This window comes from Methylobacterium aquaticum (genome assembly GCF_016804325.1).
Taxonomy (GTDB): Bacteria; Pseudomonadota; Alphaproteobacteria; order Rhizobiales; family Beijerinckiaceae; genus Methylobacterium; species Methylobacterium aquaticum_C.
This window is the reverse complement of the sequence record NZ_CP043627.1, coordinates 3,092,376-3,150,046: the sequence shown is the minus strand read 5'-3', so window position 1 is coordinate 3,150,046 and position 57,671 is coordinate 3,092,376. Positions and strand designations below refer to the sequence as shown.

The 57,671-nt window shown below is 70.3% G+C and carries 43 protein-coding genes, 2 tRNA genes, 1 other RNA gene and 2 pseudogenes (2 of these 48 cut by a window edge); 23 read left to right on the top strand and 25 right to left on the bottom strand.

Going from position 1 to position 57,671, the window contains the following annotated elements; genetic code table 11:
* Together flgG and flgF are read right to left on the bottom strand one after the other, a co-directional pair.
* Positions 1-515: the 5' portion of a flagellar basal-body rod protein FlgG gene (gene flgG, locus F1D61_RS14300; RefSeq protein ID WP_203158579.1), read on the bottom strand. The gene continues 277 nt to the left of window position 1, outside the view; 515 of the gene's 792 nt are visible here — the first part of the coding sequence; it begins with the start codon at positions 513-515; its stop codon lies off the left edge, out of view.
* 16 nt (positions 516-531) lie between these two features.
* The gene (gene flgF / locus F1D61_RS14295) at positions 532-1,278 is read right to left on the bottom strand and encodes a flagellar basal-body rod protein FlgF (RefSeq protein ID WP_203158578.1); all 747 of its coding nucleotides are present in this window, start codon (positions 1,276-1,278) and stop codon (positions 532-534) included.
* A 266-nt stretch (positions 1,279-1,544) separates the two neighbouring features.
* Between flgF and fliL the strand changes: the two genes are divergently transcribed.
* The 4 genes from fliL to F1D61_RS14275 are packed head-to-tail and all read left to right on the top strand — an operon-like array spanning position 1,545 to position 4,972.
* The gene (gene fliL, locus F1D61_RS14290; RefSeq protein WP_203158577.1) at positions 1,545-2,063 is read left to right on the top strand and encodes a flagellar basal body-associated protein FliL; all 519 of its coding nucleotides are present in this window, start codon (positions 1,545-1,547) and stop codon (positions 2,061-2,063) included.
* A 44-nt stretch (positions 2,064-2,107) separates the two neighbouring features.
* Positions 2,108-3,322 carry a flagellar motor switch protein FliM gene (fliM, locus tag F1D61_RS14285; protein WP_203158576.1) on the top strand — a complete coding sequence of 405 codons (1,215 nt, stop codon included), beginning with the start codon at positions 2,108-2,110 and terminating at the stop codon, positions 3,320-3,322.
* A 40-nt stretch (positions 3,323-3,362) separates the two neighbouring features.
* Positions 3,363-3,959: a DUF6468 domain-containing protein gene (locus tag F1D61_RS14280; protein WP_246775882.1), complete on the top strand. Its 597-nt coding sequence runs from the start codon at positions 3,363-3,365 to the stop codon at positions 3,957-3,959.
* Positions 3,956-4,972: a MotE family protein gene (locus F1D61_RS14275; protein WP_348649449.1), complete on the top strand. Its 1,017-nt coding sequence runs from the start codon at positions 3,956-3,958 to the stop codon at positions 4,970-4,972. The genes F1D61_RS14280 and F1D61_RS14275 overlap by 4 nt, the downstream gene beginning before the upstream one ends.
* A gap of 3,831 nt (positions 4,973-8,803) precedes the next feature.
* Here the strand turns inward: F1D61_RS14275 and F1D61_RS14265 are convergent.
* Both F1D61_RS14265 and F1D61_RS14255 read right to left on the bottom strand, forming a co-directional pair.
* Entirely contained in the window at positions 8,804-9,922 is a 1,119-nt protein-coding gene (locus F1D61_RS14265; RefSeq protein WP_203158575.1) for an aminotransferase class V-fold PLP-dependent enzyme, read from the bottom strand.
* A gap of 512 nt (positions 9,923-10,434) precedes the next feature.
* A tRNA-Leu gene (locus tag F1D61_RS14255) sits at positions 10,435-10,519 on the bottom strand.
* A 378-nt stretch (positions 10,520-10,897) separates the two neighbouring features.
* Between F1D61_RS14255 and F1D61_RS14250 the strand changes: the two genes are divergently transcribed.
* The 4 genes from F1D61_RS14250 (at position 10,898) to F1D61_RS14235 (ending at position 15,562) form a co-directional block, all read left to right on the top strand.
* Complete coding sequence (locus F1D61_RS14250) at positions 10,898-12,229, top strand: MFS family transporter (RefSeq protein WP_203158573.1); 1,332 nt, start codon at positions 10,898-10,900, stop codon at positions 12,227-12,229.
* A 123-nt stretch (positions 12,230-12,352) separates the two neighbouring features.
* Positions 12,353-13,168 carry a hypothetical protein gene (locus F1D61_RS14245; RefSeq protein WP_203158572.1) on the top strand — a complete coding sequence of 272 codons (816 nt, stop codon included), beginning with the start codon at positions 12,353-12,355 and terminating at the stop codon, positions 13,166-13,168.
* On the top strand, positions 13,165-14,217 hold the full coding sequence (locus F1D61_RS14240; protein WP_203158571.1) for a sensor histidine kinase: 1,053 nt from the start codon (positions 13,165-13,167) through the stop codon (positions 14,215-14,217). Before F1D61_RS14245 ends, F1D61_RS14240 begins: the two co-directional genes overlap by 4 nt.
* A gap of 4 nt (positions 14,218-14,221) precedes the next feature.
* Positions 14,222-15,562 carry a sigma-54-dependent transcriptional regulator gene (locus F1D61_RS14235; RefSeq protein ID WP_203158570.1) on the top strand — a complete coding sequence of 447 codons (1,341 nt, stop codon included), beginning with the start codon at positions 14,222-14,224 and terminating at the stop codon, positions 15,560-15,562.
* A 351-nt stretch (positions 15,563-15,913) separates the two neighbouring features.
* On the opposite strand, the gene F1D61_RS14230 is transcribed toward F1D61_RS14235, so the two are convergent.
* The 6 genes and pseudogenes from F1D61_RS14230 to F1D61_RS14205 all read right to left on the bottom strand — a co-directional run bounded on the left by F1D61_RS14230 (position 15,914) and on the right by F1D61_RS14205 (position 22,629).
* Positions 15,914-15,998 (bottom strand) — tRNA-Leu (locus F1D61_RS14230).
* 95 nt (positions 15,999-16,093) lie between these two features.
* Positions 16,094-17,509, bottom strand: coding sequence for a 3-isopropylmalate dehydratase large subunit (gene leuC, locus F1D61_RS14225; protein ID WP_203158569.1), 1,416 nt, complete (start codon positions 17,507-17,509; stop codon positions 16,094-16,096).
* 430 nt (positions 17,510-17,939) lie between these two features.
* Complete coding sequence (locus F1D61_RS14220; RefSeq protein WP_203158568.1) at positions 17,940-18,836, bottom strand: carbohydrate ABC transporter permease; 897 nt, start codon at positions 18,834-18,836, stop codon at positions 17,940-17,942.
* 18 nt (positions 18,837-18,854) lie between these two features.
* The gene (locus F1D61_RS14215; RefSeq protein ID WP_203158567.1) at positions 18,855-19,799 is read right to left on the bottom strand and encodes a carbohydrate ABC transporter permease; all 945 of its coding nucleotides are present in this window, start codon (positions 19,797-19,799) and stop codon (positions 18,855-18,857) included.
* Positions 19,800-20,137: 338 nt separating this feature from the next.
* Positions 20,138-21,447 (bottom strand): annotated as a pseudogene (locus F1D61_RS14210) (ABC transporter substrate-binding protein).
* 90 nt (positions 21,448-21,537) lie between these two features.
* On the bottom strand, positions 21,538-22,629 hold the full coding sequence (locus F1D61_RS14205; RefSeq protein ID WP_203158566.1) for an ABC transporter ATP-binding protein: 1,092 nt from the start codon (positions 22,627-22,629) through the stop codon (positions 21,538-21,540).
* A gap of 276 nt (positions 22,630-22,905) precedes the next feature.
* Here F1D61_RS14205 and F1D61_RS14200 point away from each other — a divergent pair, with 276 nt between their 5' ends.
* The 4 genes from F1D61_RS14200 (at position 22,906) to F1D61_RS14185 (ending at position 29,013) form a co-directional block, all read left to right on the top strand.
* Positions 22,906-23,868 carry a 2-hydroxyacid dehydrogenase gene (locus F1D61_RS14200; protein ID WP_203158565.1) on the top strand — a complete coding sequence of 321 codons (963 nt, stop codon included), beginning with the start codon at positions 22,906-22,908 and terminating at the stop codon, positions 23,866-23,868.
* A gap of 13 nt (positions 23,869-23,881) precedes the next feature.
* A complete protein-coding gene (locus F1D61_RS14195) occupies positions 23,882-24,649 on the top strand; it encodes an AprI/Inh family metalloprotease inhibitor (protein ID WP_203158564.1) in 768 nt (255 codons plus the stop codon).
* A 977-nt stretch (positions 24,650-25,626) separates the two neighbouring features.
* Positions 25,627-27,117, top strand: a complete 1,491-nt coding sequence (locus F1D61_RS14190; protein WP_203158563.1) for a carboxypeptidase M32 — start codon at positions 25,627-25,629, stop codon at positions 27,115-27,117.
* A 216-nt stretch (positions 27,118-27,333) separates the two neighbouring features.
* Entirely contained in the window at positions 27,334-29,013 is a 1,680-nt protein-coding gene (locus tag F1D61_RS14185) for a methyl-accepting chemotaxis protein (protein ID WP_203158562.1), read from the top strand.
* Positions 29,014-29,775: 762 nt separating this feature from the next.
* Here the strand turns inward: F1D61_RS14185 and F1D61_RS34205 are convergent.
* Together F1D61_RS34205 and F1D61_RS14170 are read right to left on the bottom strand one after the other, a co-directional pair.
* Complete coding sequence (locus tag F1D61_RS34205) at positions 29,776-32,124, bottom strand: nucleotide disphospho-sugar-binding domain-containing protein (protein ID WP_246775881.1); 2,349 nt, start codon at positions 32,122-32,124, stop codon at positions 29,776-29,778.
* Between the two features lie 580 nt (positions 32,125-32,704).
* Positions 32,705-33,496: a class II glutamine amidotransferase gene (locus tag F1D61_RS14170; protein ID WP_203158561.1), complete on the bottom strand. Its 792-nt coding sequence runs from the start codon at positions 33,494-33,496 to the stop codon at positions 32,705-32,707.
* A gap of 486 nt (positions 33,497-33,982) precedes the next feature.
* Between F1D61_RS14170 and F1D61_RS14165 the strand changes: the two genes are divergently transcribed.
* A complete protein-coding gene (locus F1D61_RS14165) occupies positions 33,983-34,360 on the top strand; it encodes a response regulator (protein WP_203158560.1) in 378 nt (125 codons plus the stop codon).
* 89 nt (positions 34,361-34,449) lie between these two features.
* Here F1D61_RS14165 and rpsU read toward each other — a convergent pair whose 3' ends face one another.
* Entirely contained in the window at positions 34,450-34,752 is a 303-nt protein-coding gene (gene rpsU, locus F1D61_RS14160) for a 30S ribosomal protein S21 (RefSeq protein ID WP_203158559.1), read from the bottom strand.
* Between the two features lie 334 nt (positions 34,753-35,086).
* Positions 35,087-36,313, bottom strand: a complete 1,227-nt coding sequence (locus F1D61_RS14155; protein WP_203158558.1) for a polyhydroxyalkanoate depolymerase — start codon at positions 36,311-36,313, stop codon at positions 35,087-35,089.
* Positions 36,314-36,612: 299 nt separating this feature from the next.
* Between F1D61_RS14155 and F1D61_RS14150 the strand changes: the two genes are divergently transcribed.
* The gene (locus F1D61_RS14150; RefSeq protein WP_203158557.1) at positions 36,613-37,266 is read left to right on the top strand and encodes a glutathione S-transferase; all 654 of its coding nucleotides are present in this window, start codon (positions 36,613-36,615) and stop codon (positions 37,264-37,266) included.
* A gap of 227 nt (positions 37,267-37,493) precedes the next feature.
* On the opposite strand, the gene chrA is transcribed toward F1D61_RS14150, so the two are convergent.
* Entirely contained in the window at positions 37,494-38,879 is a 1,386-nt protein-coding gene (gene chrA / locus F1D61_RS14145) for a chromate efflux transporter (RefSeq protein WP_203158556.1), read from the bottom strand.
* 137 nt (positions 38,880-39,016) lie between these two features.
* Between chrA and ruvB the strand changes: the two genes are divergently transcribed.
* The 7 genes from ruvB to tolB all read left to right on the top strand — a co-directional run bounded on the left by ruvB (position 39,017) and on the right by tolB (position 46,065).
* Positions 39,017-40,069: a Holliday junction branch migration DNA helicase RuvB gene (gene ruvB / locus F1D61_RS14140; protein ID WP_203158555.1), complete on the top strand. Its 1,053-nt coding sequence runs from the start codon at positions 39,017-39,019 to the stop codon at positions 40,067-40,069.
* A complete protein-coding gene (locus F1D61_RS14135) occupies positions 40,062-41,006 on the top strand; it encodes a metallophosphoesterase (protein ID WP_203158554.1) in 945 nt (314 codons plus the stop codon). The genes ruvB and F1D61_RS14135 overlap by 8 nt, the downstream gene beginning before the upstream one ends.
* A 265-nt stretch (positions 41,007-41,271) precedes the next feature.
* Positions 41,272-41,688 (top strand): tol-pal system-associated acyl-CoA thioesterase, encoded by a 417-nt coding sequence (gene ybgC, locus F1D61_RS14130; RefSeq protein WP_203158553.1) that lies wholly within the window; start codon positions 41,272-41,274, stop codon positions 41,686-41,688.
* Between the two features lie 186 nt (positions 41,689-41,874).
* Positions 41,875-42,591: a protein TolQ gene (tolQ, locus tag F1D61_RS14125; protein WP_203158552.1), complete on the top strand. Its 717-nt coding sequence runs from the start codon at positions 41,875-41,877 to the stop codon at positions 42,589-42,591.
* A gap of 30 nt (positions 42,592-42,621) precedes the next feature.
* Positions 42,622-43,065, top strand: a complete 444-nt coding sequence (locus tag F1D61_RS14120; RefSeq protein WP_064503996.1) for an ExbD/TolR family protein — start codon at positions 42,622-42,624, stop codon at positions 43,063-43,065.
* Positions 43,066-43,084: 19 nt separating this feature from the next.
* Complete coding sequence (gene tolA, locus F1D61_RS14115) at positions 43,085-44,677, top strand: cell envelope integrity protein TolA (RefSeq protein ID WP_203158551.1); 1,593 nt, start codon at positions 43,085-43,087, stop codon at positions 44,675-44,677.
* Between the two features lie 32 nt (positions 44,678-44,709).
* Positions 44,710-46,065 (top strand): Tol-Pal system beta propeller repeat protein TolB, encoded by a 1,356-nt coding sequence (gene tolB / locus F1D61_RS14110; protein ID WP_432443266.1) that lies wholly within the window; start codon positions 44,710-44,712, stop codon positions 46,063-46,065.
* A 430-nt stretch (positions 46,066-46,495) separates the two neighbouring features.
* On the opposite strand, the gene F1D61_RS14105 is transcribed toward tolB, so the two are convergent.
* The 7 genes and pseudogenes from F1D61_RS14105 to F1D61_RS14075 all read right to left on the bottom strand — a co-directional run bounded on the left by F1D61_RS14105 (position 46,496) and on the right by F1D61_RS14075 (position 53,019).
* The gene (locus tag F1D61_RS14105) at positions 46,496-48,007 is read right to left on the bottom strand and encodes a DegQ family serine endoprotease (RefSeq protein WP_203158549.1); all 1,512 of its coding nucleotides are present in this window, start codon (positions 48,005-48,007) and stop codon (positions 46,496-46,498) included.
* A gap of 174 nt (positions 48,008-48,181) precedes the next feature.
* Entirely contained in the window at positions 48,182-48,376 is a 195-nt protein-coding gene (locus tag F1D61_RS14100; RefSeq protein ID WP_203158548.1) for a DUF2065 domain-containing protein, read from the bottom strand.
* A 188-nt stretch (positions 48,377-48,564) separates the two neighbouring features.
* Complete coding sequence (gene hflC / locus F1D61_RS14095; protein ID WP_203158547.1) at positions 48,565-49,485, bottom strand: protease modulator HflC; 921 nt, start codon at positions 49,483-49,485, stop codon at positions 48,565-48,567.
* Positions 49,482-50,699: an FtsH protease activity modulator HflK gene (gene hflK, locus F1D61_RS14090; RefSeq protein WP_203158546.1), complete on the bottom strand. Its 1,218-nt coding sequence runs from the start codon at positions 50,697-50,699 to the stop codon at positions 49,482-49,484. The genes hflC and hflK overlap by 4 nt, the downstream gene beginning before the upstream one ends.
* 217 nt (positions 50,700-50,916) lie before the next feature.
* Positions 50,917-51,435, bottom strand: a pseudogene (locus F1D61_RS14085) (dihydrofolate reductase); the annotation flags it as partial.
* Positions 51,404-52,198 (bottom strand): thymidylate synthase, encoded by a 795-nt coding sequence (locus F1D61_RS14080; RefSeq protein ID WP_203158545.1) that lies wholly within the window; start codon positions 52,196-52,198, stop codon positions 51,404-51,406. The pseudogene F1D61_RS14085 and the gene F1D61_RS14080, both read right to left, overlap by 32 nt.
* Positions 52,199-52,356: 158 nt before the next feature.
* Entirely contained in the window at positions 52,357-53,019 is a 663-nt protein-coding gene (locus F1D61_RS14075; protein ID WP_203158544.1) for a CPBP family intramembrane glutamic endopeptidase, read from the bottom strand.
* Between the two features lie 111 nt (positions 53,020-53,130).
* Between F1D61_RS14075 and ssrA the strand changes: the two genes are divergently transcribed.
* Positions 53,131-53,496, top strand: a transfer-messenger RNA (tmRNA) gene (gene ssrA, locus F1D61_RS14070).
* 43 nt (positions 53,497-53,539) lie between these two features.
* Positions 53,540-54,187 (top strand): SspB family protein, encoded by a 648-nt coding sequence (locus F1D61_RS14065; protein WP_203158543.1) that lies wholly within the window; start codon positions 53,540-53,542, stop codon positions 54,185-54,187.
* Positions 54,188-54,652: 465 nt separating this feature from the next.
* Here the strand turns inward: F1D61_RS14065 and F1D61_RS14060 are convergent, their stop codons facing one another.
* From F1D61_RS14060 to clpS, 3 genes are all read right to left on the bottom strand, one after another.
* Complete coding sequence (locus F1D61_RS14060) at positions 54,653-54,925, bottom strand: hypothetical protein (protein ID WP_203158542.1); 273 nt, start codon at positions 54,923-54,925, stop codon at positions 54,653-54,655.
* A 195-nt stretch (positions 54,926-55,120) separates the two neighbouring features.
* A complete protein-coding gene (clpA, locus tag F1D61_RS14055; RefSeq protein ID WP_203158541.1) occupies positions 55,121-57,598 on the bottom strand; it encodes an ATP-dependent Clp protease ATP-binding subunit ClpA in 2,478 nt (825 codons plus the stop codon).
* Between the two features lie 37 nt (positions 57,599-57,635).
* A protein-coding gene (gene clpS / locus F1D61_RS14050; RefSeq protein WP_048433572.1) for an ATP-dependent Clp protease adapter ClpS crosses the window boundary here: on the bottom strand, positions 57,636-57,671 show its final stretch. Its footprint extends 342 nt past the window's final position; 36 of the gene's 378 nt are visible here — the last part of the coding sequence; the start codon falls outside the window, past its right edge; its stop codon occupies positions 57,636-57,638.

Below are 57,671 nucleotides of genomic sequence, written 5' to 3'. Positions count from 1 at the left end.
TGGCCGAGATTCTGCGGCGCGGTCTGGCCGGGGATCGTCGCCTGCACGATGCCCGAGGCGCTGATCGTGACGCTGGTGGCGTTGTTCGGCACCGAGATGTTCGGGTTCATCAGGTAACCCTCGCGGGTGACGATCTGCCCCTGCGCATCGAGGTCGAACGAGCCGTCGCGGGTATACGAGGTCCGCCCGTCCGGCATCGTGACCTGGAAGAAGCCCTCGCCGCGCACGGCGATGTCGTAGGTCTTCTCGGTCGAGGTCAGGGTGCCCTGCGACATCACCCGGGCGGTCGAGGTGGTCTTGACGCCGGAGCCGATGGCGAGGCCCGCCGGCAGCTGGTTGTTCTGGTCCGAGGTCGCGGTGCCGGCCCGGCGCAGGTTCTGGTAGAGCAGATCCTGGAAATGCGCCTGCTGGCGCTTGTAGCCGGTGGTGCGCAGGTTCGCGATGTTGTTCGAGATGACCTGGACGTTGAGTTCCTGGGCCGCCATGCCGGTGGCGGCGGCGTAGAGCGCGCGCATCGTCTAAGGCTCCCGTTCAAACGTTGCCGACGTCGGCGAGGCGCTGGATCGCCTGGCCGCGCAAGGAATCGAGCCGCGACACCGTGTCGGAGACGAGCTGGTAGGTGCGGTTCACCTCCAGCATCCGGCTCATCGCCAGTACCGGGCGGACGTTCGAGCGCTCGAGCGCGCCGGGCTCGATCCGCCCCTGCGGACCGGCCGGCTGCGCCGGCGTGTTCGACGAATAGAGGTTGCCGCCGGCATTCGTCAGGCCTTGCGGGTTGGCGAAGGTGACGAGCCGCAGGCGGCCGCGGGTGCCCTGGTTGGTCGAGACGGTGCCGTCCGGCCCGAGGGCCAGCCCGGTCTCCTGCTGGCCGATCTGGATCGGGCCGCCGTCGCCGAGGACCGGATAGCCGTCGCTCGTCACGATCTGCCCTTGCGGGTTCATCTCGAAGGCGCCGTTGCGGGTGTAGCGCTCGCCCTGCGGCGTCTGCACCGCGAAGAACGCCTCGCCCCGGATCGCCGCGTTGAGCGGGTTGCCGGTCGGCTCGATCGGCCCCTGCTGCATGTCGAGGGGGGCCGCCGCATCGATGACGTAGGAGACCTTGCGGTCGGGGCGCTGGAAGGTCTCCGCGCTCGCCTTCGGCATCAGGTATTCCTGGAAGCGCGGCGTGCGCGCCTTGAAGCCCGTCGTGGTGACGTTGGCCATGTTGTTGGCGATGACCTCGAGCTCGCGCCCCAAGGCCATCTGGGACGAGAGCCCGATCAACTGAGCATTCTGCACCGGCTACTCCCCGTCGATGCGTGGTGGCGGGCCACCCCGCTCCCCAGCGGCGGACCCGTCTTCCTGTTCGCAGGGGCCGTGCCAGGAACGCCGACGCCGAATTCCGGTGTTATGGCAAATGCTTGGTTAATCGCTGGCGTCGGCCGGGGCGGTCGTTTCGTGCCGACCCGGCAAGTTCGACCGGGCAGAATTTGCCGCCTTAACGCGCCGTTAACCGTCTTCGCACACTCTCCGGTTACGGATCTTCAGGGTGTGGACGGCGGGCGATGGCCAAGAAGCCGAAGAAGGCCCCGGCGCCGGATGGCGACGGGGACGGCGAGGAGGGGGCGGCCCCGGCCGCAGGCGGCGGCAAGAAGAAGCTCATCATCATCGTCGCGGCGGCCCTGCTGCTGGCGGGCGGTGGCGGCGGCGGGTTCCTGTTCATGCGCAGCCGCGCGGCCCATGCCGAGAAGGCGGCCTCCGAGCAGAAGATGCCGGTGGCGTTCATGGACGTCCGCGAGATGACCATGAACCTGATGCCCGAGCCGGGGCAGACCCAGCCGCGCTTCCTGAAGCTGAAGGTGGCTTTGGAGGTGCGGGATTCGAAGGTGGCCTCCGAGATCCAGCCCTTGATGCCGCGGGTCGAGGACACGTTCCAGGTCTTCGTGCGCGACCTGCGCGTCGGCGACTTCGAGGCCGCCGGCGGCACCTACCGCCTGCGCGAGGAGCTGCTGCGCCGGGTCAACGTGGCGGTCTACCCCGCCAAGGTCGACGCGGTGCTCTTCAAGGACTTCGTCATCCAATAACAAAGATGTCGCAATAACCCCCTCGAGCGGGATGTGGTGCTTCCGTGGCCGGACCTGACGATACCATCGACGACGACGACTGGGCCGCGGCCCTGATCGAGCAGGGCGGGGGCGGCGACGCCTCCCTGGCGGAGGAATGGGGCGCGGCGCTGGCCGAGCAGGGGACCACCACCCAGTCGAACGACATGGCGGCCGAATGGGCCAACATGATCGACGAGGGCGAGTCGGAGAACCTGCCCGAGCTCGCCGGCAACGACCGCATCCTGAACCAGGAGGAGATCGACCAGGTCCTCGGCTTCTCGCTGCGGGAGCTGTCGGCCTCGGGCGCAGGCGGCATCCGGGCCATCGTCGATTCGGGCGTCGTCTCGTACGAGCGCCTGCCGATGCTCGAGATCGTCTTCGACCGGATGATCCGGTTGTTGTCGACGAGCTTGCGCAACTTCTTCCAGGACAACGTCGAGGTCACCCTCGACAACATCACCTCGGTGCGCTTCGGCGACTACCTCAACGCGATCCCGCTGCCGACCCTGCTCGGCGTCTTCCGGGCCGACGCCTGGGAGAATTCGGGTCTCGTCACGGTCGAATCGAACCTCGCCTACTCGACCCTCGACCTGCTCCTCGGCGGCAAGCGAGGCGGCTCCAGCATCCGCCTCGACGGGCGGCCGTTCACGCCGATCGAGATGCAGCTCGTGCGCCGGATGGTCGAGATCATCCTGACCGACCTCGAGGCCTCGTTCCAGCCGCTCTCGCCGGTGCGCTTCCTGATCGACCGGATCGAGACCAACCCGCGCTTCGCCACCATCACCCGGCCGGCCAACGCCGCGATCCTGATCGACCTCAAGCTCGACATGGAAGGCCGCGGCGGCCTGCTCCAGATCCTGTTCCCGTATGCGGCGATCGAGCCGATCCGCGACCTGCTGCTCCAGAGCTTCATGGGCGAGAAGCTCGGCCGCGACCACATCTGGGAAGGGCACCTCGCCACCGAGATCTTCCAGGCCGACGTCGCGGTCGAGGCGGTCCTGCACGAGATGTCGCTGCCGCTGAAGCGGGTGCTGTCGCTGGAGGTCGGCGACACCATCATGTTCGACGCCAAGCCCTCCGACCTCATCACCCTGCGCTGCGGCGATTGGGCGATGACGCAAGGGCGGATCGGCCGCCTCGACGACAGCATCGCCGTGCAGGTCACCCGTCCCCTGCGCCGGTCCCGCACCACCTTCGCGGCCTTCGAGGCCTCGATGCAGAACCGCAAGGACGGCTAGCGCGCATGTCCCTGTCCCTCTTCCGAAACGAGGCCGCATCGTGAGCGTGATCATCAGCATCCTCGCCGACCTGCTGGTGGCGGTCCTCCTCGTCGCCTGCATCGCGACCTCGGTCAGCCTCGGCCGCCGCATCACCCGCCTCAAGGGCGACGAATCGGCGATGCGCCAAACCATCGGCGACCTGATGGTGGCGACCGAATCCGCCGAGCGGGCGATCAGCGGCCTGCGCACCACCCTGTCCGAGTGCGACCGCACCCTGGGCGAGCGCCTGCGCCTGGCCGACCGCACCAATGCCGACCTCGCCGCCCAGCTCCAGGCCGGCGACGAGGTCCTGTCGCGCATCGCCCGCATCGTCTCCCAGGCCCGGGCGGCGGTGCCGGGGGAGGCGGTTCAGGCCCCCTTCGCGCAAGCCTTCGCGCCGAGCGAGGCCGCGCCGTCTCCCGCCGCGCCGGCCTATGCTGCGGCCGCGACGGCCGCCCCGTTCGCCCCGGCTGCGGCCCCCGTCGCCCCGGCACACGCTCCCGCCGCGCCCGAGCCGCGGCCGGTCTCCACCGGCGAGCGCCTCGGCGCCGCCGCCGCCGCCGCCCGCGCGCTGAGCGAGCGCGCCCTGAGCCGCCTGCAGGCCCAGGCGGCATGACCCTCGCGCTGCTCCTGCGCCGCTTCGCCGGTCTGCCGCCGAGTGCGGCTCCGGCCGGCACCGCGACACCCGCCGCCGCGCCCGGAGCGGCGGCCCCCGACGCCGCGGCGGCCAAGGCCGCAGCAGCGAAGGCCGCGACGGCGAAGCCCGCGGGAGCCGGCGCCTCCCAACCGGCCGCCGCCAAACCCGCCGCGACCAAGCCCGCCGGCACGCTGCCGGCCACGGTCCCGCAGGCCCCCGTCTCGGTCGCGGTCCTGGTGCAGCGCGTGCTGGCCAACCCCGTCTGGCGCGGGCCGATGATCCGCCTGCGCCTCGTCGATGCCGTGGCGGTGGCGGCCGCGGGGCTCCTGCTGCTGAAGGTCCTCGCCGTTCTCGAAGCCGGGCCGTCCACCGGCACCCGCTTCGCGGAGTTCCTGGTCCATGCCCGCTCGGGCTACGAGCCCCTCGACCCGACCGTCACCGGCTCGGTCTCGCCGAAGGAGGCCGCGGCTCCTGCCGCCGCGCCTGCCCAGCCGGAGCCGCGCCCGGTCGCCGAGCCGGTCTCCTCGGAGCGGGCGATCCTGGAGAAGCTCGGGGCCCGGCGCGACGCGCTGCAGCAGCGCTCGCGCGACCTCGAGACCCGCGAGCAGCTGATCGAGAATGCCGAGCGCAAGCTCGAGACCCGGATCAACGACCTCAAGTCCCTGGAGCAGAAGGGCGACGACGCCGCGGCCAAGCGCGCCGAGGCGGAAGCCGCAGGCCTCAAGTCCCTGGTGACGATGTACGAGACGATGAAGCCCAAGGAGGCCGCCCGGGTCTTCGACCGGCTGAAGCTCGACGTGCTGGTCCCGGTGGTGGTGGGCATGAACCCGCGCAAGATGGCCGAGGTGCTGGCGGTGATGCAGCCCGAGGCGGCCGAGCGCCTGACCGTGGCGCTGGCCCAGCGCGCCCGCGGCGCCGGCGGCCCGAAGACCGCCACCGCCGCCCCGGGCCTGCCGCCCGGCGAATTGCCGGCGATCGACGCGGGGCGTTGAGTTCGTCGGGGGTGCGGGGCCGTCCGGGGAAAAGAAATGACGCGGGTTTTCCCCTCTCCCCGCGGGCGGAGTCAACGGATTCACACGACGCCTTTGAAGCCCAACCCGTTGTAAAACCGCGCGCTTTCCCCTCCCCCTTGTGGGGAGGGGTTAGGGGTGGGGGTGGTGCCGCGTAGAGCGCGAGGCCTCTCCGGCACCACCCCCACCTCCGGCTCCTCCCCACAAGGGGGAGGAGAGAAGAGCTCCCGCGCCTCTTCCTTCCCCCGGACACCCCAGTCCCCCGCCGATTAAGCCCTCATTAGCCCTGTGCCGGCATGGTGCCGTCTCGGGGTGAGGCGGGCGGATGCGATGGGTTCGACGGGCAGGAGCCGCCGCGCTGCGGCGCTGATCGCGCTGGCGGCGTTGGCCGTCGGCGCCGGCACGGCCGATGCGGCGCAGCTCGTGGCGATCCAGGGCAGCGAGCAGAAGAATTTCGGCCGCATCGCGCTCACCTTCGACCACGGCGTGAAGGTGACCGCGAAGGTCACCGGCGGGGTGCTGGTGGTGGGCTTTCGCGAGCCGGTGACCGGTTCGCGCGACCGCCTGGCTGCCGAGATGCCGGCCTATGTCGCGCAGGTCCGCCGCGATCCCGACGGGTCCGGCCTGCGGGTGGCGCTGCAATCCTCCTACAAGGTCAACGTACTGGAGGCCGGCGAGCGGGTCTTCATCGACCTCCTGCCCGAGGGCTGGACCGGCATGCCGCCGGGCTTGCCGCCGGAGGTACTGGCCGACCTCAACCGTCGGGCCGAGGAACTCAGCGAGCGCCTGCGCCGCGAGGCCGCCCGCGGCGCCCGGCGCACCACGCCTTTGCGCCTCGAAGTGGCGCATCTGCCGACCCTGACCCGGCTCTCGGTCCGCCTGCCGGCCGATGTCGAGGTCGGCCTGGAGCGGGCCGGCTCGGATATCCGCCTGCGCATCCCGGGCGCCTACACGATCGAATCGACCGAGGCCCGCGCGGGCCTTCGGCCAGCCGCGACGGGCCTCGCCACGGAGGCCGGCGCGGAGGCCGCCCGGCTGAGCCTGACGCTCGCCGAGGGCTATGCCGCGGAAGGCTATCGCGAGGACGATTCCTACATTCTCGACCTCGTCAAGCCGGCCAAGAAGCCCGACGACAAGAAGCCGGACGACCGGAAGCCGGAGCCGGTCGCCCCGGCCCGGGCCGATGCCCTGCCGCAGATCGAGGCCCGTCCGGCAGCCGAGGCCCGTCCGCCGGCCGAGCCTCGTCCCGACGCGCCGCCCCGCCCGCAGGCCGAGGCGCCGCCCCCGGCGGAGCCGCCCGCGCCCACCGGGCCGGTCCAGGCCCGGATCGCCAAGGCGGCCCAAGGCCTGCGGATCGCCTTCCCGTTCGCGAGCCGGCCGCCGGCGGCCCTGTTCGAGCGCGGCGGGATCGCCACCCTGGTCTTCGAGACCACCGCCCCCGTGACCCTGCCGGCCCTGCCGGCGGGGTCGCCGGCGAGCGTCGCCGAGGGGCCGAGACCCGAGGGTTCCTTCACGGTCCTGCGCCTGCGCCTCGACCAGGGCGTGCTCGCCCAGCTCGCGACCGGGGAGGGGCAGGGCTGGGACCTGGTGCTCGGCGACGGCAGCCTGCCGGGCGGCGATGTCCTGGCGCCGCAGCGCAGCGCCGACGCCACCGGCAAGCCGGCCGTGGCGGTGCCGCTCGCCCGCCCCGGCGGCGCCCTGTGGCTGGAGCGCGACGGCGAGCGCATCGCCGTGGTGACCGCCCGCGGCCCGCGGCTCGCCGCGCTGCCCAAGCGCGGCCGCTTCGTCGAGTTCGAGTTGCTGCCGACCCGGCAGGGCGTGGCCGTGCTGGCGGCGGCCGACGACCTCGCGGTGCGCCCCGGCCTCAACGAGGTGACGATCACCCGCCCCGGCGGGCTGTCGGTCTCGGCCACGGTGGTCGAGGCGCCGGAGGCCGGCGCGCAGGCCTCCGCCCTGATGGTGCAGCCCGATCGCTGGCGCGAGGACCGGCTCGGCGACGTGCGCACGCGCATCCGCGCCGCGCAGGCCGCGGCGGCCGCCGCCGACCGGCCGGCCCGCTCGGCGGCGCGCCTCGACCTCGTCCGGGTGCTGCTCGCCAACGATCTCGCGCCCGAGGCCGCGGGCGTGCTGGCCCTGGCAGTCCGGGAGGACCCGCCGCTGGCGGCCCAGCGGCCGGTGCGGCTCCTCTCGGCCATCGCCGCGCTCAGCATGGGCCAGAACGCCCGGGCGGGCGGCTTCCTCACCCCCGACGGCAAGCAGGCGCTCGATCCCGAGTTGCGGCTGTGGCGCGGCGTCGTCGATGCCCGCAGCCGCCGAAGCGCCGCGGCGCTCGCCGCCTTCAAGGCCGGCCTCCCGGTGATCGAGGCCTATCCCGACGACCTGCAGGTGCAGCTCTACCTCACGGCGATGGAGGCCGCGCTCGACGCCAAGGACCCGGCCTTCGTCCAGCGGGCGCTCACCGCCGTGGCGCCGCTGGCCGAGGCGCCGCCCGCCCGCGACCGGCTGACCTTCCTCAAGGCGCGCTTCGCCGAGGCGATCGGGCAGGACGGGGAGGCCCGCCGCGCCTACAAGCAGCTCGCCGAGACCGCGGCGCCCGGCGTCGCCGCCGACGCGACCCTGCGGCTGGTCGATCTCGGACGGGCCTCCGGCACGATGGCGCCGGAAGCCGCGATCGACCGCCTGGAGCGCCTGACCCTGACCTGGCACGGCGATGCGGAGGCCGAGGCCCTGGCCCGGCTCGGCCGGCTCTATGCCGGGGCCGGCCGCTGGCGCGACGCCTTCGCGACCGCCCGCAAGGCCAACCGCCTGTTTCCCGACCACCCGGCCACCCGCGGCCTGCACGACGACACGGTGGCGCTGTTCTCCGCCCTGTTCCTGTCGGACAAGGGCGCGAGCCTCGGCAAGATCGAGGCCCTGGCGCTGTTCTACGACTTCAAGGAGTTCACGCCGGTCGGCCGCCAGGGCGACGAGATCGTCCGGCGGCTGGCCGACCGGCTGGTCGCCCTCGATCTCCTCGACGCCGCCGGCGACCTCCTGCAGCATCAGGTCGACAACCGCCTGACCGGCGCGGCGCGGGCGAGCGTCGCGGCGCGCCTCGCCACCGTGCGGCTGATGGAGGGCGAGCCGCTCAAGGCCCTCAAGGTGCTGCAGAACACCCGCCTGCCGGAATTGCCGGCGCAGATCCGCGACGCGCGCATCCTGCTCGAGGCCCGGGCCCTGTCCGACCTCTCGCGCACCGATCTCGCCCTCGAACTGCTCGACGGCAATGCCAGCCCGGAGGCGGCGCACCTGCGCGGCGACATCCTGTGGGGCGCGCGGCGCTGGCGCGAGGCCGGGGAGGCGCACGAGGCCCTGCTCGGCACCCGCTGGCGCGATCCCGGCCCCCTGACCGATCCCGAGCGCAGCGACGTGATGCGCTCGGCGATCGCCTACGCGCTGGCCGAGGATCCGCTGAGCCTCGACCGGCTGCGCACGAAATACACCCAGAAGATGGCCGAGAGCCCCGATGCCCGCACCTTCGGCCTCATCGCCTCGCCGAACGCGTCGGGCAGCGCGGCCTTCCGCAGCTTGGTGCGCCAGGCGACCAGCGCCGAGACCCTGACCGATTTCCTGCGCGCCTACCGCGCCCGCTACCCCGAGAGCGCCGCCCCCGAGCGGCCGAAGCCGAGCCCGGACGCTCCCCCGAGGCCGCTCCGGCGCCCGAGGCCCGCGGTGCCGGCGGGCCGTCGCCGGGCTGACGGCACGCGGCCTCGCCCTAGGCCCCGGACGCCGTTGCTCGGCCACGACCGGGGGCCTGCATCTCCCGGCCGGGCCCTACAGGGAACGGCGCAAGGCCGCCACGCAGCGTTCGACGTCGCCCTCGTCGGTCCAGACATGCGGGCTCAGACGCAGCGCCCCGGATCGTTCGCTCGCGAAGACGCCGTCCTGCCGCAGGCGGTCCATCAGGCCGGGGGGCAGGCCGCCGGGCGCGCGGAGCCCGAGGATGTTCGGGGCGCGCCGATGCGCCGGCGCCGCGGAGAGGCCGAGCCCGACGAGACCGTCGGCGAGACGATCGGTCAGGCGGCGCAGCCGGGCCGTTACCGCCGCCCCATCGAGGGACAGGAACAGCTCCAGCCCGGTCGCCGCCATCGGCAACAGGACCGGATCGTTCAATTCGCCCCGGTCGTAGCGCCGGGCGCCGCGAGCAGGCGGACGGTTGCCGAGATTCTCCTCGATCGGCGCGCCGTCCTGCCGGTGCAAAGCGGCATACAGGAAGGCGAGCCCGTAGGGCCCGAGCGTCCACTTGTAGGTCGGGAAGGACAGGAAGTCGGGACGCCAGCGGCCGACATCCACCGGCACGGCCCCCGCCGCCTGGGTCGCATCGATCACCAGTGCGGCCCCGGCGGCGTGGACGGCCGGCGCGAGCCGGTCGAGGTCGATCAGCCCGCCATCGGTCCAGTGCGACGGGGTCAGGGTCGCGACCGCCAGGGGCGGCGCCCCGGGGCGCCCGATGGCCGCCAGAAGGGACGCGGTCCAGTCGCCGTCCGCGGGGCGGGGAACCTCCTCGATGACGAGCCCCCTCGCGCGGGCGAGCCGGTCGAAGGCGTAGCAGAGCGACGGGAACTCGTCGGCGACGCGCAGTACGCGCCCGCCCGGCGCGACCGCGAGGTTCGCCGCGGCCGTCGCTATCGCGTGGCTCACCGATCCCACGATCGCCACGTCGTCCGCAGCCGCGCCGATGAGCCGGGCCGCCGCCGACCGCGCCCGCTCGGCCTGGGCGGGAATCGCCTCGCGCGGATGCAGCCACGGCCGGCTCTTCACCAGCACACCCGCTTCCCCGGCCTCGCGGACCGCCCGGGGCAGCGGCGACCACGCCGCCGCGTCGAGGTAGATGACGTCGTCCGGGATTTCGAACAGGTGCTTCCGGCAGGGCAGGGGGACGACGGAATCCATGCCGGGGCACCTCGCAGTCGCTCACCCGGCCGTGCCGGCGGGCTGCCCGACCGGGACGGGGGGATCGGCCGGGCCCATACCATGGCGCGGCCCGGATCGGGAGGCCGGGGAACGGCCGATCCCTCCGGCAGGCGTGCGTCGGCTCAGACCTCGCCCTCGCCCGCCGGGGCGGAGCGGCGGCGCGGCTCCTCGCCGGTCGTGCTGGTGCCGGGATCCAGGGCGTCGGCTTTACGGGCGGCGTCGTGGTCGGCCGGCGTCACCCCGGCCTTGGCCGCCGCCTTGTCCTCGTCGCGGCGAGTCAGGTGCGGGCGGGCGGTGAGCAGGTCGTCGCTCGGCATGGATGTCTCCTCCGGTTGGCGGGATCCAACGCGGGGCGGCCCGGACCGGTTCGGCACCATGCGGCAGATCGCGATCCGCGGCAGCCGTGTCGACGATGAGGAGTTTGACTCGGCCCGATGACCGGATCGGGTAGTTCCCCGTTCGGGGACGGCATCAACACCTCTGAGGGGTGTTGGTGCCCAGGAGAGGACTCGAACCTCCACGGCTTGCACCACTGGTACCTGAAACCAGCGCGTCTACCAATTCCGCCACCTGGGCCCGAAGCGCTGCTGGGCAGCGCCGCGGTGACGTTCGTTTAGAGGGCGACGGCGGCGGCGTCAACGGGCTTGAGCGGTGCCGGCGCAGGAGGGGGGCGGAGCGCCCGCCTTGTCCGGCTCTCGGGGACGGGATCCGCCCGGCCGCCCGCGGCGGAAATCCGCCGATGGCGGCGCTGCGGTCGGCGCCAGGCCGCCGACGAGGCGATGCGGAAACCGGGCAAGCATCTGATATCGCTGCGTTTTAATATTCCATTCGCCTGGCATCGCGCTTGCCATCGTCCTCCCGCTGCCCTCCGCGAGAGGCCGAAAGGCCCGGGACGGAGAGACCTTCGTCACGCCCGCATCCATGCGGGATGGTTCGCATCCAGGGAGAACGTCCATGAGCACGGCTGCACCGGCGGCGATCGGAGTGAGTCCGGCGCCGTCCGAGACCTCGGACCGCCAGAAGATCAAGGCCATCGTCGCCGCCTCGTCCGGCAACCTGGTCGAGTGGTACGATTTCTACGCCTATGCCTTCACGTCGATCTACTTCGCGTCCGCGTTCTTCCCGTCGAGCAGCCCGACCGGCCAGCTGCTCGCCACCGCCGGCATCTTCGCGGTCGGCTTCTTCATGCGTCCGCTCGGCGGCTGGATCTTCGGTCGCATCGCCGACCGGCGCGGTCGCAAGTCGTCGATGGTGTTCTCGGTGCTGCTGATGTGCGCCGGCTCGCTGATGATCGGCATCCTGCCGACCTACGAGACCATCGGCGTGCTCGCGCCCGTCCTGCTCCTCGTCGCCCGCCTCGCGCAGGGCCTCTCGGTCGGCGGCGAGTACGGCACGGCCGCCACCTACATGAGCGAGATCGCCGGCAAGGGGCGCCGCGGCTTCCTGTCGTCGTTCCAGTACGTCACCCTGATCGGCGGCCAGCTCCTCGCCGTGCTGATCGTGTTCGCGCTCCAGCACATCCTCACGACCGAGGAGATGCGGGCCTGGGGCTGGCGCATCCCGTTCCTGGTCGGCGCCGCGGCGGCCGTCGTCGCGATGTTGCTGCGCGGCTCGCTCAAGGAATCGGCTTCGCACGAGACCATGACGAGCAAGGAGGCCGGCTCGCTCCGCGCCCTGATGCAGCACAAGCGGGCGCTGCTCATCACGCTCGCCTTCACCATGGGTGGCTCGCTCTACTTCTACACCATGACCACCTACATGCAGAAGTTCCTGGTCAACACGGTGAAGCTCGACCTGAAGACGGTCTCGACCGTGATGACCCTGGCGCTCGTGGTGTTCATGGTGATCCAGCCGCTCTTCGGCGCCCTGTCGGACCGGATCGGCCGGCGCAACAACATGATCCTGTTCAGCGGGCTCGCCATGCTCGGCGCAGTGCCGCTGCTCTCGACCCTGTCGCTGGTGACGAGCCCGTGGGCCGCCTTCGGGCTGATCCTGACGGGTCTTCTGATCGGGTCCTTCTACACCTCGATCAGCGGCGTGGTGAAAGCCGAGCTGTTTCCGGCCGAGGTGCGGGCGCTCGGTGTCGGCCTGCCCTACGCCATCGCCAACGCGATCTTCGGCGGCACGGCGGAATACGTCGCGCTCTCGTTCAAGACCTATGGCAACGAGAGCCTGTTCTTCTGGTACGTGGCGGCGATGGCCGCGGTGGCCTTCGCCGCCTCGCTGTGGATGCCCGATACCCGCAAATACGGCTATCTCGACGGCAACGGCCGGATGGCCGGCTGACGCGCGACGTGTTCGGGACCCGGGTCACGCCGGGTCCCGGGCGGCTTGTCGCTTGCGGACCATCCCGGTTTCGAGGCAGGGCGGGAATTGCACGATCCGCGTTCCCCCAGCGAGACGCCCGGCATGAGCCAAGCCCATCCTGCCGATCGTCCGGTCGAGACGCCGCTTCGCGCGCGCCTCGCTGGCATCGGGGCCCGGCGCTGGGGATCGGCGGTGGCGATCCTGGCGCTCACCCTCGCGGTGTTCCTCCTCGCGCTCGGGGCCGGGCACGATCAGGTGCGGCGCGCCGCGCGCCAGCGGCTCGTGATCGCCGAGGCGGTCCTGCGCGCCACCGTCGACCGCTACCGCGACCTGCCGACCGTGCTCGCCCTCGACATGCAGGTCCAGGATCTCCTCGTCGATCCCACTGCCGCCGCCATCGCCGCCGTCAACGCCAAGTTCGAGACCGTCGCCCGGGCCTCCGGCATCGCCGCGATCTACCTGATGGACGCGAAGGGGCTGACGCTCGCCGCGAGCAACTGGAACCAGCCCCTCGGCTTCGTCGGCACCTCCTACGCCTACCGGCCGTATTTCCTCGATGCGCTCGCGACCGGCGCCTCGCGCTATTTCGGCATCGGCACCACCACCCAGCAGCCGGGCCTGTTCATCGGCAAGGCGGTGGAGGCCCGAGGAGACGGGCAAGGCGGCTGGGTCGCGGGCGTGGTGGTGATCAAGGTCGACCTGGAAGGCCTCGAGGGCGAGTGGCGCCGGGCGGGCGAGCGGAATCTGGTCTCGGACGCGGCCGGCATCGTCTTCCTGGCGAGCGAACCCGGCTGGAAGTACCGCCCGTTCCAGCCCCTGGCGCCGGCAGAGACCGACCGGATCCGCGCCGCCCGGCAATACGGCGACAGCGACCTGCGGCCCCTGCTGGCGGATGGTCCCCCGTTCCCGGCGGGATGATCGCTCTGCCCTCCGCCGGCGGGGCCGGGAGCGGCCTCGTCGAGCCCGTGGCGATGCCGGATCTCGGCTGGACGCTCTGGACCGTCGCCCCGACCGGTGCCGCGTCGCGCCAGGCCGCGCTGGTGGCGGCCGCCACGGGACTTACCGGCCTGGCCCTCGCCTTCGCGCTCGCCGCGGCGAGCCAGAAGCGGCAGCGCCTGCGGGCCGAGCAGGCGATGCGGCTCTCCCTCGAGCGGCGGGTGGCGGAGCGCACCCACGACCTCAGCGAGGCCAATACGCGCCTGCGGACCGAGATCGCCGAGCGGGAGCGCGCGACGACGGCGCTCCGGGCGACGCAAGCCGAGCTGATCCACGCCGGCCGGCTCGCGGCGCTGGGCCAGATCTCGACGGCGATCAACCACGAGATCAACCAGCCGCTCGCGGCCCTGCGCACCTTCCTGGCCAGCACCGCCCTGTTCCTGGAGCGCGGCGACGAGGCGACGGTGCGCCGCAACCTCCAGCGCATGACCGAGGTCACGCAGCGCATCGCCGAGATCATTCGCCATCTCAAGGACTTCGCCCGCAAGACCGGCCCCGAGCACCGTGAGCCGGTCCGCCTCGCGAGCGCGGCGGAGGCCGCCCTCGACCTGCTGCGGGTCCGGCTGCGGGCGGAAGACGTCACGGTCGATTGCCGGATCCCGCCCGACGCGATGGTGCGGGCCGAGCCGGTGCGCCTCGAACAGGTCATCCTCAACCTGATGGTCAACGCCCTCGACGCGATGCGCGACGCCCCCGAGCGCCGGCTCGACCTCTGCGCCGCGCGCGCGACCTCCGACGAGCCGGCGCCGTCCTGGCGGCTCGACGTGGCGGATAGCGGGAGCGGGATCGCGCCGGAGCACATGGCGCAGATCTTCGATCCGTTCTTCACCACCAAACCGGCCGGGGAGGGGCTGGGGCTCGGCCTGTCCCTGTCCTCGCTCATCGTGCGCGACCTCGGGGGCAGCCTCACGGCCGGGAACGGCGCGCGCGGCGCCGTGCTGACCCTCGTGCTGCCGGCAGCGGAGAGTTAAGACGATGACGTCACGGGTGGAGCGCGTCCTGTTCGTCGACGACGAGGAGACGGTGCGCGAGGCGCTGGAGCAGTGGCTGACGCTCGCCGGCTACGTCGTCTCGACCTTCGAGGCGCCGGACGACGCCCTCGCGGCGATCGACGCCGATTTTCCCGGCATCCTCGTCACCGACCTGCGCATGCCGCGGATGGACGGGTTCACGGTGCTGGAGCGCGCCCTGGAGCGGGACCCGGACCTGCCGGTCCTGCTCGTCACCGGCCACGGCGACGTGCCGCAGGCGGTGGAGGCGATGCGGCGCGGCGCCTACGACTTCATCGAGAAGCCCTTCGCGCCCGAGCGCCTGACCGACGCGATCGGCCGCGCCTGCGAGAAGCGTCACCTCACCTTGCGCCTGCGCCGGCTCCACGCGCGCACCGACGCGCACGCCATCGAGAGCCGCCTGATCGGCACCTCCCGGGCGATGGAGACCCTGCGGCGCGAGGTGCTCGACCTCGCCGCAACCCCGGTCAACGTGGTCGTCAACGGCGAGACCGGCTCCGGCAAGGAGCTGGTGGCGCAGTGCCTGCACGCCTTCTCGACGCGGCGCGACGGCCGCTTCGTCCCGCTCAATTGCGGCGCGATCCCCGACACGATGATGGAGAGCGAGCTGTTCGGCTACGAGGCCGGCGCCTTCACGGGCGCGCTCAAGCGCCGGATCGGCAAGCTCGAATACGCCCATCGCGGCACGCTGTTCCTCGACGAGATCGAGGCGATGCCGCTCTCCGGCCAGGTCAAGCTGCTGCGGGTGCTGCAGGAGCGCCGGGTCGAGCGGCTCGGGTCCAACGACTCGGTCGCCGCCGACCTGCGCACCCTGTGCGCCAGCAAGGTCGACCTGCACGCGGAGGCCGAGGCCGGGCGCTTCCGCCCCGACCTCTATTACCGCCTCGACGTGGCGAGCCTGCGCATCCCTCCCTTACGCGAGCGGCGCGAGGACATCCCGCTGCTGTTCGAGCACTTTGCCGCGAAGGCCGCCGAGGAGCATGGACGGGCGATGCGGCCCTTGGGCGCCCGCCATATCCAGGATCTCGTCGAGCGACCCTGGCCCGGCAACGTGCGCGAGTTGCGCAACGCCGCCGAGCGCTACGCCTTCGGCCTCGACCGCCTCGGCGCCGCGCCGGAGCCGGGCGAAGCCGGCATGCCGCTCGCCGCCCGGGTCGAGGCCTATGAGCGGGGCCTGATCCAGCAGGCGCTGCAGCAGGCGCAGGGCAACATCGCCGAGGCGATGCGCCTCCTCGATCTTCCCCGACGCACCCTCAACGAGAAGATGCAACGTTATGGCCTGAGCCGTGGGGATTTCGTGGGGTAGGGGCGGGGGTGCTCGTCCCGATAGGCTGGGTGTTCGAGTTTAACGACCGCGTTCAAACCCTCGATGTCATCCCGAGGCCGCGCAGCGGAACCCGGGATCCATAACCACTCACGATGCAGGACGAAGCGGGCCGCATTCCACCTTATTCTGGACGGTCAGCGGTCATGGATCCGGGTTCTCGTCTTCGACGAGTCCCGGGATGGCGTGGAGACATGCCCGCGTGCGCGCGAGTTCGACTCACACGCGCGATCAGACGATCTTTGAAGCCTGAACGTCTTCAATTATGATTGGGCTTGCACCGGATGAGAGCGCATCATCATCACGGTCGGCATCAACACCATCGAAGGGTGTTGGTGCCCAGGAGAGGACTCGAACCTCCACGGCTTGCACCACTGGTACCTGAAACCAGCGCGTCTACCAATTCCGCCACCTGGGCCCTAGAGCGTCGCCTTGGCGGCGCCCCGGTGTCAGTCGTTTAGTCGGCGGCGGAGCCGGCGTCAACGCCGAACTCCGCCGTTTCGTGAGACGAAATCAGAACCCCGCCGGCCACTCGCGGATGTCGACGAAATGGCCCGCGATCGCCGCGGCCGCCGCCATCGCCGGGGAGACGAGGTGGGTGCGGCCCTTGTGGCCCTGGCGGCCCTCGAAGTTGCGGTTCGAGGTCGAGGCGCAGCGCTCGTGGGGCTTGAGGCGGTCGGCATTCATGCCGAGGCACATCGAGCAGCCCGGCTCGCGCCAGTCGAAGCCGGCCTCGATCAGGATCCGGGCCAGGCCCTCCTCTTCCGCCTGCTGCTTCACGAGGCCCGAACCCGGCACCACCATGCCGCTGACGTTCGGATGGATCTTCCTGCCCTCGACCATGCGGGCGACGATCCGAAGATCCTCGATCCGGCCGTTGGTGCAGGAGCCGATGAACACCTTGTCGAGGGCGATGTCGGTGATCTTCGTGCCCGGGGTCAGGCCCATATAGGACAGGGCCTTCTCCTTGGAGGAGCGCAGGTTCTCGTCCTCGATCGAGGCCGGATCCGGCACCCGGCCCTGGACCGAGATCACGTCCTCAGGCGACGTGCCCCAGGTCACGATCGGGGGGAGGTTGGCGGCATCCAACCGGATCTCGCGGTCGAAATGCGCGCCCTCGTCCGAGACGAGGTTGCGCCAATAGGCGACCGCGCGTTCGAAGGCCTCGCCCTTCGGCGCCTTCGGCCGGTCCTTGATGTAGGCGAAGGTGGTCTCGTCGGGGGCGACCATGCCGGCGCGGGCGCCGCCCTCGATCGACATGTTGCAGATCGTCATCCGCCCCTCCATCGAGAGGCCCCGGATCGCCTCGCCGGCATATTCCAGCACGTGGCCGGTGCCGCCGGCGGTGCCGATCTCGCCGATGATCGCCAGGATGATGTCCTTGGCGCCGACGCCGGCGGGCAGGCGCCCGTCGACGACGGCGCGCATGTTCTTCGCCTTCTTCTGGATCAACGTCTGGGTGGCGAGGACGTGCTCGACCTCCGAGGTGCCGATGCCGTGGGCGAGCGCCCCGAAGGCGCCGTGGGTCGAGGTGTGGGAATCGCCGCAGACGATCGTCTGGCCCGGCAGGGTGAAGCCCTGCTCCGGCCCGATGATGTGGACGATGCCCTGGCGCTTGTCGAGCGCGTCGTAATACTCGATGCCGAACTCGCGGACGTTCTCGGCCAGGGTGTCGATCTGCGTGCGGCTCTCGGGATCCTCGATGCCGAAGCTGCGGTCCGAGGTCTGGACGTTGTGGTCCACCACCGCCAGCGTCTTCTCCGGATGGCGCACCCGGCGCCCGGCGAGACGAAGCCCCTCGAAGGCCTGGGGAGAGGTGACCTCGTGGACGAGGTGCCGGTCGATGTAGAGGAGGCAGGTGCCGTCCGGCTGACGATCGACGACGTGGTCGTCCCAGATCTTGTCGTAGAGGGTGCGAGGGGCAGTCATCGGAATTGTTGCCTTGTCACGAAGACCTGACGGTGGGGGCGGGGGCATGGCGTGCGCGCGCCGCGGACCCGTCATGTAACCGTCTGAACCGCCGACGGGTAGACCCCATCGCGCCGCAAGGGGATGCAGGGCTCGCACGGCGTGCGGGGACGTCGTCGCTTCGGAGCCTGCGTGATGAGCCTCCGAAGATTCATACCCACCGGGTCATTCCGGGGCCGCCCAGCGGAGCCCGGAATCCAGAACCGCGGATGAGTTCAGGAAGAATCGAACGGCCTTCCGCTTCGTTCTGCATCACCTGCGGTTCTGGATTCCGGGCTCCGCTGCGCGGCCCCGGAATGACCCGGAGGATGTCAGGACTGTCGAGCGAGTCGATCGGGCTCTCTCGGGTGGCGAGCGTCTTCGAACACTCCCACCCGAGAACGCCGGGTTGCTACTCCTTCACCGCCCCGGTCATGGCCGAGACGTAGTGCTCGACGAAGAACGAGTACAGGATCACCAGCGGCAGCGAGCCGACGAGCGCACCCGCCATCAGCGAGCCCCAGCGGTAGATGTCGCCGTCGACGAACTCGCTCACCACCGCCACCGGCACGGTCTTGTTCTGGGTCGAGGACAGGAAGGTCAGCGCGTAGATGAACTCGTTCCAGCATAAGGTCAGCGAGAAGATGCCGGCCGAGATCAGCCCCGGCACCGCCAGGGGCAGGATGATCTTGACCAGGATCTGCCACCGGCTCGCCCCGTCGATCAGCGCGCATTCCTCCAGCTCGTAGGGGATGGTCTTGAAGTACCCCATCAAGAGCCAGGTCGAGAACGGGATCAGGATGGTGGGATAGACCAGCACCAGGGCGAAGGGCGAGTCGTAGAGCCCGTAGGCCTGGATGATGGTGGCGAGCGGGATGAACAGGATCGAGGGCGGCACGAGGTAGGCGAGGAAGATCGCCGCGCCGACCGCCACCGCGCCCTTGTAGCGGATCCGCACGATCGCGTAGGCCGCGAGCACGCTGGCGAACAGCGACAGCACGGTGGCCGCCACCGAGATCATCATCGTGTTCCAGAGCCACAGGGGATAGTTGGTCTGGAACAGCAACTTCGAGATGTGCTTGAGCGTCGGCGACACCACCCAGAACGGGTTGTAGGTGTCCATGTCGATGAGCTGCTCGTCCGGTTTGATGGCGGTCAGTGCCATCCAGTAGAACGGGAACAGCAGCACCACCAGGATGACGAAGAGCGGAAGGTAGACCGTGACGACGCGCCTCGGCAGCGTGTCGAGATAGGCCATGCCCTCGCTGTTGTCGGGGGTGGAGTCGGCGGTCGTGGTCGTGGCGGCCATGGGTGCTCGATCCTTCTTTTAGCCGGTCTGCCACTTGCGGTTCTGGAGGCCGAACCACGAGATCCCGATGGCGAAGATCAGGAACGGCACCATCGCGGTGGCGATGGCCGCGCCCTCGCCGAGATTCCCCGACAGGATGCCGCGCTGGTAGGACAGGGTCGCCATGAGGTGGGTCGTGTTCACCGGGCCACCGCGGGTCATCGCCCAGATCAGCTGGAAGTCGGTGAAGGTGAACAGCACCGAGAAGGTCATCACCACGGCGATGATCGGGGTGAGGAGCGGCAGGGTGATGTGGCGGAAGTTCTGCCACGGCGTCGCGCCGTCGATCGTCGCCGCCTCGTAGAGCGAAGGCGACACGGTTTGAAGACCGGCGAGCAGCGTGATGGCGATGAACGGCACGCCGCGCCAGATGTTGGCGAAGGTCACGCAGATCCGCGCCATGGTCGGATCGCCGAGGAAGTCGATGTTGTGGTCGAGCAGGCCGAGATGGCGCAGCGACCACGAGATGATCGAGAACTGGCTGTCGAAGATCCACCAGAACGCCAGGGCCGACAGCACCGTCGGCACGACGAACGGGATCAGCACGATCGAGCGGATCAGCGCCTTGAACGGCAGCCGCTTGTTGAGGAGCAGCGCCAGGTAGAGGCCGATGCCGAACTTCGCCACCGAGGCGAAGCCCGTATAGACGAGCGTGTTGAACACCGAGAGCCAGAAGACGCTGTCGTCCCACAGCCACTCGTAATTCTCGATCCCGACGAAGTTGCCGCCGCGGCCGATGCGGGTGTCGGTGAGCGAGAGCCAGACGCCCTTGCCGAGCGGATAGGCCAGGAACAGCAGCAGGATCGCGGCTGCCGGCAGCATGAACCAGAAGCCCAGCCAGCCGCGGCTCGCCCGCAACCGGCTCCAGGCCGAGCCGGTCGGGGGCGCCGCCGGGGCGGGGCGGGCGAGGGCTATATCGGCCACGGGGAGCCTCCTCCGGGTGTTGTTTGATTTTGTCACTGCGAGGGTGGAAGCAGGAAGCAAATGTTTCAACGACGATGGAACGTCATCGACTGCATCGACGGCAGGATGATCGCTACAGTTCCAACTCCACAGGGTCATCCCAGGGCCGCGACAGCGGAGCCCGGGATCCAGAACCGCAGGTCGTGCAGGACGAAGCTGTCGTCGTCCCGCCTCTTCCTGTTCCACCTGAGTGTCTGGATTCCGGGCTCCGCTGTCGCGGCCCCGGAATGACGATGGCGGGTGTGAGATCCGTCGAGGCCTTCGAGCGGAGGCTCACAGTGGAGAGACGGAGCGATCCGTCAGGCCGACCGGAAGATCCGCTGGGCCTGCCTCTCCGCCGTCTTGATCGCGCCCTTCAGGTCCTCGCGGCCGGTGCAGTAGGAGGCGAACATGTCGACGACGACGAAGTCGGCGAGCACGGCGGCCACCTTCTCGCTCACCGGGGCGAGGCCGCCGGCGGCGAGCGTGCGGCTCGAGGCCTCGCCGAACACCTTGTTCTTCGGGTCGGCGGTCCAGATCGGGTTGTTGGCGTAGGCCTGGAGCGGGTGGCAGAGATAGCCCTGCGAGGCTTCCAGCCAGGAATTGTAGTTCTGGGCCTCCAGCGCGAAGGCCATGAATGCCTTACAGGCGTTCGGCGCCTTGGTGTAGGTGTAGGCGAGGATCGGGAAGGCGAGCTGGAACTCGGTCGGCTTGCCGGACTTGCCGACCGGCCAGACCGCGTGGTCCATGTCCGCCGCGATGTCCTTCTTCTCGTTCTTGGCCGCGGCGTAGACCGAGATGCCGTTGCCGGTCAGATAAAGGTCGCCCGACAGGAAGGCCTTGTTGTTGGACGAATCGTTCCACGACGCCGTGCCGGGCACGAAGGTCTCGTAGAGCGCCTTGACGTATTCGAGCGCCTTGGCGGTCTCCGGCGAGTTGATGACGATCTTCTCGTTGGCGTCGACCAGGTAGGCGTCGTGCGACCACAGGGCCCAGTGGATCCACGAATTGGCGTCGCCGGTGGCGTGGCCCAGCGCGAAGCCGGCCGGCGTGTTGTTCTTCTTCATCGCCTTGCAGAGTTCCAGGAAGCCGGCATGATCCTCCGGCACCTTCTGGAACCCGGCCTTGTTCACGGCCGAGATGCGGTAGTTGATGTAGCCGCCGTTGAACGCCATCGGGATGGCGATCCACTTGCCCTTGACCTTGCCGTAGGCCTCGGCCGCGGGCAGCCAGCCGCCGTACTTCTTGCCGAGGTAGTCGGCGACGTCGGCGACCTCCATGCATTTCGACGGGAACAGGGCCGGGAAGGAGTAGAGGCCCCAGACCATGTCCGGGCCCTGGCCGGTATTGGCCGCCACCGACGCCTTGGGCTGGATGTCGTCGAAGGACTCGCTCGTCACGCTCACCGGCACGCCGGTCGCCTTGGTGAAGGCGTCGACGAGGCGCATGAAGGCCTCGTCCTCGGACGGGATGAAGCGCTTCCAGCGCAGGAGCTTGAGCGAGGCGCCGGCCTCCGGCTTCCACTGGTTCTCCTGCGCCCAGGCGCGGGCGAAGCCCTCGAGGCCCGCGGCGGACGCGAGGCCGAGGGCGGCGCCCCCTTGAGGATCTGGCGACGATCGAAGGCTGACATCGTGGCGTCTCTCCCGGGATGATTCTGGTTGGTGGTCGAGCGCGGCCGGCGGCGGGATGGCGTCCCGCCGCCGGCCGAACCATCGGGCCGTCAGCTCAGCCGGCGGCCGTTCTCGGCATCGAACAGGTGGACGAGGGCGGGATCGGCGGTGATGCTGATCCGCTCGCCCGGGCCGGCGCCGATCCGGTCGCGGAACACGCAGGCGATGTCGCGGGCGACCTCGTTGGCGATGTCCTTGGCGCCGCCGCCGGGCGGGCGCACCAGCACCATGGTCTCGGAGCCGGTCGGCTCCACCACCGCCACCTCCACCGGCACGCCGTTCTCGGCGAGACGGACGTGCTCGGGCCGCAGGCCGTAGACCGCCGGCATCCCGTCGGCGGGGCGCGAGCCGCGGGTCGGCAGCGGCAGGGTCAGGCCGCCTTCGGTGCGGAACGTGTCGCCGGCGATCTTGCCCTTCAGGAAGTTCATCGACGGCGAGCCGATGAAGCCGGCGACGAAGATGTTGTCGGGCCGGTCGTAGAGTTCGAGCGGCGCACCGACCTGCTCGACCACGCCGTCATGCATCACCACGATCTTGTCGGCCATGGTCATGGCCTCGATCTGGTCGTGGGTGACGTAGACCGTGGTGGTGCGCAGGCGCTGGTGCAGCTCCTTGATCTCGGCCCGCATCGCCACGCGCAGCTTGGCGTCGAGGTTCGACAAGGGCTCGTCGAACAGGAAGACCTGAGGGTCGCGCACGATCGCCCGGCCCATCGCCACGCGCTGGCGCTGGCCGCCCGAGAGCTGGCGCGGATAACGGTCGAGGAGTTTCTCCAAGCCGAGGATCGAGGCGGCGCGGCCGACCCGGCTGTCGATCTCCTCCTTGGCGGCCTTTCTCAGCTTGAGCGAGAAGGCCATGTTGTCCTTCACGGTCATGTGCGGGTAGAGCGCGTAGTTCTGGAACACCATGGCGATGTCGCGCTCCTTGGGCGGCACCGCGTTGACGACGCGCGAGCCGATCCGGATCTCGCCCGCCGTGATGTTCTCCAACCCCGCGATCATGCGCAGAAGGGTCGATTTCCCGCAGCCCGACGGGCCGACCAGGATCACGAATTCCCCGTCCTGAATGTCGATCGAGACGCCGTGCAGGATCGGGGTGGCCCCGAACGACTTGCGCACGTTCCTGATTTCCAGCCCGGCCATCGGCTCCTCGTAGTCGTGTTGATCAGATAGCGGTCGCGCGCGGCGCGCGGCCCGAAACGGCAGCGCTGCCACAGGCAGACGACGAACACACGACAGGCGAGCCCGGGGGAGGGCGTCTGGCGCTCATCTGGGTTGTTTCCTCGACCCGTAAGAACGGGGCGGCCTGGGTTGCCGCCTCTCGTGTTGGCGGCCATCATCGGGCGCGCGGGGCGCAAGATCAAGCGCCCTCGCCATGCGCCCATCGTCGGATGCGCGAGAAACGACCGGGAGACAGGCTTGAAGTCCACAGACGTTCTGATCATGCGGCCGATGGCGCCGCTGGTGACCGAGAGCCTGGAGAGGCATTTCACCCTCCATCGCGGCGACCTGGCCGAGGACAAGGAGCGCTTCCTCGACGAGGTGGCCTCCAAGATCCGCGGCATGGCGGTGAGCCATGTCCACGTGAACGACGCCCTGCTCGACCGGCTGCCGAAGCTCGAGATCGTCGCCAATTTCGGCGTCGGCTACGACACGATCGATGCGGCGGCCTGCGGCCGGCGCGGCGTGATCGTGACCAACACGCCCGACGTGCTGACCGACGAGGTCGCGGACCTGGCGGTGGGCCTGCTGCTCGCCACCGTCCGGCAGATCCCGCAGGTCGACCGCTACCTGCGCCAGGGCAAGTGGCTGGAGAAGCCCTATCCGCTGACCGGCACGCTCCGCGGGCGCAAGGTCGGCATCCTGGGGCTCGGCCGCATCGGCCGGGCGATCGCCCACCGCCTCGTCGCCTTCGGTCTGCCGATCGCCTATCACGGCCGGACGAAGCAGGCGGATGTTGCTTACGAATACTTCCCCTCGCTCATCGAGATGGCGAAGGCCTGCGACGTGCTGATGGTGGTCGCACCGGGCGGGCCCGAGACGAAGAACATCGTCGGCCGCGAGGTGCTGGAGGCGCTGGGACCGGAGGGCGTGCTGATCAACGTCGCCCGCGGCACTTTGGTGGACGAGGACGCGCTGGCCGCGGCTCTGGCCGACGGCACGATCCAGAGCGCCGGCCTCGACGTCTTCGCCGAGGAGCCGAAGGTGCCCGACGCCCTGATCGCCCAGGAGCATGCGGTTCTGCTGCCACATGTCGGCTCGGCGTCGCACCACACGCGCAACGCAATGGGCCAGCTCGTCGTTGATAACCTGACCTCCTGGTTCCAGGGCAACGGTCCGGTGACGCCGGTGGCCGAGACACCCTGGAAGTCCAAGACCTGAGAGAGCCACGTCCATGCGCCTGCGCCGCCTCCTTCCGGTCCTCGGTCTGCTTGCCTGGACGGGATGCGCGGCGGCGCAGGAGACGAGCCCGGCCCGCGATGCGGCTGGGCCCTGGGAACTGGCGCTCGACGGCAGCTTCCGCCGCTGCGGCGTGATGCTGGCCGCCGAGCCCGGCCCGGTCGGACAGGCCCTGCGCTTCCCGGCGGGCTGCCGGCGGGCGCTGCCCGTGGTCAACGGCCTCGGCGGCTGGCGCCAGGAGGGCGGCCTGATCCAGCTCCTCGACCGCGAGGGCCAGCCGGTGCTGGCCTTCGCGAGCCCGGACAACGACGGCATCCGCAGCGCGGAATCGCCGAGCGGCGAGCGCTACAGCCTGGCCCAAGGCGGTCTTTCTGCCGGGGCGCGGCCCGCCGCCCCGGAGACGCCGCTGATCACGACGGCGGCGCTCTCGACGCTGCCGACCGCACGGGATTCCTCTCGCGACGGCCTCGCCATCGCGCCCTCGACCGCCGCGGCGGTGACCGGGCTCTACACCCTCGACCGCTTCGTCGAGAAGGACGTCTGCCGGGTGATGCTCAAGCCTGCGAGCGCGCAGGTGCAGGAGGGCTGCCGCGATCCCGGCCTCGCCCTGTTCGACCCCACCGCCTGGCACTACGAGGCCGGCCGCCTCACCCTGGTGGCGCGGCGCGGCCACAGCGTCGAGCTGATCCCGCTAGGGGAGGGGCGCTGGCGCCGCGACCCGGAGATCGGCACGACCTTCGTGCTGCGGCGGGTGGAGCCGTGAGGGGCGGGGGCAGTCGCGCTCTATCGGGATTGAAGGCACCACAACGGCGGGGACGTGAAGCCAGCCGGCATCGTCTTTACCTATCCACGACCTCATCCTGAGGTGTGATACGAATTCCGGACAATCACTTCCGGAATTCGTATCACGAGCCCGCGCGGTGAAGCCGTAGGCTTCACACGTTTGAGCGAAGCCGATTTCCGCATCGCGAAGCGATCAATCGGAAATCGTATGAGTCGATTGAAAATCGACTGACCTCGAAGGAGGGCTCCAGGGATCGCAGAGGCTTCTGGAGCCCTCCTTCGAGGCTCACTCCGTTCGCACCTCAGGATGAGGTCGTGGATGGGAACGCTCGGCCAGGCATGTCTCATAACTCTGTCGTGTCCCGTGATCCCCACGGCTTCGAGTTCCGCGACAAGCCGGGACAGGTCCTCGACCTTCGGCACCTCGACATAGGCTTCGCCCGAATCGAACAGATCTGTCATGAGCGCGTGAGCCGCCTTGACCGGGAGATGCCGACGGACCAGGGCGCGGGCTGCCGCAACGGTATCAAGGTTCCGATCCGACAAGACCTTGAGTCTGAAAGCCTGTCTGAGCGGATCGTTCCGACCAAGCTGAAAGGGACTATAGGATCTCCTATCCTACCACCTCATCCTGAGGCGTTAGTCGATCGGAGATCGACTGACCTCGAAGGAGGCTTCCAGAAGCCTCTGCGATCCCTGGAGCCCTCCTTCGAGGTCAGCCGATTTTCAATCGGCTGACACCTCAGGATGAGGTCAGAGGATGAGACGATCCCGCCTCACTCAAATCATTTACAGAAAATCCTGCTCTGGCAGGCTCCCAGGAGGCAGGCTCACAACACGATCGCGATCGGTGGCGGTCGGCTCGCCGTGACCGCTCCGATCGCCGGCCGTGCCCTTGCCAGGCCCCACGCCCCGTCCGACAACCCGACGACGATTCCCCTCCGACCGGATTTCCCCATGCAGGCCTACCGCGCCCTCGAAGCCACCTTCGCCCGCATCAGCGCCCTCGAGGACGCCTCCGGCATCCTCGGCTGGGACGCCCAGACCCTGATGCCGGACGGGGCGGCGGAGGGGCGGGGCGACCAGATCGCGGTGCTGCGCGGCCTCGCGCACGACCTCCTCACCGATCCCGCCACCACCGACCGGCTCGCCGCGGCCGAGGCGGAAGGCGGGCTCGACGCGTGGCAACGGGCGAACCTCGCCGAGATGCGCCGCGCCTACACCCACGCCGCGGCGGTGCCGCGCGACCTCGTCGAGGCCAGTTCCCGCGCCGTATCGCGGGCGGAGATGACCTGGCGCGAGGCCCGCCGCACGTCCGATTTCGCGCTGCTGCGGCCCGATCTCGCCGAGGTCCTGCATCTCCAGCGCGAGATCGGCCGGGCGAAGGGCGAGGCCCTGGGGCTCTCCCCCTACGACGCCCTCCTCGACAGCTACGATCCGGGCCTGCGGCAGGCGGCGATCGACCCGCTGTTCTCGGTGCTGGAGACCGAGCTGCCGGGCCTGATCGCCGAAGCGCGGGCGCGCCAGGCGGCGGCGGGGCCGGCGCCGACCGCCGAAGGGCCGTTCCCGGTCGAGACCCAGCGCCAGGTCGGGCTCGCCTTGATGCGGGCGGCGGGGTTCGACTTCGACCGGGGGCGGCTCGACGTCAGCCTGCACCCGTTCTGCGGCGGCGCCACGGACGACGTGCGCATCACCACGCGCTACGACGAGACGGACTTCGCCCGCGCCCTGATGGGCGTGCTGCACGAGACCGGGCACGCCCTCTACGAGCAGGGCCGCCCCGCCGCCTGGCGCCGCCAGCCGGTGGGGGCTGCCCGCGGCATGAGCCTGCACGAGAGCCAGTCGCTCACCCTGGAGATGCAGGCCGGCCGCAGCCGCGAGTTCGTCGCGTATCTGGCACCACTGGTGCGCGAGGCCTTCGGCGGCACCGGCCCGGCCTGGGAGGCCGACGCGCTGTATCGCAACTACACCAAGGTCGCGCCGGGCTTCATCCGGGTCGATGCCGACGAATGCACCTATCCGGCCCATATCCTGCTGCGCTACCGGCTGGAGCGGGCGCTGATCCGGGCCGAGATGGAGATCGGCGACCTGCCGGGCGCCTTCAACGACGGGATGCACCGGCTCCTCGGGCTCACCGTGCCGGACGATGCCCGGGGCTGCCTCCAGGACATCCATTGGCCCGGCGGCGCCTGGGGCTACTTCCCGACCTACACCCTCGGGGCGATGATGGCGGCGCAGCTGTTCGATGCCGCCTGCACGGCCGAGCCCGACCTGCGCCCCGGCCTCGCACGCGGCGACTTCACGCCCCTCGTCGGCTGGCTGCGGACGAACGTGCATCACAAGGGCAGCGCCTTCGGGACGGAGGGCATCCTGACCGCGGCGACCGGGCGGCCGCTCTCGGCCGACATCTTCCTTGGCCATCTCCGGCGGCGCTACCTCGATGCCTGACCGGCCGCGCCGGGCCCGGCGCTGAAAACCAGTCATCGCTGCGCTTGACGAGCGCAGCGGTGACGTGGGATGAACCAATTGTATTCGATTCAAATTTTATGTTTTTCCTGACAGTGTCATATCATAGTCATAGTATTCGTTCGGTGGCTAAGTTTAATATGTCATAAGGTTTTTCCGCTGTAGGGGCGCGTCATCACAGCATCCCTCGGTGTTCCCATGCGTTTCACGTTAGGCCGGAAGCTCGGCATCGTCGTCGGCCTGCCCATTCTCGTCGCCGCCGGCATCGCCGCCTTCGCGATTTCCCTGTCGCAGAACGAGCAGCGCCGCGCGAACGCCGTGGAGGCGGCCTGGGAGGCGGCATTCCACACCCGCACCCTCGCGCAGGGGATCGAGCACGTGGTGGTGACGGTGCAGGCCCTCACGGCGGCCGAGGACGTCGCCGAGGCCAAGCAGAAGTTCGGGGCGCTGGACGCGGCGATCGCGGCGGTCGAGGCCGAGCGCCCGGCCTTCTTCGCGGCGCTCAACCCCTCTCTCGACGAGGGCGAGGCGCGGACGCTCTCGCTGACCCTGCAGGAATTCCTGGCCTACCAGCGCGACACGGCGGAGCTCGGCCGGACGCTCTCGCCCAAGGCGGCGCAGATCCAGGCCGCCGACGAGGCGACAATCCGGAGCCGGGAGCGGATGGTGAAGAAAATCCTGGCGCTGGGCGACGCGGTGCTCGCGCGGCTCGAGGGCGAGCGCGAGGCGGTGGCCCGGGCCAGGGCCCGGGAGGCGGTGGCCCTCGTCGCGGTGCCGGCCCTCGGGCTCGCCATCGCCATCGCGGGCGCGGCCTGGGTGAGCCTGACGCAGGTGCAGCGCCCGCTCGGCGCCTTGCGCCGCACGATGCTCTCCCTGAGCGCCGGGGACCTGGCGGTGACGGTGCCGTTCACCCGGCGGCGCGACGAGATGGGCGAGATGGCGGCTTCCATCGCGGTGTTCCAGGCGGCCCTGCGCGAGCAGGGCGCGGCGCAGGATGCGGAGCGGGCCCGGGCCGGGACCGAGCGACTTCGGGCCGAGCGGCTGGACGGGGCCTGCCGGGCCTTCGAGGCCCGGGCCTCGCAGGCGGCCGAGGCGCTGGACGCCTCGACCCGCGAGATGGAGCTGACCGCCGACGTGCTGTCGCGGGCGGCGCACGAGGTCGAGCACCAGTCGGCGGCAGTCACCGGCGCCGCCGGCGTCGCCGCGCAGGCCGTGGCGGAGGTGGAGGGCGCGTTCCGGCACTTTTCGGAATCGGCCGCCGGCGTCGGCGGACGGGTCGGCCGGGCGAGCGAGATGGCGAACGCGACGCTCGCCCGCAGCCGGGCCACCGCCGACACGGTGGGGCGGCTGGTGAGCGCGTCGGGCGAGATCGGCGAGGCCGCCGACCTGATCCGCACCATCGCCGAGCAGACCAACCTGCTGGCGCTGAACGCCACGATCGAGGCGGCGCGGGCCGGGGCCGCGGGCCGGGGCTTCGCGGTGGTGGCCGGCGAGGTCAAGGCGCTCGCCGGCCAGACCGCGGCGGCGACCGACCGGATCGCCGCCCAGATCGCCGCGATCCAGGGCGCGACCCGGCACACCGCCGAGGAGATCGGCGCGATCATCGACGCGGTCGGGGAGACGAGCCGGCTCGCCGACGAGATCCGCGGCGCGATGCTGGACCAGGCGACGACGAGCGACGGGATCGGCCGCAACATCGACCGCGCCGGCACCGAGGCCCGCAGGGTCGCCGAGAGCATCGACCAAGTCCGCACCGCCTCGCTGGCGAGCGCCGCGCAATCGGACCAGGTCCGGGCGGTGGCCGGGGTTCTGGCACAGAACTCGGCCCTGCTGGCGGACGCGGTCACGGCGTTCCTGGGGGAGGTGCGGGCGGCGTGAGGGCCAGACGGCGTCTAAAAGCAACACGCGAAGAAGTGGACAGCAAATCGTCGCATACGATGCAGCTAAATCAGAAACCTAGACACCCGCCTGATTGCAAAGCCACGGCACACGACAGCAAGTAAGCGCACGACTCTGAAGCAAATCGATCGGCGCCACCAACGCGCCCTCTACCCCTTGCTTTCGACACGCTCTTACTCATGGGTCGCGCACCGTGACCATATTCTAACGCCAAACTAGATGGCGCTCAGGTTCATGGCCTTACGCTAAGGCCGCCACACCTACTTTTGCCGCCACCTTGGCGGCAACTGCCTTTCCGGCTGCCATCTTTAGCAGCGCGGCGCCTCCACCGGCAGGACCCAATATCACCACCGCGCCCACAACGCATATGCACACAAGCGTGCCATTGACGACAAATTCTTCGTCGTCCTTTTCTTCGACTTTGGAGCCATCAGAGTTTGTTTGATTTTTGGTTGAGGATCTTCTCCAAAAAATCATTGTGTCTGCCCCTGCTGCCGACCCTGTAATTTGAGCATATCCCGCCCACATTTGTAAACAAAACATTTCTCGGAACCCTGATCGCTCCAATGAATTGTATCGCCCTTAAGGGATTCCAGGAAAATCGTGGCAGTTGCAATTTTTATGTCAAATTATGAACACTTCGCATATCCCGTCCGCACTGCTTCGCCCCGCGGCATCTGACTTACGGAGGGCAGGCCCGGACACCGCGTGCGGTGGCAGCTTGGCAGCATGGCGTCTACGCTACTCCTTCGCGCACTGTCGTGTACATTGCGCGACGCCACCGGCGAGCCGGTCCAGGGGGAAGCGGGTATTGGCCAGGAAGCGGGCGCGCTGGTCCTCGGGCACCGCGCCGGAGGCGAGCGCCCGCAAGGTCGCCTCCAGGCTCGTGCGGTCGTCGCCGGCCCAGTAGGCGTTGACCGCCACTTCGTCCAGGGCGCCGTAGGCGTAGATCCAGGGCTCCAGGAACAACCCGTGCTCGGGCCTCGGCATGCCGGCGGCGAGGACGGCGTAGCGGGTGGCGCGGGCGTGATCGGCGTGCATCCGGCAGGCGCCGCTGGCGGCATGCGGCGCCTCGGCGCGGGTGGGGATCAGCGCCATCGCCCGGTCGAGGGGCGCCAGCACCGCCGCCAGCGGCCGTCCGGCCCGCTGCATCAGACGGCCGGCCTCGAGCAGCGCCACGTAGACCTCGTCGGGCGAAAAACCCTGGTCGGCCCGTTCCAGGAACCGCGCGATCGCCGCGTCGGTCTCGCGGCGATCCCGGTGAAGCAGGGCGAGGTGGAAGGTGTAGTGCGCGGCGAGACGCGGGGTCGGCGCCGCGGCCAGGGCGGCCTCGACCGCCGCGATGGCGAGCCGGCCGGCCTCGGAATCGCGCCGCCCGGCGCAAGGTCGGCGAAGGATCGGTCCCGGCAGATGCCCGGCGGTGTCCGCCGTGGCGCAGGCGAGGGTCTCGGGGATCACCCCGTCGTAGCGCCAGGGCAGGGCGGTGCGCAGGATCCGCGGCCGGCGGCTGACCGTGTCGCCGCAGGCGACGTCCAGGGTATAGCTGTCGGCGGCGAGCACCGGCGGCCTGGTGCCGCTCGGGACGTCGAGCCGCTCCTCGGCCTCGATCAGGAGGCAGTAGGTGCCGTGACGGCGGGCGAGATCCAGCGCCTCGGCGCGGGCCCGGGCGAAGGTCTCCCCCGGCCGCTCGTGCAGGGCGCCGGGCAGGCCGGCCAGCGCACGCCGGACCACGTCCTGGCTGCCGTCGGTGGAGCCGGCATCGACGACGACCCAGGAATCGATCAGCGGGCGCACGCTGTCGAGGCAGGCGCGAAGCAGCGGCGCCCGGTCCCGGACGACCAGGCACAGGCACAGGGTCTGGCCGGACGGCACCGCGCCGCGGCTCCTCCGGGACGGAGCCGCCGCCGGGCCGGGCTCGGCGGTGCCGGGCAGGGGCGCGGGTGTCGGCGGGCGGAGCAGGGCGTCGCAGGCCTGCGCGACCCCGTTCTCGGCACGCGCCAGCACCTGGACCTCGCGGCAGGCCTCCGCCACGACAGGCGAGCTTACCAGTTCCTCGATCGCCCGCCGCGCCCGCCCGGCCGTGAAGAGCCGTCGCGGCAGCGACCGCCCGACCCCGAGCCACGCCACCCGCTCGGCCTCGTCGGCATGGTCGAACGCCACCGGCACGATCAGTTGCGGGCAGCCGGCCGCCAGCGCCTGCGCCACCGTGCCGACCCCGCCATGATGCACCAGGGCCGCGCAGTCCGGCAGGAGCCGGCTCAGCGGCGCGTAGGGCACGTGGATCACGCCGGGCGGCAGGTGGGTCGGGATCTCCTCGGCCCGGCCGGCGAGCAGGATCGCGCGGCGATCGGAGCGCCGGCACGCCTCCACGGCGGCGGCGAAGAATTTGTGCGCGCCGGCCATCGCCGAGCCGTAGGTGACGGCGACCGGCGCCGGCCCGGCGCGCAGGAAGGCGGCAAGGTCGGGGGCGAGCGCCGCGGCGTCGCCGAAGGTGTCGGCGAGGGGAAAGCCGACCTGGACGATCTGGGGCGGCCAATCGGGCTGGGGCGGGGCATACCAGTCGGGCACGGCGAGCAGGACGCGCTCGGGGCTGTGCCACCAGTGGCGCAGGCGCCGCACCGGGTCGAGGCCGAGGCGGGCACGGACGGCGTTCAGGGCCGGGAGCGTCGCCGGGCCGAGGACGAAGCGGTCGGCACCGCGGCCGAGCGCGTGGCGCAAGGAGGCGGGCAGGCACCGGGGCAGCGGCAGGCCGGGCAGGCGGGGTGGGGCGAACCGGCTCTCGATGAGCATCGGCATCAGGTGGAGGGTGGCGAGCGACAGCCCGCGATGCTCCTGGGCCAGCCGCGCGCCGAGCGCCAGGGTGGAGGCGACGACGAGGTCGTCGGGACCGGCCTCGGCCTCGAGCCAGTCATAGGTCGGGGCGATCGCCGCAGTGACGGCCTCGAGCATGGCCCGCGCGCCGCGGACCGGACGCCACAGCTCCGCCTGCCCGACGGCCCGGGCGAAATCCGCCGCGGTGCCGAGGGGGTGGAAGGCGAGGCCGGCATGGTTCGCGAGCGGCCGGAACGGCTCGGGTGCCGCGACCTGCACCGGGTGCCCCGCGCCTGGAGGGCCGCCGCGATGGCGAGGGTCGGCAGGATGTCGCCATGGGTGCCCACGGCCGCGAGGAAGATGCGCCGTTTCACGGGGCGCCACCGGCCGGCCGGAGGAGGCGTCGCACAATATTATCGCGTCCATGGCGGCCATCAAATATATAGCTCATTATAAGATCTCGCAGAATACTAATTGCAAAATATATTTAAAATATGCACACTAACGCGCCGCCATGCCGGCCTTGGAAATCGTTCATAGCGACCTGTTTGGCCCGTAGCCGATTCCCTCTGCCGGATATGCGCGCATCGTTACGTCGTCGCCCATCGGCGATGAGCATGGTCGTTTATCTGCGCGTTTACGCCGGGAAGCGCAAGGCAAAACACCTGGATGCGCCAAGGGATCTTGTCATAACAAGAATATTTGATTTTCCATCAATTTTTGCAGTAAATCACGAATAGAAAACCTGCCTGGTTGTTCTATACATGCACTAAACCCTCCCCGTCATTCCGGGCTCCGCTGTCGCGGCCCCGGAATGACGGGGAGGGTGTCGAAACTGTCAGTCGGATCGAGCCGGCTCTCACGCCGCCGCCCGGAATCCCACCTGATCCGGCCCGACCACCCGCACCGGCTCGCCGGCCCGTGCCAGGAGCGTGCCGCCCTTCGGCACCTCGGACCAGCCGGCGCGCAGGCCGTCGATCGGCTCGGAGACGACGGCGAGGCCGGTGCCGGTCTCGCGCCAGTACAGGCTCGGCGGGCGGCCGTCGCAGGCCCAGCGGAACGCGGTGAGACTCTCGCCGTCGGTGAGCACGGCGGTGAAGCGCAGGGGCTCGTCGATCCCCGCCTCGCGCATCAGGCCGCCGGCGGCCGACAGGCTCGCCGCCATGGCGCCGACGGGATCCCGGTCGAGGCCGTGCGCCAGCGCGAGGAGGAACAGGGCCTCCGAATCGGTCGAGCCCTGGCGCGCCTCGTAGAGCGCGTCCGGGATCATCGCCTCGAGCCGACGGCGGATGCGCGCATAGCCGCCGATCTGGCCGTTATGCATGAACAGGTGGCGGCCATGGGCGAAGGGATGGCAGTTCGCCCGGGTGGTCGCGGTGCCGGTCGAGGCGCGGACATGGGCGAAGAAGGTGCGGGCGCGGATCTGCCGGGAGAGGCTGCGCAGGTTCTCGTCGGACCAGGCCGGCCGCACGTCGCGGTAGAGGCCGGGCTCGGGCCGTTCGCCGTACCAGCCGATGCCGAAACCGTCGCCGTTGGTCTCGGTCTGGGCCTCCGTCGCGTGCAGCGACTGGTGCACGAGGGAATGGGTCGGCGCGCAGACCAGTTCGTCGAGATAGACCGGGTCGCCGTGGTAGGCGAGGAAGCGGCACATCGGCTCTTCACCTCCCGCGGCGGCGGCCGGTCCCGCTCCGGGCCGTGCCTCGTCCGCCGCCTTCATCGAACCGTAACATTCCGCCCCGGACGGTGAACAGGTCGTTAATGCACCGCAGCATGCACGAAGGTTCCCCATATGCCCAAGGCCCATGCCCAAGATGCGGGCAATGCCGTTGGGTCAGGTCCGGTCATGCGCGGCGCGCATCACAAGCCCGAACGAGGGTAGACCTTTTGCCGGGATCAATGTCAGCATTGAGTCGTTGATGCTGGCGCAGGCGCGTTTGCGTCGTCGGTTTGCGTCCCTTGTGCCGGCCACGCATCGCGCCGGGGTTTCCGTCCTGTCGGTTCCGCTCGTCCCTGGCGCCTCGCGCCTCGGGGCGGCGCGGCGATGCGCCGGGCGGCCCGACACCAATCCCGAGCACTCACGAAGACCCGGGACTCAAGAAATCATTCAAATAAATCGTCAAGGACTACAGGAGGCTTCATGGGCAGAGCAGCACCCACCCCGTCGATCGCCGTCGTGGTGGAGGACGACGAATCCGTTCGGGATTTCGCCGCGGCGATCCTGGAGGAGACCGATCTCGACGTGATCGCCTGCGACAGCGCCGCCGACGCCCTGGCGGTGATGCGCGAGCACGGCTCCGAGGTCGCGCTGCTGTTCACGGAGATGCAGCTCTCCGGCGACATGGACGGGGCCACCCTCGCCCGCACGGTGGAGCGGGACTGGCCGGACGTGCGCCTGGTGGTGACCTCGCGGCCGGGGGCGGCGCAATCCGTGCCGGACCATGCGGTCTACATGCAGAAGCCGTGGCGGCCCCTCGACGTCCTGGTCGAGGCCGAGCGGGCCACTCACGCGGCGTGACGCACACGACAAGAGCCCGCACGCCTCGCGGCGTCGGGCTCGTTGTCCGATCGAGGCCCCACCCGAAGGCGGGGCGCCGATTGCTGGCTTCAGGCCGAGGCGGCCGGAGCGGCGGCCGGGGCCGGAGCCGACGGGGCCATGCCCGGACGACGGGGACCGCCGACGCGGGGCTTGGGCTTCGGAGCGGCGATCAGGCCCTCACGGATGGCGGTCTTGCGGGCCTGCTTGCGGGCGCGGCGGACGGCTTCCGCCTTCTCGCGGGCCTTGCGCACCGACGGCTTCTCGTAGGCCTTGCGCTGCTTCATCTCGCGGAAGATGCCCTCGCGCTGCATCTTCTTCTTGAGGACGCGGAGAGCCTGATCGACGTTGTTGTCCCGAACGAGTACCTGCAAGGGTGTATGTCCTTTTTGTCTAAATCCAGAATCGTGGCCGACCTTGCGCGGAACGCGCCCGGATGGCTGCCTGCCCGGCCAACCGAAATGCGCCCACGGCCCGGACCTGTCACGGACCGGGAGGGGCTGAGGTCGCATCGCGGTCGCACCGGAGCCCGGCGCAAGCTGTCGGCGCACGGTATGCGCCTGATCGGGGCCTTACACCACTCCGCCAGGACTTCCAACCGGGGAGTGGCCGCCTGACCGAAATTTGAGCGGCTACGGACCCGAAACGGGCCTCGTGCGGGACGCCGCAGCAGATAGGCGGCGGCGTCCGGAGATCAAGATCGTGGGATCACGCGTTGGCCTGGATGAAGTTGCGCACCAGCGGGTAGGTCTGGCCCTCCCACTTGCGGCCGGAGAACACCCCGTAATGGCCGACGCCGGCCTGGAGGTGGTGGCTCTTGCGGAAGGGTTTCAGGCCGGTGCAGAGGTCGTGCGCGGCAACGGTCTGGCCGACGGCGCAGATGTCGTCGCGCTCGCCCTCCACCGTCATCAGGGCGGTCTTGCGGATCGCCCGCATGTCGATCGGCGCACCGCGGAAGGTCAGCTTGTTCTGGGCCAGGGTGGCGTCCTGGAACACGGTCTTGACCGTTTCGAGGTAGAATTCCGCCGCGAGGTCGAGCACGGCGAAATACTCGTCGTAGAAGGTCTCGATCTGCTCGGCCTTGGCCTTCGCTTCCGGGGCACCCTCGCCCTCGGCGAGGTGCCAGAACAGGTCGAGATGGCCGTGCATGTGGCGCGCGGCGTTCATCGACATGAAGGCCCCGACCTGCATGAAGCCCGGATAGACCCGGCGCCCGGCGCCGGCATGGCGGCGCGGCACGGTGGCGATCAGGTTGCGCTCGAACCAGTCGATCGGCTTCGAGGTGGCGAGCTCGTTGACCTTGGTCGGGTTGATCCGCGTGTCGACCGGGCCGGCCATCAGGGTCATGCTCGCCGGCTGCGCCGCGTTGCGGCTCTCGGCCATCACCGCGGCCGCCGCGAGCGCCTGCACGCAGGGCTGGCACACCGCCACGATGTGGGCGCCGTCGCCGATCGCCTCCAGGAACTGCACCAGATGGGCGACGTAGTCGTCGAAGCCGAACCGGCCGGCGCCGAGCGGCACGTCGCGGGCATTGTGCCAGTCGGTGATGTAGACGTCGTGGTCGTTAAGCAGGGTGCGCACCGTGCCGCGCAGGAGCGTGCCGAAATGCCCCGACAGGGGCGCCACCACCAGCACCCGGGGCTGCTCGCTGACCATGTCCTTCCGGAAGCGCAAGAGCGTGCCGAAGGGGGTGGAGAGCACCGGTTCCTCGGTGACCGGCACCTCGCGGTTGCCGATCCGCAGGGTCTCGATCCCGTAGGAGGGCCGCGCGTGGGTGAGGCCGGCCCGCATCATCATCCGGGCGGCGGCGGAGACCCAGGTCGCCGCGCCGTAGCCGCCGCTCGTCCAGGGCGCCGCGCCCTGGTGCAGCATCCGCCCCCAGGCGCGGGTGGCGGTGACGAAATCCGACTGGACCTCGAAGGCATCGTACAGCATCGGCCCGGGCTCTCCCTCACGGACACGCGCGGGATGCGGCCCGGCGACAAGCGTAGGGCACGGCTTCCTCCTCCCGCGACCGGACTTTCGGCGGAGCGCGAGAGGCATCCCCGCATCCGGGATGCGACCCTCGTGCCAAGTCAGTGTCGGGTGCAGTCTAGGTCCGGCTAACTTGTGCGGAGATTGCGCGCCTGCGGGCACGTCGATCGGCCGATGTTCTTCGGCACGAGTCTTGGATCGGCGGGACGGGAATCCAGGGGCAGACGGGCCGCGCGACACCGGCCCGGGGAGGAGACGCGATGGCCGAGGCGACGCTGACGATCTCAAGCCGCAACTATTCGTCCTGGTCGCTGCGGGGCTGGCTGCTCTGCCGCATGGCGGGGCTCGACCTCGACGTGGAGGTGTTGTCCGGCGATCCGGCGAGCCGGGCCGAGCTCCTGCACCTCACGCCCTCGTTCCTGGTGCCGCGGCTGACCCACGGCGCGGTGCGGGTCTGGGACGTGCTCGCCATCGCCCAGTACCTCACCGAGGTGCGGCCGGAGGCCCGCCTCCTGCCCGACGACCTCGCCGCCCGCTCCTGGTCGCGCTCGATCTCGGGCGAGATGCATGGCGGCTTCATCAACCTGCGCTCGGCCCTGCCGATGAACCTGCGCGCCCGCTACAGCGACTTCAAGCTCTGGGGCGGCGCCCAGGCCGACATCGCCCGGGTGATCGAGATCTGGCAGGAGGCGCTGAAGGCCCATGGCGGGCCCTATCTGTTCGGCGACCGCCCGGTGGTGGCGGACGCGATGTACGCCCCCGTCTGCACCCGCTTCGTTACCTACGGCGTCGCCCTGCCGCCCGATTGCGCCGCCTACCGCGACACGATCATGGACTGGGACCTGATGCGCGACTGGACCGCTGCGGCGGCCGACGAGCCGGAGGAGATCGAGGAGCTGGACATGGAGTTCTGAGGCCGTTTTTCCCGAGCGGCGGAGGGATACGAGAGCCCCATCGATCCAATCCGAAACCTCATCCTGAGGTGTTAGTCGATCGGAGATCGACTGACCTCGAAGGAGGACTCCAGAAATCACCGCGACTTCTGGAGCCCTCCTTCGAGGCTCACTCCGTTCGCACCTCAGGATGAGGTTGCGGGTGGGATGAAAGAAAAGAGCATTCACTCGAGTTTGGGATTCGAGGTTCAGATCAGCCCCGCCAGCCGCAACCCCATCCCCGCCGCCGCGCAGGCCGCGAGCACCGGGATCATCCCGGCCTTGAACCGGAACACCGCCACGATCGCGGCGAGCGCGAGAGCGAGCGCGTAGGGGTCGACGCTCGCGAGCACCGGCACGTCGAGCTTGAGCGGCCCGAACGTCACCGGACGCAGGGTCCGGAACAGCGTGTGGAGTGCGAACCAGACCGCCAGATTGAGGATCACGCCGACCACCGCCGCGGTGATCGCCGAGAGCGCGCCGGCCAGCGCCGCGTGCCCCCGCAGGCGCTCGACGTAAGGGGCGCCGACGAAGATCCACAGGAAGCAGGGCGCGAAGGTGACCCAGGTGGTCAGCAAGCCCCCGAGCGTGCCTGCGGCGAGGGGCGAGAGCGCCCCGGGCGCCCGATAGGCGGCGAGGAAACCGACGAACTGCGTCACCATGATGAGCGGGCCGGGGGTGGTCTCGGCCATGCCGAGGCCGTCGAGCATCTCGCCGGGGCGCATCCAGCCATACTGCTCCACCGCGGCCTGCGCCACGTAGGCGAGCGCCGCATAGGCGCCGCCGAAGGTCACCAGCGCCATCTTGGAGAAGAACACCGCGATGCGGGAGAAGACGTCGTCCGGCCCCGGCAGCAGGAGCAGCGCGGCGACCGGGACGAGCCAGATCGCCGCCCAGATCGCGAAGGTAGTGGCCGTCGCGCGCCAGGTGGTGCGCTCGCGCGGCAGCGCGTCGTCGCCGAACAGGTAGGGACCGTCGCCCGCTCCCGCCGCGTGGCCGCCGCCGGGGCGGAAGGCCGGATGCCCGGCCCGGCCGCCGAGGAAGCCGACGAGGCCCGCCGCCACGACGACGAGCGGGAACGGCACATTGAGGAAGAAGATGCCCACGAAGGCGGCGGCGGCGAGCCCGGTCATCACCGGGCCGCGCAGGGCCCGCCGGCCGATGCGCTGCACCGCCTCGAGCACGATGGCGAGCACCGCGGCCTTGAGGCCGAAGAACAGGCCGGCGACCGGCCCGGCCTCGCCGTACAGCACGTAGACCCAGCTCAGGGCCATGATGGCGAGAAGCCCCGGCAGCACGAACAGCCCGCCGGCCAGGAGACCGCCCCGGGCCCCGTGCATCAGCCAGCCGACATAGGTGGCGAGCTGCTGCGCCTCCGGCCCGGGCAACAGGGTGCAGAAGTTGAGGGCGTGCAGGAAGCGGTTCTCGGAGATCCAGCGCTTCTCCTCGACCAGCACCCGGTGCATCACCGCGATCTGCCCGGCCGGCCCGCCGAAGGACAGGGCGGCGACCCGCAGCCAGACCGGCAGGGCCTGCCCCAGGGTGACGGGCCGGGGCGGCGCCCGGTCCGGCGTCGCGGGCTCAGGGGTCGTCACGCAGGAAGCTCTCCAGGTCAGGGGCGCCGCAGCGTAGCGCGATCGGTCGCGTTGTGCGACACGAGGCAGCGATTACATCCGGCATGCGGGCGCCGCCGGCCTCGCGCCGCCGATGATGCACACCGTCAGGTCCCGCGTTGAGCAAGCCCAGCAAAGCCCTCCTCACCCCCGAGCGCCGCGAGGACGACGTCGAAGCCTCGATCCGGCCGCTCAGCCTGGCCGACTTCACCGGCCAGAGGGCGGCCCGCGCCAATCTCCAGGTGTTCATCGACGCGGCGAAGAAGACCGGCCAGGCCCTCGACCACGTGCTGTTCGTCGGTCCCCCGGGCCTCGGCAAGACCACGCTCGCCCAGATCGTCGCCCGCGAGCTCGGGGTGAACTTCCGCTCGACCTCAGGCCCGGTCATCGCCAAGGCGGGGGATCTGGCCGCGCAGCTCACGAATCTCGAAGAGCGCGACGTCCTCTTCATCGACGAGATCCACCGCCTCAACCCGGCGGTGGAGGAAATCCTCTATCCGGCGATGGAGGATTACCAGCTCGACCTCATCATCGGCGAGGGGCCGGCGGCCCGCTCGGTGAAGATCGAACTGCCGAAATTCACCCTGGTTGCCGCCACCACCCGGGCGGGGCTCCTGACCACGCCGCTGCGCGACCGCTTCGGCATCCCGGTCCGGCTCGAATTCTACGAGATCGACGAACTCGAACTCATCGTCAGCCGCGGCGCCCGGGTGCTCGGCATCGGCATGGCGCCGGACGGCGCCAACGAGATCGCCAAGCGGGCGCGCGGCACGCCGCGCATCGCCGGGCGGCTCCTGCGGCGGGTGCGCGACTTCGCCATCGTGGAGGATGCGCCCACCATCACCCGGGCCATCGCCGACCGGGCGCTCCGGCTCCTCGACGTCGATCCCGCCGGCCTCGACACGATGGACCGCAAGTACCTCACCCTCATCGCGCACTCGTTCAACGGCGGGCCGGTCGGGGTCGAGACGATCGCTGCGGCGCTCTCGGAGCCCCGCGACGCGATCGAGGAGATCATCGAGCCCTACCTGATCCAGAAGGGCTTCGTGCAGCGCACGCCGCGCGGCCGGGTTCTGACCGCCCACGCCTTCCGCCATCTCGGCCTGCCGGAGCCGAAGCGCGACGGGACCGTGCAGTTCGGGCTGTTCACCGGCGGGGACGAGGATGCGTGAGGCGGGGAGGGGCTACCGCCTGCTCACCCGCCGCCGGGTGCTCCAGGGCGCGGGCGCCGTCGCGCTCTCAGGCGTCAGCACCGGCGCCTACGCCACCGGGATCGAGCCGTTCCGGCAGGTCGTGACCCGTTACGCGATCACGCCCAACCCCGCCGCGCCCTGGCCGGCGGGACTCACGCTGCGCATCGCCGTGCTCACCGACATCCATGCCTGCGAGCCCTGGATGAGCGCGGAGCGCATCGCCGGGATCGTGGCGGCGACCAACGCGCTCGGGGCCGATCTCGTGGTGCTGGTGGGCGACTTCATGGCCGGCCAGCGCTACGTCACCCGCACCGTGCCCGCCGCCGAATGGGCGCCGGTGCTGGGCCGGCTCACGGCGCCGCTCGGCGTCTACGCGGTGCTCGGCAACCACGACTGGTGGGAGGACAAGGAGGCCCTGCGCCGCGGGCACGGCCCGACCATCGCCGGCACGGCGCTCTCCGAGAACGGCATCCGGGTGCTGTCGAACGAGGCGGTTCCGCTCGCGACAAAGGCCGGGCCGGTCTGGCTCGCCGGGCTCGAGGACCAGCTCGCCCTGCTGCCGGTCCGGCGCCGGACCGGTCAGGGGCGGGTCGGCCTGCACGACCTGCCCAAGACTCTGGCGGCGGTGCCGGACGGCGCGCCGGTGATCCTGCTGGCCCACGAGCCCGACATCTTCGCCCGTGTCCCGGCCCGGGTGGCGCTGACCCTGTCGGGCCACACCCATGGCGGCCAGGTGCGGCTGTTCGGCTGGTCGCCGGTGGTGGCCTCGCGCAATCCCCGCTACGTCTACGGCCATGTCCGCGAGGCGAGCGACCTGGTGATCTCCGGAGGCCTGGGGTTGAGCATCGCGCCGATCCGCATCGGGGTCCCGCCGGAGATCGTGGTGGTGGAGCTGGGGGCGGGGGCCTCCGTCTGACAGACGGCTTGACGTGATCGTCTGCTCGACGCGCATGTCTCATCCTCTCTACGACCCATCCCATCCACGACCTCATCCTGAGGTGCGAACGGAGTGAGCCTCGAAGGAGGGCTCCAGAAGCCCCTGCGATCCCTGGAGCCCTCCTTCGAGGTCAGTCCATCGGTGATGGACTGACACCTCAGGATGAGGCGGAGGGTGGGATAACAGAATTCTTCGCAAAGCCTCGCAAGGTGAGCAGACGTTGAGCAAGAAGGACGATCGCCGCGTGACCGAACCCCTACCCCCGGACGCCCACGCCCTTTCCTTGCGCGTCTACTACGAGGACACGGATTTCTCCGGCTTCGTCTACCATGCGAGCTACCTGCGCTTCATGGAACGGGGCCGGACCGAACTGCTGCGCGGGCTGGCCGGCGACCAGTCCGACCTGCACCGGGAAGCCGACGGCCTCGTCTTCGTGGTGCGGCGGATGAGCCTCGACTACCTCAAGCCCGCCCGGATGGACGATGCGCTGACCGTGCTGACCGCAACGCGGGAATTGCGCGGCGCCTCGATGCATCTCGACCAGGAGGTGCGCCGCGGCGACGAGGTCCTGGTGCGCGCCGAGGTGGTGGTGGCCTGCGTGCGCGACGGCCGCGCCGTGCGCCTGCCGGAGGCCCTGCGCCGCACGCTGACGCGCCGCTGAAGGACCGCGCTCACCATTCCTTAACCCTGCCGGGGGCTTAACTCGCGGCGGGCGAACGCTCTTTCCGGAGCGGCGGCCCATACTTTCGACAGATTCGGGCGCGATCGAACCACGATACGCAAAGCCCCGATCCCGGTTGGAGTGCCCGAGGGCCGTTCATCGGCCCGGGACGCGAGGATGAGCCGCATGAATCCCGCCGATGCCGCCCAGGCGATGCCCGTGGTCGAGATCACGATGTTCGGCCTGTTCTGGCAGGCCCACTTCGTCGTGAAGGTGGTGATGCTCGGCCTGCTCGGCTCCTCGATCTGGTGCTGGTCCATCATCGTCGACAAGACGCTGCTGTTCCGCCGCGCCAAGGCCGAGATGGACGCCTTCGAGGAGGAGTTCTGGTCCGGCCGGCCGCTGGAGGAACTCTTCCGCGCCTATAACGACAAGCCGGCGACCGGGCTCGCCGCCCTGTTCGTCGCCGCGATGCGCGAGTGGCGCCGCTCCTACGAGGGCTCCGGCCGCTCGATCCGCAGCCTCGGCCAGCGCATCGACAAGGTGCTCGACGTGACGATCCAGCGCGAGGTCGAGCGGCTGGAATCGCGCCTGCTGTTCCTGGCCTCGATCGGCTCGGCCGGTCCCTATATCGGCCTGTTCGGCACGGTGTTCGGCATCATGACGGCGTTCACCTCGATCGCCGCCTCCAAGAACACCTCGCTGGCGGTCGTCGCGCCGGGCATCGCCGAGGCCCTGTTCGCCACCGCGATCGGCCTGTTCGCGGCGATCCCCGCGGTGCTCGCCTACAACAAGCTCCAGGCCTCGGTCGCCAAGGCGCAGGGGCGCCTCGAGGGCTTCGCCGACGAGTTCTCGGCGATCCTGTCGCGCCAGATCGACGAGCGCATGGCGCTGGCGGCCTGATCCCCGCGACCTCTCAGGAAGGATTGAGCGATGGGCATGGCCTCCGGAGCGGCACAGGGCGGCGGGCGCCGTCGGCGCGGCCGGCGGGGCGGCGCGATCAACGAGATCAACATGACGCCGTTCATCGACGTCGTGCTGGTGCTCCTGATCATCTTCATGGTCGCCGCGCCGATGATGACGGTCGGCGTGCCCCTCGACCTGCCGCAGACCAAGGCCGCGCCGCTCAACCAGGATTCGAAGCCGATCACCCTGTCGATCCGCCAGACCGGCCAGGTCTTCCTCGGCGAGGACGAGCTCACCGACGACACCATCGTCGCCAAGCTGTCGTCGGCCGCCAAGGACGGGTTCGAGGAGCGGGTGTTCGTGCGCGGCGACAAGCGGGTCGATTACGGCCGCGTCGCCCAGGTGATGGCGATCGTGACGGGCGGCGGCTTCAAGAAGGTCGCCCTCGTGACCGAGCCCGACCAGCGTTAGTTCAGGGCGGGGTTCTCCGGTGGCGTTTCCCTTCGACAGGTCCGAGCCCGGCGTCTGGGTCTCGGCCGGCGCGCACGTGGTGCTGATCGGGCTGGCGCTGTTCGCCGCCGCCTCGCACACGCTGCCGCAGGCCGAGGAGGGCGTACCGGTCGAGGTCATCACCGAGAACCAGTTTTCGGAACTGACCAAGGGCCAGCGCGACGGCGACGCCCCGGCCAAGAGCCCGCGCGCCGACCGCGTCGCCGACAAGCAGCAGGAGAACGATCCCGGCGAGGCCAAGGCCAACGTGCCGACGCCGCCGACGCGCCCGCCGGAGATCAAGGTCGCCAACGCCGAGGAGATGCCGACGCCGCCCCTGCGCCCGGCCCTCGAACAGCCCGAACCCGCCCCGATGCCGCCGGCCCGTCCCGACACCAGCAAGGCCGACGCCGAAAAGGCTGCGGCGGCTGCCGCCGCCGCGAAGGCCAAGGCGGAGGCCGACGCGCGCGCCGAAGCCAAGGCGGAAGCCGAGCGCGAGGCCAAGGAGGCGGCCAAGGAAGCGGCGCGCGAGGCCGCCAAGGAAGCGGCCAAGGCCGCGGCCAAGGAAGCCGCGAAGGAAGCCGCGAAGGAAGCTGCAAAGGCGGCGGCCGAGAAGGCGGCGGCGGTGGCCGCCAAGGAAGCGGCCAAGGCCGCGGCGGAAAAGGCCGCCGCCGAGAAGGCCGAGGCCGAGGCGATCCGGCGCGAGGAGCTGGCCGAGGCCAAGGCAGCGGCCGAAAAGGCCGCCGCCGAGAAGGCGGCTGCCAAGGCCAAGGCCGAAGCCAAGGCCCGCGCCGACGCCGAGGCGAAAGCCAAGGCCGAAGCCAAGGCGGAGGCAGAGGCCGAAGCCAAGGCGAAGGCTCAAGCGGAGGCCGAGGCGAAGGCCAAGGCGGTCGCCGAGGCCAAGGCCAAGGCGGAAGCCAAGGCCCGCGCCGAGGCCAAGGCCGAAGCGGAGGCCCGGAAAGCCGAGGCGGAAGCGAAGGCCGAGGCGGAAGCCGAAGCGAAGGCGCAAGCCAAGGCGGAAGCCGAGGCCAAGGCCCACGCCGCCGCGGAGGCCAAGGCGAAGGCCGAGGCCGCAGCAAAAGCCAAGGCCATGGCGGAGGCGAAGGCCAAGGCCGCCGCCGAGGCCAAGGCCAGGCGCCAGGCCGAGCTCGCCGCCAAGTTCAATTCGGGCTCGATCCGCGACATGCTGGCCGCGCACGGCCCGTCGCAATCGACCGGCGCCACCGGCCGCGAGGTCCAGCGCACGGCGGCGCTCGGCGCCGCCACCGGCACGTCGCAGCGCCTCAACCCGAGCCAGCGCGACGCCCTGGTCGGCCTGCTCCAGCAGCAGATCGAGCGCTGCTACTCGGCGCCTCCGGGCGCCGCGCAGGGCATCGTGCTGCCGCAGCTCGACATCCGCCTGAACCCCGACGGGTCGCTCACCACCGATCCGCGCATCCTGCGGGCCGGCGGCAGCGCGGTCGACCGCTCGATCGCCGAGGCCGCGGTGCGGGCGGTGCGGCGCTGCGCGCCCTTCCGCATCCCGTCCCAGTTCGCCCCGTTCTACAACGACTGGCGGGTCATCAACGCCGAGTTCGAGCTGCCGCGAGCCTAAGAAAGCCCCCCGGCCGCCTGCCTCACCCCACGATGGACGTCCCCTCCATGCACTCTCCTTCGCGATTGCGTTTCGCGCTCTCCGCTGTCCTGTGGCTGTGCCTCGCCGCCGGCCTCGTCTCGGGCTTCGCCTCGCCCGCCCAGGCGCAGCTCAACCTGCGCATCGGCCCCGGCGGCGCCTTCCAGCCGATGCCGATCGCCATCGCCGACTTCTCCGGCGATCCGAGCCTCGGGCCGACCCTGTCGGGCATCGTCACCAACAACCTGAAGCGCTCCGGCTACTTCACGCCGGTCGAGAAGGCGCGCTTCCCCGAGAGCCCGAACTTCGACGCCGCGCCCAACTTCGCCGCCTGGAAGGAGGCCGGCGTGCAGGGCCTCGTCACCGGCCGGGTCATCCGCGACGGGTCGGGCCGGCTCAAGGCCGAGTTCCGGCTCTGGGACGTGCTTTCGGGCCAGCAGATGGTCGGCCAGCAATATGCCGGCGACGGCGCCAATGCGCGCCGCATGGGCCACCTGATCTCGGACGCGGTCTACACCAAGATCACCGGCATCGGCGGCTTCTTCGACACCCGCGTCGCCTTCGTCGACGAGTCCGGCTCGAAGGAGCATCGCCGCAAGCGCCTCGCCATCATGGACCAGGACGGCGCCAACGTGCGCTACCTGACGAGCGGCGAGGCCTCGGTGGTGGCGCCGCGCTACTCGCCCTCGACCCAGGACATCACCTACATGGCCCAGGTCACCGGCCAGCAGCCGCGGGTGCAGGTGATCAACCTGTCGACCGGCGCCCGGCAGGTGATCCCGACCAATGCCGAGATGAGCACCAGCCCGCGCTTCTCGCCGGACGGGCGCCGCCTGGTGATGAGCGACCAGGACGGCGGCAATGCCAGCATCTACGTGATGGACCTCGCCTCCAAGGCGCAGACCCGGATCACCAACGCCAACGCCATCGACACCTCGCCGTCCTTCTCGCCGGACGGGCGCGAGATCGTGTTCGAATCCGACCGCGGCGGCCAGCAGCAGGTCTACGTCATGGGCGCCGACGGCTCGAACCCGCGCCGCCTGACCTTCGGCGACGGCTCGGCCTCGCAGCCGGCCTGGAGCCCGCGGGGCGACTACATCGCCTTCACCCGCCAGCGGAAGGGCTCGTTCGCGATCTGCATCATGAAGCCCGACGGCTCGGGCGAGCGGGTGCTGACGGAGGGCTTCCACAACGAGGGCCCGACCTGGGCGCCGAACGGCCAGTACCTGATCTTCTTCCGCGATCCCGGCGGCCAGGCCGGCGGCAAGCTCTACATGGTCGACATCACCGGCAAGGTCGAGCAGCCGGTCCCGACGCCGTCCTACGCGTCCGACCCGACCTGGTCGCCGCTGATCGACGCGCAGAAGTAGGGTGCGAGGAGCCGGGCCCCCGTCGGTGGACCCGGTTCGCTGGCGCTCACTCACGACCGACCGTTCCTATGGCCCCATCCATCCACGGCCTCAGAGCCTGTTTGAGCAGGATTATCTACCCAAGACTTGAGACGGCGAGATCATCCCACCCTCTAACCTCATCCTGAGGTGTTAGTCGATCGGAGATCGACTAACACCTCAGGATGAGGTTAGAGGGTGGGATGAATGCTTCAGAGGCTCCGGATAGATGAAGCATTGTCACGGTGCCTGCCGGGCCTCAACCCATTCCTGCGACCCTCCTCGTCATTCCGGGGCCGCGCCGCGGAGCCCGGAATGACGCGGAGGGTGTCGAGTCGGTGGGAGCAAAATCAAACAGCCGGTCGCGAAAAACGCGCGGCGGGCCGCGAAGAACCCGCCGCGCAATCGTCGCTTACTCCAGGCTCAACGCCACGAACCGCACCTCGCCGTCCTTGTTGGACACGAGGAGCAGAGCCGACTTCCGCCCGTCCTTCTTGATCTGGTCGATGCGGCGGGTGACGTCGGCCGGCGAGGTCACGGCTTCCTGGCCGACCTCCACGATCACGTCGCCGGCCTGGATGCGCTTGTCGGCGGCGTTGGAGTTCGGGTCGACCCGGGTGACCAGCACGCCCTTGACGCTCTCCTTCACCCCGAAGCGCTTGCGCCCCTCGTCGGAGAGACCGGTGAGGTTGAGGCCCAGGGCCTGGCGGGTGACGTCGGCTTCCGGCTGCGGGCGGTTGAGGGCGGCCTGCTGCTGCAGCTTGTCGCCGTCCTCGAGGCGGCCGAGGGTGACCTGCTTGGTCTGCTCCTGGCCCTTGCGAATCGTGGTGACGTCCACGACCTTGCCGACCGGGGACGAGGCGACAATGCGGGGCAGGTCGCTCGAGCTCTTGACCTCGACGCCGTTGAACTTGGTGATCACGTCGCCGACCTCGAGGCCGGCGGTCTTGGCCGGGCCCCTCTCGTCGACGCCGGCGACCAGCGCGCCGCGGGCGCCGCCCTTGAGGCCGAGCGCTTCCGCCGTGGTGTCGTCAACGTTCTGGATCCGCACGCCGAGCCAGCCGCGGCGCACCTCGCCGAACTGGCGCAGCTGGTCGATCACCGGGCTGGCGGTGGAGGTCGGGACCGCGAAGCCGATGCCGACCGAGCCGCCGGTCGGCGACAGGATCGCCGTGTTGATGCCGATCACCTCGCCGTCCATGTTGAACAGCGGACCGCCGGAATTGCCCTTGTTGATGGCCGCGTCGGTCTGGATGTAGTTGTCGTAGGGACCCGACTCGATGTTGCGGCCCCGGGCCGAGACGATGCCGGCCGAGACCGAGCCGCCGAGGCCGAACGGGTTGCCGATCGCGATCACCCAGTCGCCCGGCCGCATCTTGTCGGAATTGCCGAGCGGCACCGACTTCAGCGGCCGGTCCGGATCGGGCTTCACCCGCAGCACCGCGAGGTCGATCTTCGGATCCTTGCCGACGATCTCGGCCTTCAGCTTGCGGCCGTCATGCAGGATCACCTGGATGTCGTTGGCGTCGCCGATGACGTGGTTGTTGGTGACCACGATGCCCGACGAATCGATGATGAAGCCGGAGCCGAGCGAGTTCGAGCGGCGCGGCGTCCGCGGCTGGCTCTCGCCCCCGCCGCCGCCCTGGCCGCGGCGGTTGAAGAACTCCTCGAACAGGTCCTCGAACGGCGTGCCCTGGGGCAATTGCGGCAGGGTGCGGCCGCGCGCCTCCACGGTGGTGGAGGCCGAGATGTTCACCACCGCATCGGTCACCTGCTCGGCGAGATCGGCGAGCGAGGCCGGCCCCTTGGCCAGCGCGACGCTCGGCAGGACGGCCGTGCCGACGGAGAGCGCGAAGAGCGCCCCCGCGAGGGCGGGCAGGCGCCGTCTCGCGAAGGCGGGGTTACGGCGCGAGGAAGCGGCCATCGGGGAACCTCGTTGGGAAGGATCGTCGAAACGGTTCGGGCCTGGAAAGCGGAGAGGCGGCACGCCGCCCCCGTCCGCCCGGCCCGGGCAGCCCCGGCGACCGGCCGGGAACCCCTCTAAGATCGTCTCCCGGCGGACCGGTTCAAGTCCCGGCGCATCGCCTTGGCCCAAACGTCAGCCGAGCAGCAGGCGCACCACCCCGACCACGACCACGCCGGCCGCGGCCGACAGGAGGCCCACGAGGCGCATCCGCTCCATCGGGCTCTGGGCGGCCTCCTGCATCGCCCGGCGCATCGCCGCCGGGAAGGCGGCGCAGAGCAGGCCCTCGATGGCCAGCGCCAGGCCGAGGGCGGCGACGAGATCCTTCACGGCAGGACACCGCGCGGCCGCCCGCGGGCGGGCCGTTGCGCCTGTCCTGTTCCCCCCTGCGGTCGCATCTTGTTGGTCTCCGCGGCACGGCGGACCTGAGGCCCGCCGTCATAAAAGTGCGCCCCGCCGGGGCGGGGCGCTCGGGTGTCGTCGCGTGTCGGCTCCGCTTTGGCGGAGGGGGAGCCGGCCTACTGGCCGGCCGCCGGAACCGCGGCGGGGCGGGCCCGCCCCTGCGGGTCGTTGAAGTAGCGGAAGAACTCCGAGCCGGGGCTGATCACCAGCCGCGTATCGGACCCGCTCAGGCCCTTCTCGTAGGCCTGCATCGACCGGTAGAAGGCGAAGAAGTCCGGGTCCTGCCCGAAGGCCTCGGCGAGGATGCGGTTGCGGTCCGCCTCGCCCTGGCCGCGGAGCTGGTCGGCCTTCTGGTTGGCCTCGGCCAGGAGCACCGTCACGTCGCGGTCGGCCTTGGCCTTGATGGTGGCCGCCACCTGGTTGCCGTTGGCGCGCAGGTCCGCCGCCTCGCGCTCGCGCTCGGTGCGCATCCGCTGGTAGACCGCCTGCGAGTTCGCCGCCGGCAGGTCGACGCGGGTCAGGCGCAGGTCGACGATCTCGATGCCGAGATTCTTCGCCTGCCGGTTCACGTCCTCCTGGATGCGGTTCATCAGGCCCTCGCGCTGGGTGCGCACGATGGCGTCCCGCGAGGCGCTGGCGAGCACGTTGCGCATCGCCGCGTTGGTGAAGCTGGACAGGCGCTGGTTGGCGACCTGGACGTTGTTCACCGACTGGTAGAAGCGCAGCGGGTCGACGATCTTGTAGCGGGCGAAGGCGTCGACCTCGAGGTTCTGGCGGTCGGCCGAGAGGACGGTCTGCACCGGCAGGTCGAGGTCGAGCAGCCGCTTCTCGAACAGCACGACGCTCTCGACGAAGGGCATCTTGAAGTACAGGCCCGGCTTGTCGGTGCCGGCCTGGTTCAGCACGGTGCGGACGCCGCCGAACCGCAGCACCAGGGCCTGCTGGGTCTGGCCGACGGTGAAGGCGCCGGCATAGACCAGCACCAGGACGAGGACGCCGAGGGCGACGGCGCCGGTGCGGAGCGCGTTGCCGTTCATCGCGCGCTCCCCTGGACGGCATTCCCCGGTCGGGCGGTGTTGGCGAATTCCTGCAGCGGCAGGACCGGCAGCACGCCGGCCGCCGCGGCACCGGCACCCGCCGTGCCGCCCTGGTCGATGATCACCTTGTTCACGCCGCCCAGAACCTTCTCCATCGTGTCGAGGAACATCCGCTCGCGGGAGACCGCGGGCGACAGCTTGTAGGACTCGTAGACCTCGCGGAAGCGCGCGGCCTGGCCGGTCGCCTCGGCGGTGGCCTGCGACTTGAAGGCCTCGGCCTGCTGCTGGATCTGCGAGGAGCGGCCGCGGGCCTCCGGCACCACGCGGCTGGCATAGGTCTCGGCCTCGTTGCGGGCGCGGGCCGCGTCCTGCTGGGCCGCGTTCACGTCGACGAAGGCCTGGCGCACCTCGGCCGGCGGGCTCACGCCCTGGAGCTGGACCACGTTGATCAGCACGCCGGCGCCGTAGGAATCGAGCGCCTTCTGGATGATCTGCTGCACCTCCTGCGCCACGCTCGACTGCTCGGTGGTCAGGATCGCCTGGATCTGGCGCCGGCCCACCACCTCGCGCATCGCGCTCTCGGCCACCGACTTGATGGTGCCCTCGGGGTTCTGGAGGTTGAACACGAAATCCTCGGCCTTGGCCGGGTTCACGCGCCACTGCACGTCGAAGTCGATGTCGACGATGTTGTCGTCGCCGGTGAGCATCAGGCTCTCCTCGGGCACGTCCCGGGAGCGCTGGGCGCCGGCGCCCGAGCGGTAGCCGACCTGGATGCTGCGCGATTCGCCGACATTCGGCTTCACCACCGCGCCGACCGGGTAGGGGAAGTTCCAGCGCAGGCCCTCGCCGGACTGGCCGGTATAGCGCCCGAACACCGTGTTGATGCCGACCTGGCTCGGCAGCACCGTGTACCAGCCGGTCATCAGCCACAGCACCAGCACGACCAGCACTGCCAGCACCGCGCCCTTGGTGCCGACCGAGCCGCCGCCGGGCATCAGGGTCTTCAGACGGTCCTGGCTGCGGCGCAGCAGGTCCTCGAGATCCGGCGGCTGGTTGCCGCCGCCCGAGCCGCCACCGCCGCCCCACGGGCCGCCGCCTCCGCCGCCGCCGGAGCCGCCACCCCAGGGACCGCCGCCATTACCGCCGCGATTGCCCCAGGGACCGCCCCCGTTGCCGCCACCGCCACTGCCGCCGCTCTGATTGCTCCAAGGCATGCTCGCCCACGTCCTTTCCCGGCCGGCACGCCCCGCGCTGTCTCTCGCGTCCCGCGCGGCACTCGCATTGCACTGGCACTCGCTCACTCAGCGATATCGGCTGAGCCCCACGCGAAAGCAACCACCGGCGCCGGCCGAATTCTCAAGGTTTCGGCTCATGTGCGGGAGTTCCATCGCCGCACCCGGAAGTCTGGATGGATCGGCCGTCTCGGACGTATCGCGCGAGCGTCACGAAGCGGAAGGCGTGCTCGTCCTCCGGACCGGCCGGATGCGCCTCCGCCGCGACCTCGCGGAAATCCGGCGGGATCTCCGGGAAACGGGCATCGCCCTCGGGCGCCGCGTCGACCTCGGTGAGGTGGATCCGGTCGGCATGCGGCAGGGCGAGCGCGTAGATCTCGGCCCCCCCCGCCACCATCACCTCCTGCGCGCCCTCGGCGATCCGCAGGGCGTCGTCCCAGCCGGCCGCGCGCTCGGTGCCGGGTGCCGCCCAGGCCGGATCGCGGGTCATCACGATCACCCGGCGACCCGGCAGCGGCCGGCCGATCGAGTCCCAGGTCTTGCGCCCCATCACCACCGGCTTGCCCATGGTGAGGGCGCGGAAGCGCCGCAGGTCGCTGCGCAGGCGCCAGATCAGCGCGTTGTCGCGGCCGATGACGCCGTTCCTCGCGGCGGCGACGATCAGGGTGACGAGGGGGAGGGCATCTTCAGACCGCCACCGGCGCGCGGATCGCCGGATGCGGGTCGTAGCCCTCGATCCCGATGTCGTCGTAGCGGAACTCGAACAGCGAGCGCACCGAGGGGTCGAGCCGCAGGCGGGGGAGCGGGCGGATGTCGCGGGAGAGCTGCTCGCGGGCCTGGGTCAGGTGGTTGGAATAGAGGTGCGCGTCGCCGAGCGTGTGGACGAAGTCGCCGGGGGCGAGATCGAGCACCTGCGCCATCATGTGGGTGAGGAGCGCGTAGGAGGCGATGTTGAACGGCACGCCCAGGAACACGTCGGCCGAGCGCTGGTAGAGCTGGAGCGAGAGCCGCCCCTCCGCGACGTAGAACTGGAACAGGCAGTGGCAGGGGGCGAGCGCCATCCGGTCGAGGTCGGCCGGGTTCCAGGCCGAGACGACGAGGCGGCGCGAATCCGGGTTGCGGCGGATCTCGTCGAGCACCCAGGCGATCTGGTCGACGCTGCCGCCGTCGGGCTTGGCCCAGCTCCGCCATTGCCGGCCGTAGACCGGGCCGAGATCGCCGTGCTCGTCGGCCCACTCGTCCCAGATCGTCACGCCGTTCGCCCGGAGATACGCGACGTTGGTGTCGCCGGCCAGAAACCACAGCAATTCGTGGATGATCGACTTCAGGTGCAGCCGCTTGGTCGTCACCAGGGGAAACCCATGGGCGAGGTCGAAGCGCATCTGGTGGCCGAAGACCGAGCGGGTGCCGGTGCCGGTGCGGTCGTGCTTCTCGACGCCCTCGTCGAGGATGCGCCGGAGGAGGTCGTGGTAGGGGCGCATGGCGGACATCCTCCGCGTGACAAAGACCCGGGGCGCCCTGCGGCGCCCGGCGGGCTCCAACTCTGAATCCGTGCCCGGCCGGAAAAACGGCTCCCGGCCGGGCGGGCCCGGCACGATAACGCGTCGCCGGGCCGAATCGCAGCGCCCGAGGTCACGAATCAGCCGGTACTCCACACCCGCGCCAGCACCACCGCGCCGTTGCTCGCGGCGTGGAGCGCGATGCAGGGCCACAGGCTCCCGGTCCAGAGCCGCATCAGCCCGAGCGCCACCCCGAGGGGCAGGACCGAGACCGGCTGCAACAGGCCCCGCTCGGCGTGGCAGAGCACGAACACCATCGTCGCCACCGCCACCGTCGCGGCCGGGGCGAGATGCCGCGCCAGGCGCCCGAACAGGTCGCCGCGAAACAGCATCTCCTCGGCGAGCGGCGCCAGCACCACCAGCCACAGCGTCCAGGCCCAAAAGACCTCGCCGGTGAGGAAGGGCGACAGGCGCCAGGCCCGGACCGGCATCTGCCCGGTCACGAGCAGCAGCCCCGCCGTCCAGGCGACCTGGAGCGGCGGCCAGGCGAGGAGGAGCCAGGCGGCGCGACGGGGCAGGGCCGGTCTCACGAAGCCCAGGATCGTGCCGGGGCGGAGCCGGATCGCCGCCAGGATCAGGAGCGCGAGGGCCGCATGCGGCAGCACCGTGAGGGCGAGCAAGGCCCGCTCGTTGCCGCTCAGGGACGGGAAGGGCAGGAGGCCGGGCGGCGGGGCGGGCAGGCGGCCGAGCCCCGCCACCGCCCCGAGGATGAGGCCGAAGGCGGCAAGCTGCAGGAGCAGCACCCGCAGGACCGCCGCAGCCGCGCCGAACCAGGGTCCGAGCGGCCGGGAACCGGCCGGCCCGGATGGCGCCGGCGCATCACTTCGCGAAACGGTCACAGAATGGTGCGGGGCGGGCTTCAAAAGCGGCACGGGACCCTCTATATTCCCCCTTGCCGGTCGCGAGGCCGGCTATGGCGATAAACGTTCTTCGGAATAAACCTATCGGACCCGGGGGCGGTACCCGGCGCCTCCACCCAAGTCCGGAACGGCCCGTTCGGTTCGGGCTTCGGCGGGGGCGAAATAGGATCGACGAGGGCGTAAAGGTTGAGCTTTCGCTCGGCATGGTTCCGCCGTTATCGGGCCAATGCAATAGTTGCCAACGACAACTTTGCTCCGGTGGCGGTGGCCGCGTAAGCGGTCCCCAATACCAAACGAAGTCCTAGCGGGTAGCACTGCATAGGCGGGGTTCGGAGGCACCTGGCAACAGAAGCCTCCACTCGAATTCCCTTCCCGCGAGCGATGCGGCGCCAGGCAACGGTTGATGGCAGACGATCTGATTCGCTACGATCTCCTGGTGCAGGATGCCCTGCGCAACGTCGTGCGCAAGGTGCTGGGCGATGCGGCGCGCGACGGCCTGGCCGGCGAGCACCATTTCTACGTCTCGTTCCGGACCGACTATCCCGGCGTGCGGATCTCGCAGCGCCTGCGGGAAAAGTACCCGCAGGACATGACGATCGTTCTCCAGCACCAGTTCTGGGACCTCGGCGTCACCGAGCACACCTTCGAGGTCGGGCTGTCGTTCTCCGGCGTGCCGGAGCGGCTCCTGGTGCCGTTCGAGGCGGTGACCGGCTTCTTCGACCCCTCGGTGCAGTTCGGCCTGAAGTTCGAGCTCAACGACGGCACCGCCTCGACCGAGGACGCGGCCCCCGCCGGCACGACCGCCCTGCGGGCGATCCGCGGCGCCGGCTCCGAGCCGAGCGAGGCGCTGCCGAAGGTCCCGGCGATCGGCAGCAACCTGCCCAAGATCGTGCCCGCCGCCAAGGCCGAGGCCAAGCCTCAGAGCAAGGACTCGACCGGCAAGGACGAGGCCGACGGCGAGGCGAAGCCCGACGAGGCAGCCGAGCGCACCGACGCCCCGCAGGAGGGCGCCTCGGTGGTCAGCCTGGACGCGTTCCGCAAGAAGAGCTGACGCGCAGGATCGAGCGGCTCCGGCCGAGATAGCTCCGTCACATGTCTGGCTGCCCCGGGTTCGCGATGGCGGAGACCGGGACTTGCCTTGTGGCTGGGCGATCGAGTTCCGCCAGGCTTTTTGCGGTCGCATGCCGATCCGACCTCGGTGCAGGGCTCGCAGGTAGATTTTCAGAGCCTGATTGAGTTAGCCGACTGAATTCACACCCTCCATCGTCATCCCGGGTTCCCGGCTGCGCCAGGCCCCGGGATGACGTCGAGAGGTATCGGCGTGCGTGCCATATGATTGGCGCGCCGGTTCGGCATGCGCCACGGCCGGCCGGTAGTCCTGCGCGTCGCAGCCGGGCACCGGGCAATGACGGGCCGGCCGGTCTGCGGGACGGGCAACGGCGTCTGGCTTGCCGAGCACCGTGGAGCCCGACGCGATAAAGCGATGTATGCGGGCTCCGGGCAGGCGGCGCCGCGCCTACCGCGATTCCCGCTTCTCCAGAGCCGTCTTCACCTGCTTGAGCTGGTCGAACACCGCGCTCGGCGTGGTACCGAAGAAGGCGAAGCCCGCATTGATCGACCAGTAGCAGGCGAACAGGATCAGCGGCACCAGGATCCAGCCCATGATCTCCTCGCCGATCTTGCGACGGCGGCGGCGCTGCCGGCGCTTCTCGCGCCCGGTCAGCTTCGGGGAGGGCGGGGTCACCGTCGCGGCCGGGGCGAGGGGGCCCTCGTTGAGATCTCCGCTCATGGGATTCTCTCACGTCCTCTGGCGCCGGGCTCGCAGCCCTCGCGCATCCATCCGCCCACGGCCGCGCTCGGTGAGCGGCAGGGGCCTCAAATGCGCATCCCGGCGGGGAGGCCCCGCCGGGATGCGCGCGTCTCGGAGCCTCATACACGGGAGGCGGGTCGGGATCGAGGGGCTTTGCCCCTCGATCCGCCGGGGTCAGGCCCGGACCAGCGGCACCTTCGGCACCGTGCGGACCCCGCCCTCGCCGCCGCCCGAGCCGCCGTCCTTCGGCTTCTTCGGCGCGGCGCGCGGGCGCTTCTGCTTCTTCGCGGCGGCCTTGTCCGCCTTCTTGGCCGCGTTCGTCACGTCCTTCTCGGGGCGCGGCATCACCGGGCCGGCCGGGAAGACGAAGCCGAGGCTCGGCTTCTCGCCGTCGGGCCGCTTGACGATCACCCGGACGGCGCCGCCGTCCTTGAGCTTGCCGAACAGCACCTCGTCGGCGAGCGGGGTCTTGATGGTCGACTGGATCAGGCGGGCCATCGGGCGGGCGCCCATGGCCTCGTCGTAGCCGTTCTCGACCAGCCAGTCCCGCGCCTCGTCGGAGAGCTCGATCGTGACGTTGCGGTCGGCGAGCTGGGCCTCGAGCTGGAGCACGAACTTGTCGACGACCTTGGCCACGACGGTCTTCGGCAGGTGGCCGAAGGACACGGTGGCGTCGAGGCGGTTGCGGAATTCCGGGGCGAACAGGCGGTTGATCGCCTCCTGGTCGTCGCCGGTGCGCTTGTTCTGCGTGAAGCCGAACGCCGCCTTGGCGAGGTCGGCCGCGCCCGCATTCGTCGTCATGATGATGATGACGTTGCGGAAATCGACCTGCTTGCCGTTATGGTCGGTGAGCTTGCCGTGATCCATCACCTGCAACAGGATGTTGAACAGGTCCGGATGGGCCTTCTCGATCTCGTCGAGCAGCAGCACGCAATGCGGGTGCTGGTCGATGCCGTCGGTGAGCAGGCCGCCCTGGTCGAAGCCGACATAGCCCGGAGGGGCGCCGATCAGCCGCGAGACGGTGTGCCGCTCCATGTATTCCGACATGTCGAAGCGCAGCATCTCGACGCCGAGGCTCGACGCCAGCTGCTTGGCCGCCTCGGTCTTGCCGACGCCGGTCGGGCCGGCGAACAGGTAGGCGCCGATCGGCTTGTCGGGATCGCGAAGCCCCGCCCGGGCGAGCTTGATCGAGGCGGTGAGCGCATCGATGGCGGCGTCCTGGCCGTAGACCACCCGCTTCAGGTTGTCGGTGAGATGCGCCAGCACCTCCGCGTCGTCCTTCGACACGGTCTTCGGGGGAATGCGGGCCATCGTGGCGATGGTCGCCTCGATCTCCTTGACGCCGATCGTGCGCTTGCGCCGGGCCTCCGGCACCAGCATCTGCGAGGCGCCGGTCTCGTCGATCACGTCGATCGCCTTGTCCGGCAGCTTGCGGTCGTTGATGTAGCGGGCGGACAGCTCGACCGCGGCCTTCACGGCCTCGGTCGTGTACTTGAGCTTGTGGAACTCCTCGAAGGACGGGCGCAGACCCTTCAGGATCTCGATCGCGTCCGGGATCGACGGCTCGTTGACGTCGATCTTCTGGAAGCGGCGCACCAGGGCCCGGTCCTTCTCGAAGTACTGGCGGTACTCCTTATAGGTGGTCGAGCCGATGCAGCGGAGCGCACCCGAGGCGAGGGCGGGCTTGAGGAGGTTCGAGGCATCCATCGCGCCGCCCGAGGTCGCACCGGCGCCGATCACCGTGTGAATCTCGTCGATGAACAGGACGGCGTTGGGATGCGCCTCGATCTCCTTCATCACCTGCTTGAGGCGCTCCTCGAAGTCGCCGCGGTAGCGGGTCCCGGCGAGCAGCGTGCCCATGTCGAGGGAGAACACGGTCGCGTCGGCCAGGACCTCCGGCACCTCGTGCTGGATGATCTTGCGGGCGAGCCCTTCCGCGATGGCGGTCTTGCCGACGCCGGGATCGCCGACGAGCAGCGGGTTGTTCTTCTGCCGGCGGCAGAGGACCTGGATCGTGCGCTGGACCTCGGTCTCGCGCCCGATCAGCGGGTCGATCTTGCCGTCGCGGGCCTTCTTGTTGAGGTTGACGCAATAGGCGTCGAGGGCATCGCCCTTCTTCTTCTGGCCGCCGCGCTCGTCCTCGGCCCCGCTCGGACGTTCCGTCGGACCCTCCTCGTCGGCGCCGCGCACCGGCTTGCCCTCGGACAGGCCGGGGCGCTTGGCGATGCCGTGGCTGATGTAGTTGACCGCGTCGTAGCGGGTCATGTCCTGCTCTTGCAGGAAGTAGGCGGCGTGGCTCTCGCGCTCGGCGAAGATCGCCACCAGCACGTTGGCGCCGGTGACCTCCTCGCGGCCGGAGGACTGCACGTGGATCACCGCGCGCTGGATCACGCGCTGGAACCCCGCCGTCGGCTTGGCGTCCTGTCGCCCGTCGCCCGTGAGGTTGGCGAGCTCGGTGTCGATATACTCGACGAGGTTGCGCTTCAGCAGGTCGACGTCGACGTTGCAGGCCCGCATGACCGCGGCCGCGTCCTGGTCGTCGACCAGAGCGAGCAGGAGATGCTCGAGCGTGGCGTATTCGTGTCGGCGCTCGCCGGCCAGCGCCAGGGCGCGGTGAAGAGCTTGTTCTAGGCTGCGTGAGAAGCTGGGCAAAGCGGGCCTCTTTGCTGGTGCCTGTCTTGGTCGGCGCTTATTTCTTTTCCATGACGCATTGCAGAGGATGTTG

Coding starts and splice junctions, on each gene's coding strand:
- F1D61_RS14245 (WP_203158572.1), top strand. CDS start 12,353: ATGAGCCAAGCCCATCCTGCCGATCGTCCGGTCGAGACGCCGCTTCGC.
- F1D61_RS14185 (WP_203158562.1), top strand. CDS start 27,334: ATGCGTTTCACGTTAGGCCGGAAGCTCGGCATCGTCGTCGGCCTGCCC.
- F1D61_RS14105 (WP_203158549.1), bottom strand. CDS start 48,007: ATGGCCGCTTCCTCGCGCCGTAACCCCGCCTTCGCGAGACGGCGCCTG.
- F1D61_RS14060 (WP_203158542.1), bottom strand. CDS start 54,925: ATGAGCGGAGATCTCAACGAGGGCCCCCTCGCCCCGGCCGCGACGGTG.
- F1D61_RS14235 (WP_203158570.1), top strand. CDS start 14,222: ATGACGTCACGGGTGGAGCGCGTCCTGTTCGTCGACGACGAGGAGACG.
- F1D61_RS14240 (WP_203158571.1), top strand. CDS start 13,165: ATGATCGCTCTGCCCTCCGCCGGCGGGGCCGGGAGCGGCCTCGTCGAG.
- hflK (WP_203158546.1), bottom strand. CDS start 50,699: ATGCCTTGGAGCAATCAGAGCGGCGGCAGTGGCGGTGGCGGCAACGGG.
- hflC (WP_203158547.1), bottom strand. CDS start 49,485: ATGAACGGCAACGCGCTCCGCACCGGCGCCGTCGCCCTCGGCGTCCTC.
- tolQ (WP_203158552.1), top strand. CDS start 41,875: ATGAATCCCGCCGATGCCGCCCAGGCGATGCCCGTGGTCGAGATCACG.
- F1D61_RS14080 (WP_203158545.1), bottom strand. CDS start 52,198: ATGCGCCCCTACCACGACCTCCTCCGGCGCATCCTCGACGAGGGCGTC.
- tolB (WP_432443266.1), top strand. CDS start 44,710: ATGGACGTCCCCTCCATGCACTCTCCTTCGCGATTGCGTTTCGCGCTC.
- F1D61_RS14250 (WP_203158573.1), top strand. CDS start 10,898: ATGAGCACGGCTGCACCGGCGGCGATCGGAGTGAGTCCGGCGCCGTCC.
- F1D61_RS14155 (WP_203158558.1), bottom strand. CDS start 36,313: ATGCTGTACGATGCCTTCGAGGTCCAGTCGGATTTCGTCACCGCCACC.
- F1D61_RS14165 (WP_203158560.1), top strand. CDS start 33,983: ATGGGCAGAGCAGCACCCACCCCGTCGATCGCCGTCGTGGTGGAGGAC.
- F1D61_RS14195 (WP_203158564.1), top strand. CDS start 23,882: ATGCGCCTGCGCCGCCTCCTTCCGGTCCTCGGTCTGCTTGCCTGGACG.
- F1D61_RS14170 (WP_203158561.1), bottom strand. CDS start 33,496: ATGTGCCGCTTCCTCGCCTACCACGGCGACCCGGTCTATCTCGACGAA.
- F1D61_RS14120 (WP_064503996.1), top strand. CDS start 42,622: ATGGGCATGGCCTCCGGAGCGGCACAGGGCGGCGGGCGCCGTCGGCGC.
- fliL (WP_203158577.1), top strand. CDS start 1,545: ATGGCCAAGAAGCCGAAGAAGGCCCCGGCGCCGGATGGCGACGGGGAC.
- F1D61_RS14135 (WP_203158554.1), top strand. CDS start 40,062: ATGCGTGAGGCGGGGAGGGGCTACCGCCTGCTCACCCGCCGCCGGGTG.
- F1D61_RS14205 (WP_203158566.1), bottom strand. CDS start 22,629: ATGGCCGGGCTGGAAATCAGGAACGTGCGCAAGTCGTTCGGGGCCACC.
- F1D61_RS14275 (WP_348649449.1), top strand. CDS start 3,956: ATGACCCTCGCGCTGCTCCTGCGCCGCTTCGCCGGTCTGCCGCCGAGT.
- F1D61_RS14220 (WP_203158568.1), bottom strand. CDS start 18,836: ATGGCCGCCACGACCACGACCGCCGACTCCACCCCCGACAACAGCGAG.
- F1D61_RS14065 (WP_203158543.1), top strand. CDS start 53,540: ATGGCAGACGATCTGATTCGCTACGATCTCCTGGTGCAGGATGCCCTG.
- F1D61_RS14190 (WP_203158563.1), top strand. CDS start 25,627: ATGCAGGCCTACCGCGCCCTCGAAGCCACCTTCGCCCGCATCAGCGCC.
- F1D61_RS14265 (WP_203158575.1), bottom strand. CDS start 9,922: ATGGATTCCGTCGTCCCCCTGCCCTGCCGGAAGCACCTGTTCGAAATC.
- leuC (WP_203158569.1), bottom strand. CDS start 17,509: ATGACTGCCCCTCGCACCCTCTACGACAAGATCTGGGACGACCACGTC.
- F1D61_RS14150 (WP_203158557.1), top strand. CDS start 36,613: ATGGCCGAGGCGACGCTGACGATCTCAAGCCGCAACTATTCGTCCTGG.